Genomic DNA, 47,786 nt, shown 5'->3' on the forward strand with positions numbered 1-47,786 from the left:
AGGAGCAAGCGGTTTTGCCTACTTTTCCCAAGAGAAAAGTAGGCCGCCGTAAAGGCGGAAGGGGCCGGCAGCCTCGCTGCATTGAATGGATCAGCTCACAACCTAACCCCCCAACCCAAGGATCACAGCCCCCCGGGGATTCCGTGAAACCCCATAAATTTAGCCCCAAGCCGTTCGTCCCTCCTGATACCCGCGCTTTGTCCCGCGACCCGCCTGCGCGCCGCGAAAGCCGTTCCGATCAGCCCAGCAACGAGATGGCAATGACCAAGACCCGTTCCCGCAAAGCCCTGTACATCGGCCTGCCCCTTGCCCTGGCGGTGGCCCTGGGCGCCGCCGCTGCCGGTTACCTCTACTACCAGAAAAACACCGGCTACCCGCGCCAGATCGTCGAGCAGGCCAATGCCCTGCACGAGCACATGCTCTCGTTCGACAGCCATATCACCGTGCCGCTGAAGTTCGGTGGCGAAGGCCAGGAAATCGACAAGGACGGCCCCGGCCAGTTCGACCTGGTCAAGGCCGGCAAGGGCCGCCTGTCCGGCGCGGCGCTGACCATCTTCGGCTGGCCGGAGCTGTGGAACGGCCCCAACGCCCCGCACCGCCCGACCCCGGGCTTTATCGACGAGGCCCGGCACCAGCAGGAAGTACGCTACAAGATCATCAGCAACATGGTCCGCGACTTCCCCAACCAGGTCGGCATCGCCTATACCCCGCAAGACTTCCGGCGCCTGAACGGCGAAGGCAAGTTCGCCATCTTCATCAGCATGCTCAACGCCTACCCGCTGGGCCGCGACCTCGACCAGCTGGACCTGTGGGCCAGCCGCGGCATGCGCATGTTCGGCTTCAGCTATGTGGCCAACAACGACTGGGCCGACTCCTCGCGCCCGCTGCCGTTCTTCAACGACACCCCCGATGCCCTCGGCGGCCTGTCGCCCCTGGGCGAGCAGGCGGTCAAGCGCCTCAACGACCTGGGCGTGATCATCGATGTGTCGCAGATGTCGACCCTGGCCCTGGAAGACGTCGCGCGCCTGTCCCGCACGCCGATGGTGGCCTCGCACTCGGCGCCACGGGCGCTGGTGGATATCCCGCGCAACCTCAGCGACAAGGAAATGCAGCTGATCAAGAACAGCGGCGGTGTGCTCCAGGTGGTGGCCTTCGGCACCTACCTCAAGCCGCTGAGCAAGCCCAGCCTGGACAAGCTCGAAGCCCTGCGCGCGCGCTTCGACCTGCAGCCCCTGCAGGGCCTGGCCAACGCGCTGATGCCCGGCGACGCGGTGATCGCCATCTGGCCCGAATCACGCTTCGGCGAATACGCCGGCAGCCTCTACGATATCGTCGACCAGGAGCCCAAGGCATCGCTCAAGGACTATGGCGATGCCATCGATTACGCGGTGAAGAAAATGGGCATCGACCACGTCGGCATCAGCTCGGACTTCAACGACGGTGGCGGCCTGAACGGCTGGAAGGATGTCAGCGAGCTCCGCAACGTCACCGCCGAGCTGCTCAGCCGTGGTTACTCCGAGGCCGACATCGCCAAGCTCTGGGGTGGCAACTTCCTGCGGGTCTGGGAGCAGGTGCAAAAGGCCGCCCGCCCTGTCGCCAGCCTTTCCACCCCTTGATCCAGGCAGCCTCGACCATGACCGACCGTCGCACCTTTCTCAAACAGGCCGGCCTGCTCGCCGCCAGCCTGCCCCTGCTGCCCCGGGCCCTGGCGGCAGCCCCGCCGGATTTCAGCGGCAAGGACAAATGGCAGCAACTGCGCCAGCTGTTCCCGCTGGACCCAAGCTACGCCCACTTCGCCAACTTCCTGGTCACTGCCCACCCGCGCCCGGTGCAGGAAGCCATCGACTACTACCGCGCCGAAATCGACCGCAACCCGGCGCGCTGGGTCGACTGGGAAACCGGGATCGAATGGCAGCGCGAAGGCGAGGTGCGCGAGTGGGCCGCCCGCTACCTGAACGTGCGCCCCCGCCAGATCGCCCTGACCGGCAGCACCACCGAAGGCCTGGGGATGATCTACGGCCGGCTCAAGGTCGCCCCCGGCCAGGAGATCCTCACCACCGAACACGAGCACTACGCCACCCGCAAGACCCTGGAGTTCCGCCAGCGCCAGGAAGGCACCCGGGTGCGCAAGCTGCGCCTGTTCCAGCAGCCGCGCGAGGTCTCCACCGACCAGGTGCTGAGCACCATCGATAAAGCCATCACCGCCGATACCCGGGTGCTGGGCATGACCTGGGTGCACTCGGGCAGCGGGGTCAAGCTGCCCATCGGCCAGATCGGCGAGCTGGTGCGCCAGCACAACCGCAACCGCGACGAAGACCGGCGCATTCTCTACGTGGTCGACGGCGTCCACGGCTTTGGCGTGGAGAACGCCAGTTTCGCCGACTTCAACTGCGACTACTTCATCTCCGGCACGCACAAATGGATGTTCGGCCCGCGCGGCACCGGGATCATCTGCGCCGCCTCCGAGTCGATGCAGAACCTGGTGCCGACCTTCGCCACCTTCTCCGAAGACAAGGACTTCGCCACCATCATGACCCCCGGCGGCTATCACGCCTTCGAGCACCGCTGGGCGGCGGGCAAGGCCTTCGAACTGCACCTGCAGCTGGGCAAGGCCGAGGTCCAGGCGCGCATCCACCAGCTCAACGACTACCTCAAGCAGCACCTGCTCGAACACCCAGCCTTCGAGCTGGTGACGCCGCTCAGTCCCGACTATTCCGCCGGCTTCACCTTCTTCCGGGTCAAGGGCCAGGACCCCGACGCCCTGGCCAACTACCTGGTTCAAAACCGCATCGTCGTCGACGCCGTGGACCGCGATGCGGGGCCGGTGCTGCGCATGGCGCCAGGGCTGCTTAACGACGAAGCGCAGGTCGACCGGGCCATGGCCTTGCTGCGCAAGAAAATCGGCTGAGCAGCGCAGTAAATTCTGCCACGGACGGCTCGTTCTATCGGTGTACTTGCGCAGGACCAGGGGCGCTTTGCCAAGCCCCCTCCCGACCATCCAAGGAACCGTCCCCATGAGCCAGTCCCCCTCCCTCGACACCATCCACGACCTGATCGGCGTCGGTTTCGGCCCTTCCAACCTGGCCCTGGCCATTGCCCTGGAAGAACTGGCCGAAACCAACGGCCACGCCCTCGACGCCCTGTTCATCGACAAGCAGAGCGACTACCGCTGGCACGGCAACACCCTGGCCACCCAGAGCGAACTGCAGATCTCCTTCCTCAAGGACCTGGTGTCCCTGCGCAACCCCACCAGCCCCTACAGCTTCGTCAACTACCTGCACCAGAAGCAGCGCCTGGTCGACTTCATCAACCTGGGCACCTTCTACCCGTGCCGGCTGGAGTACAACGACTACCTCAAGTGGGCCGCCGAGCATTTCGCCACCCAGGCCGTCTATGGCGAGGAAGTGCTGCGCATCGAGCCGGTGCTGGACAAGGGCGAGGTCGAGCACCTGCGCGTGATCAGCCGCGACCCGCACGGCCGCGAACTCAGCCGCCTGGCCCGCTCGGTGGTGGTCGGCAGCGGCGGCACGCCGAAGATCCCCGAGGCCTTCGCCGCCTTGCGTGACGATCCACGGGTGTTCCACCATTCGCGCTACCTCGCGGCCCTGGAGCAACTGCCCTGCGCCCAGGGCAAGCCCATGCGCATCGCCATCATCGGCTCCGGCCAAAGTGCGGCGGAGGCCTTTATCGACCTCAACGACAGCTTCCCGTCGGTCAAGGTCGACATGATCCTGCGCGGTTCGGCCCTCAAGCCTGCCGACGACAGCCCGTTCGTCAACGAGGTGTTCACCCCCGACTACACCGACCTGGTGTTCAACCAGCCTGCCGGCGAACGGGCCAAGCTGATCGAGGAATACCACAACACCAACTACTCGGTGGTCGACATCGACCTGATCGAGCGCATCTACGGCATCCTCTACCGGCAGAAAGTCGCCCACCAGTTCCGCCATGCCGTGCTGTGCCGCCGCCAGGTGGAAACGGTGACCAGCAGCACCCTGGGCATCGAACTGACCCTGCGCGACCTGGCCACCCAACAGACCCAGACCCACCGCTACGATGCGGTGATCCTCGCCACCGGCTACGAACGCCGCTCGCACCAGAACCTGCTGGCGCCGCTGGCCGATCACCTGCAGGCCTTTGCGGTCGGCCGCGACTACCAGTGCCTGGCCAACCAGGGCTTCAAGGCCGCCGTCTACCTGCAGGGCTTCTGCGAAGCCAGCCACGGCCTGAGCGACACCTTGCTGTCGGTGCTGCCGATCCGCGCCCGGGAAATCGGTGAGTCGCTGTACCAGACCCTGGGCAAACCGGCCGCCCGGCCCTTGATCAACGCTCAGACCCTCAAGGCGCTCGCATGAACTCAAGCTCCCGCGGCGCAACCCGAGAACTGCTGCAACTGCTCAGGCCCTTCTGGCCGATCGTGCTGCTGTCGATTGCCCTGGGCATTATCGGCGGTGCCAGCGTCACCCTGTTGCTGGCCCAGATCAACCAGGCCCTGCATACCCCGGACGGTGTCGCCAGCGGCATGCTCTGGGCCTTCGCCGGCTTGTGCCTGCTGTCGCTGCTGGGCACCGGGCTGTCGGACATGGGCAGCAACTTCGTCGGCCAGCGCATCATCCTCAAGCTGCGCAAGGAGCTGGGGGAAAAGGTGCTCTGCGCGCCGATCGACCAGATCGAACGCTACAAGAGCCATCGCCTGATTCCGGTGCTGACCCACGACATCTACACCATCAGGGACTTCTCCTTCGCCTTCGCCCCGCTGACCATCGCCCTGACCGTCAGCCTCGGCTGCCTGGGCTACCTGGCGATGCTGTCGTGGCCGTTGTTCCTGCTGCTGGTCGGCGGCCTGGTGCTGGGCCTGGGTGCGCAACTGGTGGCCCGGCGGCGCGCCATTGAAGGTTTCGACAAGGCCCGTGAAGCCGAAGACGAACTGCAGAAGCAGTACCACGCCATCGCCGAAGGCGCCAAGGAACTGCGCATGCACCGGCCACGGCGCAACCGCCTGTTCAACCAGCGCATTCTCGGTACTGCCGAGGCGATCTGCCAGACGCAGATTCGCGCGATGAACACCTTTATCGTCGCCAAGAGCTTCGGCTCGACGCTGTTCTTCGTGGTCATCGGCCTGGCCCTGGTGATCGAACGCCTGCTGCCGGGCATGGACAAGGCGGCCATGAGCGGCTTCGTGCTGGTGCTGCTGTACATGAAGGGGCCGCTGGATCAACTGGTCAGCGTGCTGCCGATCGTCAGCCGGGCGCAGATCGCCTTCCGCCGCGTCGCCGACCTGTCCCGGCAGTTCTCCTCCCCCGAGCCGCACCTGCTGCTCAACGAATCGAACGTGGCACCGCTGCCGTTCACCAGCCTGGAGCTGCGCAACGCCGGCTACACCTTCGCCCCCAGCCCCGGTGTCGTGCCGTTCAGCCTAGGCCCGGTGAACCTCAAGGTGCAGCGCGGCGAGATCGTCTTCATCGTCGGCGAGAACGGCGGTGGCAAGACCACCCTGATCAAATTGCTGCTTGGCCTGTATGCGCCGCAACGGGGCGAGCTGCGCCTCAACGGCCAGCTGGTGACCCCCGAGACGCGCGACGACTATCGCCAGTCGTTCACCACGATTTTTGCCGACTACTTCCTGTTCGACGACCTGGTACAGAGCGATGCCCAGGTGCCCCAGGCGGCCGAGCAGTACCTGCAGCGCCTGCAGATTGCCCACAAGGTCGGCATCGATAACGGCCGCTTCACCACCACCGACCTGTCCACCGGCCAGCGCAAGCGCCTGGCCCTGGTCAGCGCCTGGCTGGAGCAACGGCCGGTGCTGGTGTTCGACGAATGGGCCGCCGACCAGGACCCGGCGTTCCGCCACATCTTCTACACCGAGCTGCTGCCGGAGCTCAAACGCCTGGGCAAGACCATCATTGTCATCTCCCACGACGACCGCTACTTCCACATCGCCGACCAGTTGCTGCGGATGCAGGCGGGCTGCGTCGCCAGTGCCCTGGAAACCGCCTGAGAAGGAACCTTCACGATGATTCACCCGCTCGTTTTCGCCGTCGGCCTCGGCCTGCTCAGTAGCCATGCGCACGCGGCAGCGCCCAGCACCCCGGGCTCGGTATTCCAAGAGTGCAAGGACTGCCCGCAGATGGTCGTGCTGCCCGCCGGCCAGTTCACCATGGGCGCTCCCGAGGGCGAACTGGGCCGCGAGGCCGATGAAGGCCCGCAGCATCAGGTCAGCTTCGCCCGCCCGTTTGCCGTGGGCCGCTACGCGGTGACCGCCGGTGAGTGGAGCGCCTATGCCAGGGCCACCGGCGCCACCCCGCCCGATGGCGACACCCGTCCCGGCCGCGCCTGCAAGGCCGGACAACCCAGCTACCCGATGGGCCCCAAACAGCCCCAGGTGTGCATCAACTACCAGGACATGCAGGGCTACCTCGCCTGGCTGTCCAAACAGACCGGCGCCACCTACCGCCTGCTCAGCGAAGCGGAGTGGGAATATGCCGCCCGCGCCGGCTCCGCAGGTCCGTTCCCGTTCCCGTTCGACAAGGAAGGCGAATACCAGATCAGCAAGCACGCCAACACCTACGGCCCGGCAGACGGCTTCAGCTACGCCGCGCCGTCGGGCAGCTACCCGGCCAATGCCTTCGGCCTCCATGACATGCATGGCAACGTCTATGAGCGGGTCGAGGACTGCTGGCACAAGAACTACGAAGGCGCCCCCGGCGATGGCAGCGCCTGGACCGATAGCGGCTGTGAAACCCGCCAGATCCGTGGCAACGACTGGACCGAAGCGCCGATCTTCACCCGCTCCGGCAACCGCAACACCCGCGCGCCAGAAGTACTCGGCGACTGGCTCGGCTTTCGGGTAGCCCGCGACCTCTGACCCCGCCCCCGCGCGGCAGGCCCGACGGCCTGCCCGCGCCTAAATCGATGTCTCGATGCTTCGTTCCCTAAGCAGAACTTTTTCGCGAAGCCCGCTCGAGAATCGACCATGCACACCCTCGATCCCTGCCTTGATGACGACCTGTTGGCCCTGCTCCTGGCCGAAGACGACCTTTCCCCCGCATTCGCCGCCGACAGCACCCCAGGGCCGGTCGAGCCACTGACGGGGCCACTACCGCTGTCGTTCGCCCAGCAGCGCTTGTGGTTCCTGCAGCAACTGGAGCCGGACGGCAGCGCCTACAACATGCCCAGGGTCCTGCGCCTGGACGGACAGATGGATGCGCAACGGCTGGAGCGGGCGCTGAACCGGGTGATCGAACGCCACGCCATCCTGCGCACACGCTTCGAACAGGGTGACCTTGAGCCGCAGCAAGTCATCGAACCCCATGCCCGCCTGGTGCTTGAGCAGGTGTCGTTGAGGCACCTGCAGGGGCAGGCACTGGACGACGCACTGCAACAGCAGATCGCCGCGCAGGCAGGCACGCCGTTCGACCTCAGTATCGCCCCGCTGATCCGTGCAGTGCTGCTTGAGACCGGCGAGCAGCAGCACTACCTGTTGTTGACCCTGCACCATATCGTCTGCGATGCCTGGTCCAACCCGCTGCTGATCGCCGACCTGTCCCGGGCCTACGGCCTGGGCGCCGAGCAGGGCCTGCCGGTGCCGGCCCAGCAGTACGCCGACTACGCCCGCTGGCAACGCCACAGCTACCCGCAAAGCCCGCAGTTCAACGCCAGCAGCCGCTACTGGCGCGACTACCTGGGCGACGAGATCCCGCCACTGGCCCTGCCCCAGGATCATCCGCGCCAGTCGGGCCAGCGCCATATCGCCGGCTATCACCTCGACCAGCTCGACCCCGATACCTGTGCGCAGTTGCAGACGCTATGCCGCGCCCACCGGCTGCAGCCGATGGTGGTGCTGCTGGCGGCCTGGCAACTGCTGCTGGGCCGCTACAGCGGGCAAAGCGACTTCACCGTCGGCATTCCCAGCGCCACCCGCACCCGCAGTGAAACCCAGGAACTGGTCGGCCTGTTCGTCAGCAGCCAGGTCTACCGCGCCCGGCTGTCGCCCGAGACCACCGGCCTGGAACTGCTCAACCGCCTCAAGGCCGACAGCCTGGCGGCCCTGGAGCATGCCGACTACCCCGTCGAACAGATCCTCGAATCCCTCCAGCTGCACCGCAGCAGCCACGCCAACCCGCTGTTCCAGACCCTGTTCAACTGGCGCGTGAGCAGCGCGGATGCGGTCGCCCTGAAACTTGGCGCGCTTGAGGTGAGCGTCCTTGAAGGCGGCCCACGCCAGGCCAAGTTCGACCTGTCGCTGGAGGTGGACTATGCCGCCGATGCCATCGGCGTGAGCCTGGAATACAGCACCGACCTGTTCAGCCCCGCCACCGTCGCCACCATGGCCCGGCACTGGCAGCACCTGCTGCGGGCACTGCTGGCCGAGCCCGAGCGGCGCATCGATGAACTGCCGATGCTCAGCCCCGGCGAACAGCAGGCGATCCTGCGCGGCCTGAACCAGACCGAGGTGGCCTACCCTGGCGAGTTCCGCGTCCAGCGCCTGATCGAGCAACAGGCCCGGCGCACGCCCGAGGCCTGCGCCCTGGTGTTCGCCGATCGGCACCTGAGCTACCGCCAGCTCGACCAGCAGGCCAACCGCCTGGCCCATGCCCTGGTCCGGCGCGGGGTCGGTCCCGAGGTGCTGGTGGGCATCGCCGCCGAACGCTCGCTGGAAATGGTCATCGGCCTGCTGGCCATCCTCAAGGCCGGTGGCGCCTATGTGCCGCTCGATCCGGAATACCCGGCCGAGCGTCTGGCCTACATGTTCGAGGACAGCGCCATCGGCCTGCTGCTGACCCAGCAGCACCTGCAAGGCAGCCTGCCGCCCTTCGCCGGCCAGACCCTGCTGCTGGACGCCGACTACAGCCAGCTGCCCGACCACGCCCCGGCGGTGGAGGTCGACGGCGAGCACCTGGCGTATGTCATCTACACCTCCGGCTCCACCGGCAAGCCCAAGGGCGCCGGCAACCGCCACCTGGCCCTGCACAACCGCCTGGCCTGGATGCAGCAGGCCTACCGGCTGAGCGCGGCCGACACCGTGCTGCAAAAGACCCCGTTCAGTTTCGACGTATCGGTCTGGGAGTTCTTCTGGCCGCTGATCCAGGGCGCACGCCTGGTGATCGCCGCCCCCGGCGAGCACCGCGAACCGGACAGACTGATCGCCAGCATCGAGCGCCACCAGGTCACCACCCTGCACTTCGTGCCGTCGATGCTGCAGGTGTTCATCCACGAGCCAGGGGTCGAGCGCTGCACCTCGTTGCGGCGCATCGTCTGCTCCGGCGAAGCGCTGCAGGCCGATGCCCAGTACCAGGTGTTCGCCAAGCTTCCGGAGGCCGGCCTGTACAACCTCTATGGCCCCACGGAAGCGGCCATCGACGTCACCCACTGGACCTGTCGCGACGAAGGCCTGGACAGCGTGCCGATCGGCCATCCGATCGCCAACCTCTATACCCATGTCCTCGATCACAGTTTCGGCCCGGTACCCAACGGCACCCCGGGCGAGCTGCTGCTCGGCGGCTGTGGCCTGGCCCGGGGTTATCACCGCCGCCCGGCGCTCACCGCCGAGCGCTTCATTCCCGACCCGTTCAGCCCGACGCCGGGCGCGCGGCTGTATCGCACCGGCGACCTGGCCCGCTACCGTGCCGATGGCGCCATCGACTACTGCGGACGCATCGACCATCAGGTGAAGATCCGTGGCCTGCGTATCGAGCTGGGTGAGATCGAGGCCCGGCTGCTGGAGCAACCCGGCCTGCGTGAAGCCGCCGTGCTGGCCCAACCCGGCCCGACCGGCCTGCAGCTGGTGGCCTATGTGGTCGGCGCCGTCGATACCCAGATCAGCGAACTGCAAAGTGCGCTGCGCGTGCAACTGCCGGACTACATGGTACCGGCGCATATCCTGCTGCTCGAACAGCTGCCGCTGAGCCCCAACGGCAAGCTCGACCGCCGCGCCCTGCCAATGCCGGAAGTCAGTCAGGGTGAGTACGTCGCCCCACGCAACCAGCGTGAAGAACACCTGGTGCAACTCTGGCAAACGCTGCTGCGCCGCGAACCGATCGGCGTCACCGACAACTTCTTCGAGCTGGGCGGCGACTCGATCATCTCCATCCAGGTGGTCAGCCGTGCGCGCCGCCTGGGCCTGCAACTCAACCCAAGGGACCTGTTCGAACACCAGACCATCGAAAGCCTGGCCAGGGTCGTGGTGGAGGTCGACCAGGGGCCGCTGCAGGGAGCCAGCCTGCTGCAGGACCTGCGAGCATTCGCCCGCGGCCCCCAGGGGCGCGCCGAGCTGGCGTACTGGCAGGCGCTACTGCAAGGCGCGGACAACGAACTGCCGGGCGCCCCTGCGCTGTGCAGCGATCATCAGATGACGCGTGTCCAGACCCGGCTGGATCGGCACCAGACCCTATGCCTGCTGCATGAAGCAGCGGACGCCTACCGCACCCAAACCCATGAACTGCTGCTGAGCGCACTGACCCTCACCCTGTGCCGCTGGACCGAACAGGCGGATGTGCTGATCCAGTTCCAGGGGACGGGTCGCGAGACCCGCTTCGAGGCGATAGACCTGAGTCGCAGCCTGGGCAATTTCACCTGCCAGTTCCCGGTCAGGCTCACCGCGGCGCCGTCGCTGGCGGATTCGATCAAAGGCACCAAGGCGCACCTGCGCGCCGTCCCCAACCACGGCCTGGGCTTCGGCGCCCTGCGCTACCTGGGCGATACCGACAGCCGCGAGGCGCTGGCTGCCCTGCCGGTGCCACGGGTCACATTCGACTATTTCGATCCACTCGACAGCAGCGTCGGCGAGCCGTTGTTCATACCGAGCGATGAAGCACCAGAGGCCGATGCGCCTCTGGGCAATGGGCTACACATCAAGGGCCAGGTGCAGGACGGTGAACTCACCCTCGAGTGGCAGTTCGACCAGGCCCTGTTCACGCCTGAGACGATCCAGGCCCTGGCCGACGCCCTGGGCGAGCAACTGCACCGCCTGATCGAGCACTGCTGCGCCCCCGACCAGGGTGCGGTCACGCCCAAGGACGTGCCGCTGGCGCAGCTGTCCCAGGCCCAGCTTGATCGATTGATCGACAGCCCGCGCCAGCTCGAAGACCTCTACCCGCTGTCGCCGATGCAGCAAGGCATGCTATTCCATGCCCAGCTCGATGGCGGCCAGGGCGATTACCTGCAACAGCTGCAACTGGACGTCGCCGGCCTCGATATCGAGCGCTTTAAGCGCGCCTGGCAGGCCACCCTGGACAGCCATGGGATCCTGCGCAGCAGCTTCCACTGGGGCGAAGGCCTGGCGGTGCCGCTGCAACGGGTGAACCGCCACCTGAGTGCCGAGTTCACCTGCCACGCCCAGGGCAGCCTCGACGCGGGGCAACTGGCCGACCAGGAGCGCGAACGCGGCTTCGACCTCGGCAAGGCGCCCTTGCTGCGCTGGTCCGCCTTGCAGCAAGGCAGCGACCACTGGCACCTGGTGTTCACCAGCCACCATATCCTGCTCGACGGCTGGAGCACCTCGCAGCTGTTCGCCCAGCTGATGCAGCGTTATCACGGCATCACGGTGCCGCCACCCAGGGCGCGCTTCAGGGACTACATCGCCTGGCTGCAAGGGCGTGACCAGCAAGCCGACCTCAACTTCTGGCAACAGTACCTGCACGGCCAGGACGCCCCTACCCTGCTCGCCCCGCAGACCCTCAACGCAACCCCGGGGCCGGTCGAACATGGCTGCTGCGAGACGCTCCTCGACGCCACCCGCACCCGGGCGCTGGAACAGCTCGCGCGCAGCGCCAGGGTCACCGTCAACACCCTGGTCCAGGCCGCCTGGGCCCTGCTGCTGCAGCAGTACAGCGGGCAGACCAGTGTCGCCTTCGGCATCACCGTGGCCGGCCGGCCAGCCACCCTGGCCCATGCCGACGAGCAGATGGGCCTGTTCATCAATACCTTGCCGGTGATCGTCCAGCCACGTCCGGAACAAGCCCTGGGCCAGTGGTTGCAGGCCCTGCAGGCCGACAACCTGCGCCTGCGCGAGCATGAGCACAGCCCGCTGTTCGAGATCCAGCGGCTGTTCGGTGGCGTGCTGTTCGACACCTTGCTGGTGTTCGAAAACTACCCGGTCGACGAAGCCCTGCAACAGCAGACCGACGACCAGTTGCAGATCGGCGCCATCACCGCCCATGGCCAGACCCACTATCCGCTCAGTGTCGCGGTCGGCCTTGGCCAGTGCCTGGACATCAAGCTGCACCATCGCCTCGACCGCGTGAGCGTGGCGCGTGCCGAGCAGATCAGCGCGCACCTGCTCGCCTGGCTGCAGGCCCTGAGCCAGGCCAGTGCCGGGCAGGCGCTTGGCGAGTTGGCGATTGCCCACCCGCAACCAGCCCCGGCGCTGCCCACGGCACCCGCCGCGTGCATCCACGAACTGTTCGAGCAACAGGCCCGACGCACGCCTGAGGCCATCGCCCTGGTCGATGACCAAGGGCAGTTGAGCTACGACCAGCTGCAGTGCCAGGCCGAGCAAATCGCCCGTTACCTCATCGACCTTGGCCTCGCACCCCAGGGCCGCGTCGGCCTGGCCCTGATGCCATCGTTCAAGCGGATCGCCGCGCTGCTGGGCATCCTCAAGGCCGGTGGCTGCTATGTGCCGCTGGACCCGAGCTACCCGACGGAGCGCCTGCAGCACATTATCGACGACAGCGGCCTGACCTTGCTGGTGACCGAATCCGCCGTGCAGGACCGACTGCCACCCTTCGCCGGTGCGGTACTGGATATCGCCGCAGTCGATAGTGCAGTCGCCGAAACCCTGCCGGCCGTCCAACGCTTCAGCTCGCCGCAGCAACTGGCCTATGTGATCTACACCTCCGGCTCCACCGGCCTGCCCAAGGGCGTGGCCGTGGCCCATCAGGCCGTGGCCCGGCATTGCCTCGGCGCGGCCGAGGCCTATGGCCTGGACGCCACTGATCGCTGCCTGCAGTTCGCCTCGATCAGCTTCGATGCGGCCAGCGAACAGATCCTCATGCCGCTGCTGCGCGGGGCCAGCCTGCTGGTCGGCGACACCCACCAGTGGACCAGCCAGGACCTGGCCGATGCCGTCGAACGCCACGCCGTGACCTGCCTCAACCTGCCGCCCTCGTACTTTTTCGAGACTGCCCGGGTGCTGCAGGGCCAGGGCCGCTGCCTGCAGGTCAAGACCTGCATCCTCGGCGGCGAAGGCTGGAGCCGCGAGCACTACGACAAGCAGCACGGCATCCGCTGCCAACGCCTGATCAATGCCTACGGGCCCACCGAGGCGGTGATCACGCCCCTGGCCTGGCATGTGCCCCTGGATGCCCGGGGCGAGCGGCTGGCCATCGGTACACCGCTGGGGGCACGCCAGGCCCACGTGCTGGACGCCATGCTCGGCCAGCTGCCCGCGCACCTGAGCGGCGAGCTGTACCTGGGCGGTGAACTGCAGGCCCAGGGTTACCTCAACCAGCCGGCATTGACCGCACAACGTTTCATCCCCGACCCTTTCGGCGCGCCGGGCGCCCGCCTGTACCGCACTGGCGACCTGGCCGAGCGTGGTGACGACGCGCTGCTGTACTACCACGGTCGCTGCGACCAGCAACTGAAAATCCGCGGCCTGCGCATGGAGGCCGGCGAAATCGAAGGCCGCTTGTGCGCCCTGCCCGGCATCCACCAGACCCTGGTCATGCGCCACCCGCAGGCCGACAGCCTGCTGGCCTATGTCAGCTTCAGCGACAATGCGCAGCTCAAGGCTACCGACCCAGCCGTGCTCAAGCGTCAGCTTGGCGAGCACTTGCCGGCATATATGGTGCCGAGCGATATCGTGCTGCTGGAGCAGTGGCCACTGACCCACAACGGCAAGATCGACCGTCGCCGCCTGCCGTTGCCCGAGCGCGTGCGGGGTGCCGCCGACAGCACGCCGGCCACGGCCCTGGAGCTGCGCATGATCGCCGTCTGGGCCCAGGTGCTGGAGCTGGCGCCGGAGCAGGTCGGGGTGCAGGACAACTTCTTCGAGCTGGGGGGCCATTCGCTGAAAGTGCTGGTGGCGGTGTCGGCGATCAAGGCCGAGCTGGGTGTGGAACTGACCCTGCACGCCTTCATCCAGCAGCCATCGCTGCGAGAGCTGTGCGCCTACCTCGAAGGCCAGGGCAGCCGGCGCAGCGCGATCATCGACCTCAACCGCTCACACCAGCCACGCACCCTGTACTGCCTGCACCCGGGCGGTGGTTCGGCGCTGTGCTACTTCCCGCTGGCGGCGGCTTTGGTCGAGCAGGTCCGGGTCAAGGGCCTGATGTTCCACGACTACGTCAACGACCCGGCCACCCCGCGTCCCGACTGGCAGCAGATGGTCGACGACTACACCCGGCAGATCCTTGCCGACCAGCCCGAGGGTGACGTGCACCTGCTGGGCTGGTCGCTGGGCGCGCCGCTGGCGATGCAGATCGCCCGCAACCTGGAAGACCAGGGGCGGACCGTGGGCTTTCTCGGCCTGCTCGACCCGACCGTCGAGCACAAGGGCTCACCCGCCGGGGGAGCGGTCAGCGAACCGGCCGATAGCGACGGCCAGCCGCTGCGGCTGCAGGCCCTGACCGGATTCTTCTCGCTGTTGTTCGTCAAGCACGCCGAGACCGCCGGACGCTACTGCGAGGCACGGGGCAACCCGCTGCTCGATGATGCGGTGGTCGAGGACTTCATCCGGTGGTCGGTGAGCGTTGCCGACATCAGCGCCGAACAGGCGCGGGCGGTGTTCCTCAACGTCAGTACCGAACGCGAAGTGGCCCTGGGCAAGTCGGTCTATGCCTACCTGGAAAAACTCTCCGAAGACCTGCATTACCCGTCGTTGCAAGTGCCTGCCCATTGCTGGTGGTCGGCACTGGACACCCCGGATTTCGAGGTGCGTACCCAGGCGTTGGCGCGTTTGAATGAACAGCGGCGGGTTGCTTATTGCCGCGGCTTCGACGTGACCCATGCGACGCTGGCGTACTCGCCGCAAGTCATCGACGACATCTGCCAGGCCCTGGCCTGACCTGCTGGCAATGCCAGCTCCCACAGCGCCAGTGTGACTGTGGGAGCGGGCTTGCCCCGCGATGCGATGTAACTGACTACACGCAATCGCGGGGCAAGCCCGCTCCTACAGGGTTCGTGCAGGTCAGTCTCCACAAACAACAAGGCCGGCAACCCTGTGAGGGTGCCGGCCTTGTTGTTGCGCTATGCGCTGACTCAGTAGGTACCGCGCAGGGTCAGCATGAAGTTGCGCGGGTCGCCGTAGAAGTTGGCGTACTCGGCTGTACCGATGGTCGAGTAGTACTTCTTGTCGGCCAGGTTGTTGCCGTTGAGCGCCACGCTCCAGTGCTCGTTCAGGCGGTAATCGGCAAAGGCGTTGTACACCGCGTACCCCGGCTGGGAGAAGTCGAGATCGCCCTCGGACACGTAGCTGGCGCTCTGTACGTTGACGCCGGCACCGACGCGCAGGTTCTCCAGGACACCGGGCATGCGGTAGGTCAGGAAGGCCTTGCCCAGATGCTTGGGCGTCAGGCTCAGGGTGGTGGTGGTGGTCGAGCCGGTGTCGGTGGCTACGTTGTGGTTGTAGGTGTAGCCGAAGGTGCCTTCCAGGCGATCGGTGATCTGCCCGCTGATCTCGAACTCGACGCCCTTGCTGGTGACCGAACCGTCATCCAGCCAGCAGCACGAGGCGCCCTGGCCGGAAGTCGACGGCGGGTAACGGGTGTCGCGCACGGCCTCACCATCACGCTTGGTGTAATACAACGCGGTGGTGGTGTTCAGGCGGCCGTCGAACAGTTCACCCTTGATGCCCACTTCATAGCTGCGCCCTTCGATCGGGTCCAGCGGCGAGCTGCCAGGATTGGGGCCCTTGAGGCTGCTGGCCTGGGATTTGTAGATCTCGGCGACGCTGGTATAGGCGGTCCACTCATTGGTCAGGGCATAGGTCAGCGCGGCAAACGGGGTGAACACGTTGTCGTCGCTGAACACCGTCTTGCTGTTCGAGGTCTGCGCACCGGTCGCATTGAAGCGGGTGGCCTCGAAGCTGTAGTAGTAGTCGTTGTAGCGACCGCCGAGGATCAGGTGCATCGGGTCGGTCAGTTGCAGGCGTACCGAACCGTAGAAACCGTTCTGCTTGATGTAGGTCGGCAGCACCTGGCTCAGGTAGGCGTTACCCTTGCGCGACGGGTAGTTGTCCGGGTCGAAGGCGAAAATGTCGCCCGCCGAGACGCGACTGCCCGAGGCGTAGGCATCGATGTCCTGCTTGGAGTTCTGCCAGGTGTAGCCCAGCACCGCATCGTGGCGACCGCCGAACAGGTCGAAGCCGCCCTTGATCGAGAAGTCCACCGCGCGATCGCGGTAGGTTTCGTCCTGGTAGGCCCAGACCGCGGTGGAGCCGGTGTGGGTCACAGGGTCGATGGAACCATAGAAGTTGTAGTAGTCGCGATCCTGCTCGTTGTTGGCATAGACGGTGTCGAGGGTGGCGGTCCAGTCTTCGCTCAGGCGTTGCTCGATGCGGGCATAGACGTTGTCGCCGCGACGGTTCTTGTAGTCGTGGTTGCCGGCCAGAAAGGTGCTGCGCGGCAGGTCCAGGTCATCACCGTTGCTGTAGCGCGGCAGGCCGTAGGCCTGGTCGGACGAGTTCAGGCGGTCGTGGGTGTAGCCGACGGTCAGCAGGGTGCTGTCGGTGATATCGGCTTCGAGCACGCCGTGAAACAGCTGGCGGTCGGCGTCGAACTTGTCGATATAGGAGTTGCGGTCCTGGTAGACGATGACACTGCGACCGCGCAGCCGGCCATCGAAGCCCAGCGGGCCGCTGACGTCCAGCTCGGTGCGGTAGTTGTCCCAGCTACCCACCGACTGGGTCACCGAGAACTGGTTGAAGGCGGTCGGCCGCTTGCGCACCAGGTTGACGCTGCCGCCCGGCTCGCCGTTGCCCGAGTACAGGCCGTCGGCACCACGCAGGATCTCGACGTGGTCATAGATGGCCATGTCCAGGTCTTTCCAGGCGAAGGCACTGACCCCCACCGGCGCGCCACCGTCGAGGCGGAAGTTGGTGATTTCAAAGCCGCGCGCCAGGTAGCGGGAGTTGGTCATGCTGCCCTGGTAGGCGGTCACCCCGGTGGTCTGGTTGAGCACGTCGTTCATGGTGGTCAGGTGCTGGTCGTCCATGCGCTGACGGGTGATGACGCTGACGCTCTGCGGGGTGTCCTTGATCGACTGCGGCATCTTGCCGATCGACACGGAACCTGTGGTGTAGGAGCCGGTGCCTTCGGTGGTGGCGCCAAAGCCTGCGCCGGTGACGCTGGTGGCGCCCAGTTCCAGCGCGGCGCTGTCGGGGGTACCGAGCAGCAGCACGGTGCCGTTGTCGATCTGGTAACGCAGGCCGCTACCGCGCAGCAGTTGCGTCAGGGCATCGACCGATTCCATCTCGCCGTTGACGGCGGCAGCGCGCTTGCCCTCCACCAGGCTCGGCTCGTACAGCACCTGCAGGCCCGACTGTTCGCCGAACTCGCGCAAGGCGCTGGCCAGGCTCTGGGCAGGGATGTGGACGTTTACCGGTGCAGCTTGGGCCAGCGAAGCAAAGCCCAGTGCGCCCAGCAGTACCCAGGACGCAGACCGGGAACGCTCCATGCTGGAAAGCGGCGACACCAATGAACGCAAACGACGTGCTGCAAGACTCATGACGACCCCATATAAACAAGAATGATTATACTTTAATTAAGCGTTTTCAATTAGACGCAGGGGCGTTTGCAAACCGGAAAACTTTTTCTCGATTTATTTTTTGGGTGTTGGGTGTTGGGGCTGTGAGCTTATCCATTCGATGCAGCGATGCTGCTGGCCCCTTCCGCCCTTACGGCGGCCTACTTTTTTCTTGGAAAAAGTAGGCAAAACCGCTCGCTCCTACATACGGCCCTACGCTGCGCTTCGGGTCCCCTCGCTACGGTGTCTTCCAGGGGCTGCGCGGCCTACGACTTGCTACGCCAAGTCTACGGCTCGCGTTCTTCGGCTACGCCGAAGGGTGCTGCGCACCCGCCCCCTCCAGACACCTACGCTCGGCCTCCTGAAGTCGCGAAGTTACGGGTGGCGCCTGCGCGGGCGCATCTTCGAAGGCAGATGTTGGCGCGGCCTGGCTGACGCCATCGCGGGGCAAGCCCGCTCCTACCCTTGCTCTTGCTCTTGATCTTCATGCGCGTTGTTTCAGGCGCCGCAGAATGCGACTTCAGGAGGCCGAGTGGAGGTGCCTGGAGGGGCCGTGCGCAGCACCTTCGGCGTTAGCCGAAGAACGCGAGCCGTAGACTTGGCGAAGCAAGTCGTAGGCCGCGTGGCCCCGGAGGGCGCCGGAGCGAGGGGACCCGGAGCGCAGCGTAGGGCCGGATGCAGGAGCAAGCGGTTTTGCCTACTTTTCCCAAGAGAAAAGTAGGCCGCCGTAAGGGCGGAAGGGGCCGGCAGCCTCACCACAGGGAATGGATAAGCTCGCAGCCCCAACACCCAAGCAAGGACACTCAGCCCGGATGGTTCTGCCTGAGCATCCGCGCCTTGGCGACAAGCGCCGCCCTCTCCTCTTCACTCATGGCATCCAGACGCAGACGCGCCTGAGCCAGGCGCTCGAACTGCCCACCCTGCGGCTCCACCTTGAGCAAAGCCGCCGCCAGCCCGGCAGCGCTGGCATGATCGAAGACAATGGCCGGCGGAATATCGCACTGCAACAACTTGCGAACGGCCGCCACCAACTTGATCACCAGCAATGAGTGACCACCTGCGGCGAAGAAGTCCTGCTCGACACCCAGTGAAGTTACGCCGAGCAACTGCCCCATGCGCTCGACCAACCAGCGCTCCAACGCCGTGGCAGCCTCCCTCGACTCACCCTGTGCAGTCGCCGCCAAGGTACCGAGCAACGCCTGGCGATCGATCTTGCCGTTGACCAACCGCGGCCACTGCGCCAACACCAGCACCCGCGTCGGCACCAACGCTGCAGGCAGCCGTTCGCGCAACAGCGCCAGCAACCGCACAGCGCTGTCGTCGGCCTGCGTGGTGACGAACGCCAGCAACTCGTCCTGATGCGCCAGCACCAGGGCGTCGCCGACCTGCCCGTGCTCACGCAGGCACTGCTCGATCTCTGCAGGCTCGACCCGAATCCCGCGCACCTTGATCTGCTGGTCGACACGCCCCAGCAGGACAATCCCGCCTTCAGCCCGGTACCGCGCCCGGTCACCGCTGCGGTACAGGCGCTGCCCCGGGTTGAACGGGTCGTCGATGAACACCTGGGCGGTCTGCTCGGCCAGGTTCAGGTAACCTCCGCTCAACTGCGCGCCACCGATGTACAGCTCACCGTCGATGCCACTGGGCAGCAAGCGCCGCTGCTCATCCAGCACATACACCCGGTTGTTGGCCAGCACCCGGGTCAGCGGCACCTGGCCCTCGGCGCTGGTGATGCGGTGAATCATCACCCCCACGGTGGTTTCGGTCGGACCATAGTGGTTGAACAACCGCAGTTGCGGACGCAGTTGCAGGATGCGTTCGAGCAGGGCCGGGCTGGGCGCCTCGCCGCCGAGCACCAGGGTCTGCGGCAACACCGGCGAACGGGCCTCGAGCAAGGCGGCCAGGTGCGACGGAACGATCTTCAGGCAGTCGATACCCTGTTCGCCGATGAAGCGGGCAAAGGCATCGCCATCCTGCATGATGGTGTCGTCGGCGACGTGCAGCGTCGCCCCCTGGTACAGCGCGCCGAACAGGCTGGTATGCCCCAGATCAGCGGCCACGCTGGAGCCGAAGGCAAAGTGACGGCACTGTTCCAGCTCCAGGGCCTCGCCGGCCGCGGCCACATAGTTGGCCAGTTGCCGGTGCTCGATCACCACGCCCTTGGGCGTACCCGACGAGCCAGAGGTGAACAACACATAAGCCGCATCACCACCTTGCACCTCGACCGGCTGCAGCGGACTTTCACAGTGCAGAGCCTGTCCGAGGTCGAGTACCGGCGCCGGCGTCCGGGTCACGCTGGCGATCGCCTGGGCATCGCCGAGCACACAACGCACGCCTGCCTGTTCGATGATCTGCACCTGGCGCTGCACCGGCCACTGCCGGTCCAGGGCGACGTAGGCTGCACCGCATTGCCAGCTGGCGAGCATGGCGATGATCCACTCGGCACTGCGCGGCAATGCCAGGGCCACGCGGTCGCCGCGCACCACCCCGGCCGCCTGCAGGTACGCCGCCACCCGCCCGGCCTGCTCCAGCAACTGGCCATAGGACCACTGCCGATCACCCTCCGCCAGCGCCACGGCCTGCGGTTGCAGGCGGGCCTGTTCGGCGATGGCCCGGGGCAACAGCACGGCGGCGCGCGCAAGGGGCCCGGCGCTGGCGTGCGCCAGCAGGCGCTGCTGCTCATCGGCGCTCAGCAGGCGCAGGGCGTCGAAGCGTGCCTGTGGCTGTTCGATCAACTGTTCAAGCAAGGTCCGGTACTGCTCCAGCAACGCTTGCATGGCGCCAGGCGTTGCGCAGGACTGCGGGTAATCCAGGTTCAGTTCGAGCAACTGGCCTGCGTCGTCGATCACCGCCTGCAGGCTCAGACCCGGTGTATCAACCTGGGCTGCAAGCAAGCGGGCATCCCAGCCCTGCCCGGCTGCGGGCTGCACCTGATAGCGGAACGGTTGCCACAAGGCGCTGGTCGCCGCCGGGCAGTACTCCTGCCAGGTGATCTGTTCATCCAGCTCATTGCCCAGGCGCGCCAGCCAGGCGGCGAAGGACTCCCCGGCATCGATCCGCAGGTTCAAGGGCAGGACCTGGCTGAACACACCGGCGCAGTCGGCGAAGTAGTCATAGTCTTCACGGCCGTCATGCTGCCAGGCGACGGTGAACGCCATCCGCCCGCTGACCCGGGCCAGCAGCCAATACCAGGCAGCCTGCAGCACCCGCTGGGGCGACTGGGCAAGGCTCGCCGCCAGTTCGGCAATGCCACCGATTCCGCCAAGGCTCACCAACGCGTCGGCACCCCGGGCCTCGGCCATGGCCAGTCCGTCGCTCGCCTGCGCCTGCCCCACCTGCTGCTGCCACCAGTGCCGGGCCGTGTCGGCATCTTCGTCCTGGGCAACTTCGGCACGCCATTCCAGATACTGGCTGAAACTGGCCTCATGTTCTTCCAGGGTGCCTCCCTGCACATAAGCAGCCCGCAACTGACGATAGAGCAGCGCCAGGCTCGCCACGTCGCATGCGCAAGCGGCGACCGCCAGTACCAGCACTACACCTTGCGCCCCACGCCAGGCGCCGATGCGCAGCAGCGGCTTGTGGATGTCGAACGGTTGCTGCAACCAGGCCTGCAGGCCCACCTCATCGACCTGGCCCTCCTGCCACTGCAGCGGCGTCACGTCTACCGGCTGGAAGCACTGGCGCAAACCACGGTAACCAGCCACCTCTTTCAGGCGCAGCCCCAGCGCCGGCTGATTGCCCAGCACCTGGGCCAGGGCCTGCTGCAGCCGCGCCGCATCTGGCGTGCCGGCGATATTCAACACCAGGGTATGCGCCGCCGTCGCCCAGGTGGCCGGCCCTTGCGGCAGGCGCGCAGCCTGCTGCGGGCTCAGCACCATACCGGTGTCAACGGCCTGCGGTTGCAATGTGCTCATGCGTCGATTGTCTCCTTGTCCGGCGATGGATCGTTCACCCGCGCCAGGGCCAGGCTTGTGCGCTCCACCATGTCACCCATGGCGACCACGATCTTGCGCGGCCCCTGGTATGGGTCGCGGGCGTGGGCCACGAGCATGTTGTCCAGCAGAATGATGTCGCCCTTCCTCCAGTCGAAACGCACCGCACAGGCTTCGTACAGTTCGCCGATCAACTGCAGGTCGGATTCGGCAATCGGGCTGCCATCTCCGTAGTAAACGTTTCGCGGCAGGCGATCATTACCGAACAGGGCCAACAAATCGTCGCGCACGTCGGCGTCGAGCCAGAACGGGTGATGCAGCTGTACCTGGTTGAAGAACGAATGCTCGCCGGTGTGTGGATGGCGGATGATCGCCGGGCACCAGGTGCGGATCTGCAGGGCGTCGTCTTCCAGCCACGACCACTGGATGCCGCTGTCACGGCAGCGCACCTCGACCTCGGCGCGGTCCTCGGTCTTGAAGAAATGCTGCCACGGCACATCGAGGTTGCCGGTGAAGGTACGCACGTAGAGCAGGCCCTTGTCCTCCAGGGTCTGGCGCAGCGGCTCCGGCAACCTGCGGTACATGTCCCGGCAATCGACCACCGGCGTGGCGCCGCCCACCGGCGACGGCAGCTCGCAGTAGAACATCTGCTTGCGCGGCCAGCGGTCCTGGTGCGAGCTCTCGTTGTGGAACAGGATCATCTTCTGCTCGGGGTACGGCGTGGAGCGGTAGGTGTTCTTGCCACCCTCCTTCTTCGGCAGGTCGCCGTACTGCCCGTACAGCCCCGGCTGCACCGCCTCGGCGAAGGCTTCGAAGCCCTCGATGCCATTGACCTCGAAGCCGCGGAACAGAATGCCGGCATGCTCGACCAGCTGGCGTTCGATGGCCTCGCGATGCGCATGGACCCACTGCACCAGGTCGACCCCGGGATCAAGCGGCTCGATCACCAGCGGAAAGCGCTGCCCTGCCAGGAGCGGATACTCGCGCACACTGGCGGCGACAGGAGCGGCAGCGCTCTTGCCCTTGGAGAGGAACTTGCCGAGTTTATCCTTCTTGCCCGGGTTATCCGGTGGCACTGCACTGGCGGCTAGGGCCATGTCGATATCTCCCACTGTGACTGCCTGATCGGCAGTAATCTGTTCAAGGATGGCGATCCAGGCCTTCACGAAGGCTTCAATGGTTTCTTGTTTGAACAGCGTTGCCGCGTACTGCCAGGTGCCGCTCAGGCCCTCGCCCTGCTCGCTCATGAACAGCGCCATGTCGAACTTGCTGTGCACCTGGGTCAGCGGCAGTTCTTCCACCTCGATACCGCTCAGGCGCGTGGCCCGGGCCGGCAGGTTGTTCATCACGAACAGCACCTGCACCAGCGGATTCATGCCCGCCAGGCGCGGCGTGCCGGCCGCCTCGACGATCTGGTCGAACGGCAGGTCCTGGTGTTCGAGGGCATCGAGAGTGACGCCGCGCATCGCCGCCAGGCGCTCGCGGTAGCTGGCCGAGGCCGGGAACTGCGAGCGCAGCGGCAGGACGTTGACGAAGAAGCCGATCAGCCCCTCCAGCTCCGGTTGATGACGACCGGCGATGTCGGCGCCGATGACCAGGTCGTCGCTGCCGCACAGGCGGTGCAGGAACAGGCTGAATGCCGTGAGCAACGCCACATAAGGCGTCACCCCGGCCTCGCGGGCCATGGCCTGGATGCGCTGGCTCAACGCTGCCGGCAGTTCGAACGACACCAGCCCGCCTTGCTGGCTGGCGCGAGCCGGCCGCGGGAAGTCCAGCGGCAAGGCCAGTTGACCGGAACAACCTGCCAGGCGCTGGCGCCAGTAGTCGGCCTGCTGGCCGAGCACGCCGCTGGCCTGCAACTGCGTCTGCCAGTACGCGTAGTCGGCATACTGGATCGGCAGCGGCGCCAGTTGCGGCGCCTGGCCTTGTTGCAGCTGGGCGTAGAGCGTCACCAGTTCGTTGACCAGCACACCCATGGACCAGCCATCGGAGATGATGTGGTGCATGGAGAACAGCAGCACATGCTCATCGGCCGCCAGGCGCAGGATCCGCGCACGCCACAGCGGCGCCTGCTGCAGGTCGATGGCCAGGCTGGCGTTGGCCAGGGCCGCTGCGGCCACCTGGGCTTCCTGTTGCGCGCGGTCCAGCGCCTGGAGGTCGACCAGCGGCACATTCAGGTCGATATGCGGATGGATCAACGCCAGCGGATCGCCCTCGTCATCCTGCAGGTAGGCGGTGCGCAGCACGTCATGACGCTCGACGATCAGCGCCAGGCTGTGCAGCAGGTGCTCGACCGACAGCTCGCCGTGCAGGCGCAGGGCCAGCGGCATGCCGTAGGCGGCGCTGCCACCGGCCAGTTGCTCGACCACCCACAGCCGGCGCTGGGCCAGTGAGAGCGGCGCCTGGTCGACGAAGGCCCGCGGTTGCAGACGTGGGTAATGTCCGGCCTGCGCTGCCTGTTGCGCCATCACGTGCGCGGCCAGGTCCGCCAGTTGCGGATGGTCGAACAGGTCGCGCAACTGCACCGCCAGCGGCAGGCTGTCGCGGCAGCGGGCAACCACCTGGGTCGCCAGCAGCGAATGGCCGCCGAGTTCGAAGAAGTGATCAGTGCGACCGACCTGCTCGACGCCCAGCACGTCCTGCCAGATGGCTGCCAGTTGCTGCTCGATTTCGCCGACCGGGGCCACGTAAGCTTGCTGTGCCTGCGCCACCTCCGGGCGTGGCAAGGCCTTGCGGTCGAGCTTGCCGTTGGCGGTCAGGGGCAGCGTTTCAAGGAATTGCCAGTGGGCCGGGACCATGTAGTCCGGCAGGTCGGCCTTGAGCTGCGCCTGCAGCACTTCGCGCAAGCCGCCCTGCTCCACCGTCGGCACCACATAGGCCAGCAGGCGGCCGTCCTCGGCCAGTACCACGGCTTCGCGCACCTGTTCCATGGCTTGCAGGCGGGCTTCGATCTCGCCCAGTTCGATGCGGAAGCCACGGATCTTCACCTGCTGGTCCATGCGGCCGATGTACTCCACCGCGCCATCGGCGCAGTAGCGGGCCAGGTCGCCGGTGCGGTACAGGCGGCCGCCGCTGCCGCCGAACGGATCGGGAAGGAAGCGCGCAGCGCTGAGGTCGCCCCGGTTCAGGTAGCCCCGGGCCAGGCCGTCGCGGCCGACATACAGTTCACCGACGCAGCCGGCCGGCACCGGGTTCAGATCGGCATCCAGCACATACCAGGACAGGTCGGGGATCGGCAGGCCGATGGGGCTGGCCGCGCCGTTGTCGAGGTCGGCCCAGGACAGCGGTCGGTAGGTCACGTGCACCGTGGTTTCGGTGATGCCGTACATGTTGATCAGCCGCGTCGGCACATCGCCGAAGCGCTCGAACCACGGGCGCAGGCCCTGCACGTCCAGTGCCTCGCCACCGAACACCACCGCACGCAGCGAGTGCTCACGCGGGTCGGCGCAGGCCATATGCATCAGTTGGCGGAACGCCGATGGCGTCTGGTTGAGCACCGTCACCTGCTCGTCGATCAGCAGCTGATGGAAGTCTTCCGGCGAGCGGCTGACCAGATACGGCACGATCACCAGGCGGCCACCGTGCAACAACGCGCCGAAGATCTCCCAGACCGAGAAGTCGAAGGCATAGGAGTGGAACAGGGTCCAGGTATCGGTAGCACCGAAGTTGAACCACTGCTCGGTAGCGGCAAACAGCCGTTGCACATTGTGATGGCTGAGCAAGGCACCCTTCGGCTGCCCGGTCGAGCCCGAGGTGTAGATGATGTAGGCCAGGTTGGCCGGGCTCATGTTCACCTGCGGATCGGCCTCGCTGTAGCCGTCCAGTGCCTCGTCCAGGTTCAGGGTCGGGCCGCTGAACGCCGGCAATTGCAGGTGCGCCTGGGTCAGCAGCAGGCTGATGCCGCTGTCCTCGATCATGTATTCCAGCCGCTGGGCCGGGTACATCGGGTCCAGCGGCACATAGGCGCCGCCAGCCTTGAGAATTGCCAGCAGGCCGACCACCAGTTCCAGCGAACGCTCGGCGGCCAGGCCCACGCGGCTTTCCGGACCGACGCCAGCGGCGATCAGGCGATGGGCCAGGCGGTTGGCGCGGGCGTTGAGTTCGCCGTAGCTCAGGCGCTGGCCCTCATACACCAGGGCCGTGGCTTGCGGCGTACGCGCCGCCTGCTCGGCGATCTGCTCGTGCAGGCAGGCCCGGGTATCGTAGCTGATCCGTGCCGGATTCATCGCCTCGATCAAAGCCTGACGCTGATCGCCGAGCATTTCGAGCTGGCCGACCAGTGTCCCGGCGTCGGCGCGCACCATGGCCATCAGCAGGTTGCCCAGCTGTCTGGCGAGATTCTCCAGCACGGCATCGGTAAAGCAGGCGCGGTCATAGCGCAGCTCCACCGACAAGCGATCGCTGAGCCCAACCACCAGCGTCAGCGGGTAGTGGCTCTGTTCGCGGTTGGCGACCTCACCGAAGCGCAAGCCACCGGGCGTACCAGCGGCCAGGGCCTGGGACACCGGGTAGTTCTCGAACACCATCAAGGTGTCGAACAGCGCCTCGCCGCCCTGCCCGGCCCAGCGCTGGATATCGAACAGCGGCGAATGCTCGTGCTCGCGCAGGCTCAGGTTACGCGCCTGCAACTCGACCAGGCACTGGCGCAGCGGCGTGGTGGCACTGTGGCCGAAACGCACCGGCAGGCTGTTGATGAACAGCCCGATCTGCTCCTCGACCCCGTGCAGTTCGGTCGGTCGCCCGGCCACCGTGGCGCCGAAGACCACCTGCTCGCGGCCCAGGTAGCGCTGCAGCAGGATCGCCCAGGCGCCTTGCACCAGGGTGTTGACCGTCACCTTGAGGCCACGGGCGTAGTCGGCCAGTTGCCCGGTCTGCTCGGCGCTCAGGCGCAGGTGATGTTCGGCGTAGCCGCTGTCACCGGTGGCCTTGCCGCCCAGCGCCGCCACCAGCAGGGCCGGCTCGCCGAGGTCGGCCAGCTCGCGCTGCCAGAACTGGCGGTCCTGCTCGACATCCTGGACGGCCAGCCAGTCGATGTAGTCGCGATAGCGTCCGCCAGGGCGCGGCGGCTCGTCGCCGGCATAGCGTTGCAGCACCTCGCCGAGCAGCCGCGCATTGCTCCAGCCATCCATGAGGATGTGGTGGTTGGTGTAGATCACATGCCAGCAATCCGCGGCACTGCGCACCAGAACCAGGCGCAGCAGGGGCGCCACGGCCAGGTCGAAACCGGCCTGCAGTTCCTGCCCGGCGATGCTGTCCAGGTACTGCGCAAGATCGGCCTGGTCACGCCCGTCGAGCAGACGTAGCGGCACCTCCACCTGCTTGCGCACCACTTGCAGCGGCAGCTCCAGCCCTTCCCAGACGAAACCGGTGCGCAGGATGTCATGACGGTCGAGCGCCGCCTGCCAGGCTTGCTGGAAGCGCTGCGGGTCGAGGCCGTGGATATCCAGGCGCACCTGGTTGATGTAGTCGCCACCGGCCTGTTCGTACAAGGTATGGAACAGCATGCCCTGCTGCATCGGCGACAGCGGGTAGACATCGTCGATCGCCCGCGCCGGCAGCGGCAGCTTGTCCAGCTGCGGCTGGGTCAGGCGGGCCAGCGGGAAGTCCGACGGCGATACGCCGCCCTGGGCCGTGTCGCAGCAGTGCGCGACCAGTGCCTGCAACTCGCCGACATAGGCGTCGGCCAGATGCTGAATGGTCGCTTCACTGAACATCTCGCGACTGAAGGTCCAGCTCAGGCTCAGCTCACCGCCGAAGACCTGGCCATTGACCGACAGCCAGTTGCCCAGCGGCGCCTCGTCGCCGACCTCCAGGCCATGGGCTTCGCTGGCCGGCATGAACGCGCCGGCCTGACCCTGGAAGCTGCTGTCGAACTGCCCCAGGTAGTTGAAGGTGATCCGTGGCTGTTGCAGAGCGCCCAGGGCGGCCTGCTGTTCGGCGCTGCCCAGGTGACGCAGCACGCCGTAGCCGATGCCTTTGTTCGGTACGGCGCGCAGGCGCTCCTTGACCTGCAGGATCGAGCCGCGCAGGTCGTCGCCCACGCTCAGGCGCACAGGAAACAGGCTGGTGAACCAGCCGACGGTGCGGGTCAGGTCGATAGCGTCGAACAGGTCTTCGCGACCGTGCCCTTCCAGTTGCACCATGACCTCGTCACGCCCGGTCCAGCGCGCGATCACCCGGCCCAGGGCGGTCAGCAGCAGGTCGTTGACCTGGGTGCGGTAGGCCGCCGGGGCGTCCTGCAGCAACTGGCCAGTGAGATGGGCATCCAGGCGACTCTGCACGCTGGCGGCATGGCGGATCTGCAGGCCGGCGTCCGGCTGCTCGCAGGGCAGCGCGGTGTCGACGTCCTGCGCCTGGGCAAGCCAGTAATCGAGCTCCGCTTGCAACGCGCCTTCGCGGGCATACTGCTGCAGGCGTTCGGCCCAGGCTTTGACCGAGCTGGTGCGCGGTGGCAGGGCTGGTGCCTTGCCGGCGCAGGCTTGTTCGTAGGCGCTTTGCAGGTCTTCCAGCAGGATCCGCCACGACACGCCATCCACCGCCAGGTGGTGGACCACCAGCAACAGGCGCTGGCCGCCGTCGGCGAGGTTCATCAGCACCGCCCGCAGCAGCGGACCGCCAGCCAGGTCGAGGCTGCGCTGGGCCAGTTCGCCTTCGGCTTCAATACCCCGGGCATCGGCGACGCTGACCTGCCATAGCAGGTCGGTAGGTGCGGCAGCATCGCTGTAGCGACCACGCCAGCCATCGGCGGCTTCATTGAAGCGCAGGCGCAGGGCGTCGTGGTGGTTCCACAGGGCCGCCAGGGCGGTTTCCAGCGCCGGCACCTGCAGAGCGTCACGCGGCTGCAGGAGTACCGACTGGTTGAAGTGATGTCGGTTGCTGACTACGTTTTCGAAGAACTGCTGCTGGATCGGCAGTAGCGCCAGCTCACCTTCGGCTGCGGCCTGGACGATCTGCGCGACTTCGCCGGTCTGTGCCACGGCAGCCAGGCCCTGCACAGTCTGGTGCTGGAACAGGTCCTTGGGGGTGAAGCGGATACCGGCATGGCGGGCGCGACTGACCACCTGGATGGAGACGATGGAATCGCCGCCCAGCTCGAAGAAGTTGTCGTTGACGCCGACCTGCTCGATGCCCAGCACGTCCCGCCAGATGCTTGCCAGTTGCTGTTCGATTTCGCCAACCGGGGCCACGTAGGCCTGCTGGGCCTGCGCCGCCTCCGGGCGCGGCAGAGCCTTGCGGTCGAGCTTGCCGTTGGCGGTCAGCGGCAGCATGTCGAGGAACTGCCAGTGCGCCGGGACCATGTAGTCCGGCAGGTCGGCCTTGAGTTGCGCTTGCAGCACTTCGCGCAGACCGACCTGCGCCACCGTCGGTACCACATAGGCCAGCAGGCGGCCGTCTTCGGCCAGCACCACGGCTTCGCGAACCTCCTCCATGGCTTGCAGACGGGCCTCGATCTCGCCCAGTTCGATCCGGAAGCCGCGGATCTTCACCTGCTGGTCCATGCGCCCGATGTACTCCACCGCGCCATCGGCGCAGTAGCGGGCCAGGTCGCCGGTGCGGTACAGGCGGCCACCGTTGCCGCCGAACGGGTCGGGGATGAAGCGTGCCCCGCTGAGGTCGCCCCGGTTCAGGTAACCCCGGGCCAGGCCGTCACGGCCGACATACAGCTCACCGACGCAACCGGTCGGCACCGGATTCAGTTCGGCGTCCAGCACATACCAGGACAGGTCGGGAATCGGCAGGCCAATAGGGCTGGCCGCGCCATTGTCCAGATCCGCCCAGGACAGCGGCCGGTAGGTCACGTGCACCGTAGTTTCGGTGATGCCGTACATGTTGATCAGCCGCGTCGGCGCCTCGCCGAAACGTTCGAACCAGGGACGCAGTCCCTGCACATCCAGCGCTTCACCGCCGAACACAACGGCACGCAGGCTGTGTTCACGCGGGTCGGCACAGGCCACATGCATCAGTTGGCGGAATGCCGACGGCGTCTGGTTGAGCACCGTGACCTGCTCGTCGATCAGCAGTTGATGGAAGTCTTCCGGCGAGCGACTGACCAGATACGGCACGATCACCAGACGACCACCGTGCAGCAGCGCGCCGAAGATCTCCCACACCGAGAAGTCGAAGGCATAGGAGTGGAACAGGGTCCAGGTATCGGTAGCGCCAAAGTTGAACCACTGCTCGGTGGCGGCGAACAGGCGCTGCACGTTGTGGTGGCTGAGCAAGGCGCCTTTCGGCTGCCCGGTCGAACCGGAGGTGTAGATGATGTAGGCCAAGTTGGCCGGGCTCATGCTCACCTGCGGATCGGCGTCGCTGTAGCCGTCCAGAGCATCATCCAGACTCAGGGTCGGACCAGAGAACGACGGTAGTTGCAGATGCGGCTGGGCCAGCAGCAGGCTGATGCCGCTGTCCTGGATCATGTATTCCAGCCGCTGCGCCGGGTACATCGGGTCCAGCGGCACATAGGCACCACCGGCCTTGAGGATCGCCAGCAGGCCGACCACCAGTTCCAGCGAACGCTCGGCGGCCAGGCCCACGCGGCTTTCCGGGCCGACGCCGGCGGCGATCAGGCGATGGGCCAGGCGGTTGGCGCGGGCGTTGAGTTCGCCGTAGCTCAGGCGTTGCCCCTCATAAATCAGGGCCGTGGCCTGTGGCGTACGCGCCGCCTGTTCGGCGATCTGCTCGTGCAGGCAACGCGGGCTGGCATGGCTGACAGTGACCGGATTGAGCCTGCGCAGGCTCTGTTCGCGACGCGCACCGAGCATGTCCAGTTCGCCCAGCGGCGTATCGGCGCTGGCGTGAACCAGGCTGTGCAGCAACTGTTCGAGGTCGAGCAACAGCGTGGCGATCTGCGCCTCGCTGAACGCTTCGCGCTGGTAACGCAGGTGCAGGCGTAGCGAATCGTCGCAAGTGACGATCAGGGTCAGCGGGAAGCTGCTCTGCTCATGGCTGCGCAGGCCGGAGAAGCTGACGCTGGAACCCTCGCTGGCGTTCAGCGCCTCGGACACCGGGTAGTTCTCGAACACCAGGTTGGTGTCGAACAGTGGCTGGCCATTGAGGCCGGCCCAGCGCTGCAGGTCCGCCAGCGGTGTGTGCTCGTACTCGCGCAAGGCCAGGTTGAGGTTCTGCAGGCGTTCCAGCCAGGCCTGCACGCCCAGTTCGGCCGCAGGCTGGTCGATGATCGGCAAGGTGTTGATGAACAGCCCGATCTGCTGCTCGATGCCGTTGAGCTCGGTCGGTCGCCCGGCCACCGTGGCGCCGAAGGCCACGCTGGATTTGCCGGTGTAGCGCTGCAACAGCAAAAGCCAGGCGCCTTGCACCACGGTGTTGAGGGTGACGCGGGTGCGCCGGGCGAACTGCTGCAGCTGTTGGAACAATTGCTCGCTGGCCTGATGCACCCGATCACCCTGCCCCTCGCCCGCGCCTTCCGGCGCCAGCGCCTCGGCCAGTTTCACCGGCTCGTCCAGGGGGCCGAGCTGCGCCTGCCAGAAGCGGCGGGCCGCCTCACCGTCGCGGCGTTGCAGCCAGGCCAGGTAATCGCGGTAACGACCGCTGCTGCCCGGTACGGCATGGCCGTGGTAGTGCTGCAGCACCTCACCCAGCAACTGGGCGTTGCTCCAGCCGTCCATGAGGATGTGGTGATGGGTGTAGACCAGGTGATGGGTGTGCTCGCCGGTGCGCACCAGCAACAGGCGCAACAGTGCATCGCCGCCCAGGTCCAGGCCCTGCTTCTGCGCCTGGGCCAGGGAGACCAACCCCGCTTCGTCCAGGCCCGGCGCCTCGATCAGTTCGAAGGCTACGCTGGCCTGCTTGCGCACCACTTGCAGCGGTTGCTCCAGCCCCTCCCAGACAAAGCCGGTGCGCAGGATGTCGTGGCGGTCGACGGCGGCCTGCCAGGCCTGCTGGAAACGCTGCGGATCGAGGCCGTGGATATCCACGCGCACCTGGTTGATGTAGTCGCCAGCGGCCTGTTCGTACAGCGAATGGAACAGCATGCCTTGCTGCATTGGCGACAGCGGATAGAGGTCGTCGATCGCCCGCGCCGGTAGCGGCAGTCTGTCCAGCAGCAGCTGGGTCAAGCGGGCCAGCGGGAAATCCGAAGGCGACACACCGCCCTGGCTCGCGTCACAGCAGTGCGCGACCAGCGCGCGCAACTCGGCCGCATAGGCATCGGCCAACTGTTGCACCGTGTCCTGGCTGAACATCTCGCGGCTGAAGGTCCAGCTCAGGGTCAGCTCGCCGCCGTAGACCTGGCCATTGATCGACAACCAGTTGCCCAGGTGCGCCGCACTGCCGATTTCCGCGCCGCGAGCCTCGCTGGCTGGACGCAGCAGGGCTTTTTCCGCGCCGTCGAAACTGGCGTCGAACTGGCCCAGGTAGTTGAAGGTGATCCGTGGCTGCGGCAGGTCGCGCAAGGCGGCTTGCTGCTCGGCGCTGCCCAGGTGACGCAACACGCCATAGCCGATGCCCTTGTTCGGCAATGCGCGCAGTTGCTCCTTGACCTGCAGGATCGAGCCGCGCAGGTCATCGGCCACGCTCAGGCGCAGCGGGAACAGGCTGGTGAACCAGCCGACGGTGCGGGTCAGGTCGATATCGTCGAACAGGTCTTCGCGGCCGTGGCCTTCCAGTTGCAACAGGGTGTGCGGGTTGCCAGTCCATTGCCCGATGACCCGGGCCAGGGCGGTCAGCAGCAGGTCGTTGACCTGGGTACGGTAGGCCGCCGGGGCCTCCTTGAGCAACTGGCGCGTGGCCTGGGCGTCAAGGTGGGTATCGACGCTGGCGGCATGGCATTTGTCCAGGGCGCCCTGGGGGTTGCAGTGTGGCCAGGCGCCTGGCGCGACCTCAAGCTGGGCGGTCCAGTAGGCCAGTTCGTCGGCCAGTGCGCCTTCGCGGGCATACTGTTGCAAGCGTTCGGCCCAGGCTTTCACCGAGCTGGTGCGCGCCGGCAATACCGGTGATTTTCCAGCACAAGCCTGCTCGTAGGCGCTTTGCAGATCCTCCAGCAGGATCCGCCATGACACGCCATCCACCGCCAGGTGGTGGACTACCAGCAACAGGCGCTGGCCGCCGTCCGCGAGGTTCATCAGCACCGCCCGCAGCAGCGGACCGCCGGCCAGGTCGAGGCTGCGCTGGGCCAGTTCGCCTTCGGCTTCGATGCCACGGGCATCGGTCACACTGACTTGCCACAACAGGTCGCTTGGCGCTGCAGCATCGCTGTACCGCCCCTGCCAGCCATCGGCGGTTTCATTGAAGCGCAGGCGCAGGGCGTCGTGATGGTTCCACAAAGCAGCCAGGGCCGCTTCCAGTGCCGTCACGCTCAAGGCTTCACGTGGCTGCAACAGCACCGACTGGTTGTAGTGATGGCGGGTGCTGACTACGTTTTCGAAGAACTGCTGCTGGATCGGCAGTAGCGCCAGCTCACCTTCGGCTGCGGCCTGGACGATCTGCGCGACTTCGCCGGTCTGTGCCACGGCAGCCAGGCCCTGCACGGTCTGGTGCTGGAACAGGTCCTTGGGGGTGAAGCGGATACCAGCCTGGCGGGCGCGGCTGACCACCTGGATGGAGACGATCGAGTCGCCGCCCAGTTCGAAGAAGTTGTCGTTGACGCCGACCTGCTCGATGCCCAGCACCTCCTGCCAGATCGCCGCCAGTTGCTGCTCGATCTCGCCGACCGGGGCCACGTAGGCCTGTTGGGCCTGCGCCGCCTCCGGACGTGGCAGGGCCTTGCGGTCGAGCTTGCCGTTGGCGGTCAGCGGCAGCGTTTCAAGGAATTGCCAGTGCGCCGGGACCATGTAGTCCGGTAGGTCGGCCTTCAGTTGCGCCTGCAGGGTTTCTCGCAAGCCACCCTGCTCCGCCGTCGGCACCACATAGGCCAGCAGGCGACCGTCCTCGGCCAGCACCACCGCCTCACGCACCTGCTCCATGGCTTGCAGGCGCGCCTCGATCTCGCCCAGCTCGATCCGGAAGCCGCGGATCTTCACCTGCTGGTCCATGCGCCCGATGTATTCCACCGCACCATCGGCGCAGTAGCGGGCCAGGTCGCCGGTACGATACAGGCGACCGCCATTCGCACTGAATGGATCGGGGATGAAGCGTGCCCCGCTGAGGTCGCCGCGGTTCAGGTAGCCGCGGGCCAGGCCGTCACGGCCGACATACAGCTCACCGACGCAACCGGCCGGCACCGGGTTCAGTTCGGCGTCCAGCACATACCAGGACAGGTCGGGAATCGGCGGGCCAATAGGGCTGGCCGCGCCGTTGTCGAGGTCGGCCCAGGACAGTGGGCGATAGGTCACGTGCACCGTGGTTTCGGTGATGCCGTACATGTTGATCAGCCGTGTCGGCGCATCGCCGAAGCGCTCGAACCAGGGACGCAGGCCCTGCACGTCCAGCGCCTCGCCGCCGAATACCACCGCACGCAGGCTGTGTTCACGCGATTCGGCACAGGCCACATGCATCAGCTGGCGGAACGCCGATGGCGTCTGGTTCAGCACCGTTACCTGCTCGTCGATCAGCAGTTGATGGAAGTCTTCCGGCGAGCGGCTGACCAGATACGGCACGATCACCAGGCGACCACCGTGCAGCAGCGCGCCGAAGATCTCCCACACCGAGAAGTCGAAGGCGTAGGAATGGAACAGGGTCCAGGTATCGGTGTGGTCGAAGCTGAACCACTGCTCGGTAGCGGCGAACAGGCGCCGCACGTTGTGGTGGCTGAGCAAGGCGCCCTTCGGCTGCCCGGTCGAGCCCGAGGTGTAGATGATGTAGGCCAGGTTGGCCGGGGTCATGCTCACCTGCGGGTCGGCATCGCTGTAGCTGTCCAGCGCTTCGTCCAGATTCAGGGTCGGACCGGAGAACGCCGGTAGTTGCAGGTGCGCCTGGGTCAGCAGCAGGCTGATGCCGCTGTCCTCGATCATGTACTCCAGCCGCTGCGCCGGGTACATCGGGTCCAGCGGCACATAGGCGCCGCCGGCCTTGAGGATCGCCAACAGGCCGACCACCAGTTCCAGCGAACGCTCGGCGGCCAGGCCCACGCGGCTCTCCGGGCCGACGCCGGCAGCGATCAGGCGATTAGCCAGACGGTTGGCGCGGGCGTTCAGTTCGCCATAACTCAGGCGTTGACCTTCATACACCAAAGCAATCGCTTGCGGCGTACGCGCCGCCTGTTCGGCGATCTGCTCATGCAGGCAACGCGGGCTGGCATGGCTGACGGTGACCGGGTTCAGGCGCTGGACAATCGTCTGACGCTCCTGCTCCGACAGCATTGGCAACTCAGCGATGCGGCACCCCGGCTCGGCGACGATGGCGCGCAGCAAGCCTTGCCAGTGTCCCGACAGGCGTTCGATGGTATCGGCGTCGAACACATCGGTGGCGTAGATGAAGGAGGCCTGCAGCGACGCCTCGGCCTCGACGATATCCAGGCTCAGGTCGAACTGCGCCGAGCGGTTCTGCCACGCCAGCCCCTCGATGCGCAGCCCCGAGAAGCGACGGCCACTGGCGCCGGCGGCCTGGTCATGCTGGTAGTTGAACATGACCTGGAACAGCGGGTTGTGGCTTGTGCTGCGCTCCGGTTGCAAGGCGTCGACCAGCAGGTCGAACGGCAGGTCCTGGTAGCGCTGCGCCTCGGTGGCGGTCTTGCCCATCTGCGCCAGCAGTTCATTGAAGCTCGCCTGGGCATCGAAGCGCCCACGCAGGATCTGGGTGTTGACGAAGAAGCCGACCAGCCCCTGGGTTTCCACCCGGCTACGGTTGGCGAACGGCACGCCGACACGAATCTCGTCCTGGCCGCTGTAGCGATGCAGAAGCGTCTGCAACGCCGCCATCATCAGCACGAACAAGCTCACGCCCTGGCGCTGCGCCAGTTGCCGCAGACCGGCCAGCAGTTCAGGCGCAAGCTCAAGGGTGCGGCTGTCGCCCTGGCCGTTGCGGGTCAGGGGCCGGGCACGGTCGAAGGGCAGTTCCAGCACCGGCTGCTCGCCCCCCAGTTGCTCGCACCAGTACGCCAGCTGGCGCTGCTGTTCGCCGGCTTCCATCCAGCTGCGTTGCCAGAAGGCATAGTCGCCGTACTGGATCGGCAGCGCCGCCAGCCGGGCGACCTGCCCTGCGCAACGCGCTTCGTAGCAGGCGCTCAACTCACGTACCAGCACCGGCATCGAGGCGCCATCGGCGACGATGTGATGCACCGTCAGCACCAGCAGGTGCTCTTCGGCCCCCAGGGTGCGCAGGTGCACCCGCAGCAACGGGCCCGCCTCCAGATCGAACAAACGCCGGGTCTGTGACTCGACGAAGGCCTGGGTTGCTTCGGCATCGGCAAGGTCGCCCTCGCTGCGCTCGATCGACAGCTCCAGGCGCTCCTCGATCACCTGCTGCGCGCGCCCCTGGTCCTCGACGAAGCGGGTGCGCAAGGCATTGTGGCGGGCCAGCAGGTCGTTGAAGGCCGCCTGCAGCGCGTCGATGTCGAGCGTCCCGTGCAGGCGCAGGGCAACCGGAATGTGGTAGGCCGAACTGGAAGGCTCGTACTTCCACAGGAACCACTGGCGCTGTTGCGCATAAGACAGCGGCAGGCACCGCGCCCCTTCACTGACCGCCGGGATCGGCAGCTGCGCCAGGCTCATGCCCTTGGCCGCGAGCTTTTCCAGAAAGGCCGTGCGCTGCGCCAGCGGCAAGCGGACGAAGCGTTGGACCAGGGCCAGTTGTTCTTCATTGCGCATGTTCAGATCGTCTCCAATTCCGAGAGGAAGTCGTGCAGTTCGTTGAGATCGCTCTCGCAACCCAGACTCAGATAAGGGACGGTTGACGCTACGTAGTCTTTAAGCGATTCGGCCTTGAACAGCAGGTCCAGCGGCACACTGACGCCCAGCTCGGTCTCCACCCGCGCAGTCACCTGGGTGGCCAGCAGGGAATGCCCGCCCAGTTCGAAGAAGTGATCGTCCAGCCCCACCTGCTGCAGCTGCAGGACCTCCTGCCAGATCCGCGCAATCTGCTGTTCCAGTTCCGACTGCGGCGCCACATAGGGGCGCCCGGAAGCGACCGGCTCGGGCAGCGGCAGGGCCTTGCGGTCGAGCTTGCCGTTGGGCGACAGCGGCAACTGCCCGAGCCAGGTGAAGCTGGCCGGCACCATGTAGTCCGGCAGCGTCTTGCCCAGCGCCTGGCGTACCTGCTGGCGCGTCTGCTGGGCCGCTTGCTCGTCGGTATGGAGCGCGGCATCCACCGCCACCAGGTAGGCATGCAACTGCTGGCCCTGGGCACCAGAACTGGCGATCACCGCCGCTTCGGCCACCTCGGGCAGCTGTTGCAAGCGCGCTTCGATCTCGCCGGTCTCGACCCGGAAGCCACGGATCTTCACCTGGTTGTCCAGGCGTCCGAGGTATTCCAGGTTGCCGCATGGCAGTTCGCGCACCAGGTCGCCACTGCGGTACAGGCGCCCCCCCTGCGGGTCGAACGGGTCGCAGACGAAGCGGTCGGCGGTCAGGCCCGGACGCTGCAGGTAACCCAGGGCAACGCCCTCGCCGCCCAGGTACAGCTCGCCCGGCATGCCCTTGGCCACCAGGTTCAGGCAGGCGTCGAGCACATAGCCGCTGCGCTGGCCGATGCGCTGGCCGATCGGCGCGTAGGCCGTGGGGCAGTGGTCTTCGCGCCCGGCCTTCCAGATCAGCGGCGTGACCACGGTTTCGGTCGGCCCGTAGCCGTTGATCATGTACTGCGGGTCGAGCGCGCGGCGAACCAGGTCGAAACTGGCCCGCGGCACTGCATCGCCGCCGAAGCACAGCACCCGCAGGCGTTGCGGCCGACCCTGCTGCAGCGCGCACTCGGCCAGCTGATGCAGGTACAGCGGCGGGAAGGCCGCGACGCTGACGCCATGCTGTTTCATGGCCTCCAGGGTCTGGCTTGGGGTCCACAGGCTGTCGTCGCGAATCAGCAGGCTGGCGCCGCTGGTCAAGGCGGTCAGCCAGCGTTCATGGGCACCGTCGAAGGCAAAGGACAAGAAGTGCAGTTCGCAGTCGTCCTCGCGCATTTCGTAGCGCTCGGCGATCGCCTGGCAATGCATGCTCAAGGGCCCGTGGCTGACACACACGCCCTTGGGCTGGCCGGTGGAGCCGGAGGTGTAGATCACGTAGGCCAGGTCCTGCGCGTCGATCGCCACAGCCGGCGTCTGGTCCGGCAGGTCCTTGAGCGTTGTGGCCAGCTCGTCGAGCAGCAACACCTGCACCCGCGCCGGGCAGTCCAGTTGCGCCGCCAGCTCGCGCTGGCTCAGCAGCAGGGTCATGCCGCTGTCCTCGACCATATAGGCCAGGCGCTCGGCGGGGTAGCTGGCGTCCATCGGCACATAGGCCGCACCGGTCTTGATGATCGCCAGCAAGGCGATCGGCACCTCGACGCCACGGGCCAGGGCCACCCCGACCTTGACCCCGCGCCCGACCCCGAGCCCCGAAAGGTAACGGGCCAGGCGGTTGGAGGCCTGCTCAAGCTCGGCGAAGCTCACCTGCCGCTCGCCGGCGATCAGGGCCGTCGCCTGTGGCCGCTGGCGGGCGTGGGCGGCGATCATGGCGGGCAACGAGCGGCTGCCGGGGAACTGCCCCGGGCAGTCACTGCCGGCGTGCAGGCGCTCGGCCTGCTGCACAGCATCGAGCAGTTGCAACTCGCCCACCGGCAACGCCAGCGAGGCCTCGGCGATCTGCTGCAGCAACCCCAGAAGGTACTGGTTCAGGCAGGCCACCTGCCGGTCGTCGAAGGCTTCGCGCAGGTAGCTGTAGTGAATGCTCAGTTGCCCATCCAGGGCCACGGCCAGGGTCAGCGGATAGTGGGTCTGCTCGTGGTTGACCGGCAGGCCGAACTGCAGGTCGCCCGTCGCACTGCCCTGCAGGGCTTCGGCCAGCGGGTAGTTCTCGAATACCAGGATGCTGTCGAACAGCGCATCGCCGCCCAGCCCGGCCCAGGACTGGATCTCGTACAAGGGCGTGTGCTCATGTTCGCGCAGGGCCAGGTTGAGCGCCTGCAGCTCAGCCAGCCAGGCGCCCAGGGCCTGCTGCGGACGCGGCTCGGCGATCAGCGGCAAGGTGTTGATGAACAACCCCACCTGCGTCTCGATGCCCGGCAGGTCGCCCGGACGCCCGGCCACCGTGGCCCCGACCGCCACCGCCGCCTGGTCGGTGCAGCGTTGCAGCAGCACCAGCCAGGCGGCCTGGACCAGAGTATTGACCGTGACCTTGGCCTGGCGCGCCGCCTGCACCAAACGCGCTGTGGCCTGCTCATCCAGGTGGCTGCGCAGGTCGCCATGGCCCTGGGTGGACACGCCGCTATCGTCTGCCAGCCCCTGCAGCGCCTGGGACAGCCGCGTCGGTGCCGGCAAACGGGCCAGCTGCGTTTGCCAGAACTGGCGATCGCCCTGCACATCCCGCGCCTGCAGCCACTGGATATAGTCGCGGTAGCTGCCCGGCGCCGCGGCGATGGCCTGGCCCCGATAACGCGCCAGCACCTCGCCGATCAAGCGGGCGTTGCTCCAGCCGTCGAGCAGGATGTGGTGGTTGGTGTAGATCAGCCGATAGCGGTCCTCGCCCAGACGCACCAGCATCAAGCGCAGCAGCGGTGCCTGGCTCAGCTCGAACGGCCGCTCGCGCTCCTGCTGCTCCAGCGCTGCCAGTGCCCGTGCCACATCCGCGCGCCCACGCCAGTCGTGGCGGGCGATCTGCACGGGCACATCGCGCTGCACCAGTTGCAACGGCTGGCGCATCTCGCCTTGCCAGATGAACCCGCTGCGCAGGATCGGGTGGGCCTGCAAGGCGTCCTGCCAGGCCTGTTCGAAGCGCTCGACGTGCAGCCCCTGGATATCCACGCAGGTCTGGTTGATGTAGTCGCCCTGGGTCTGGCCGTAGCGTGCATGGAATAGCAGGCCCTGCTGCAGGGGCGAGAGTGGGTAGAGGTCTTCGATCTCCCGCGCGGCCACCGGCAGGCGGTCGAGTTCGGCCTGGCTCAGGCCGGCCAGCGGGAAGTCCGAAGGCGTGACCGCACCGGCGCGACTGTCCAGGCAGTCGCCGATCAGCGCTTGCAGCTCGGCGATATAGGCGGCGGACAGCGTCTCGATCAGCGCCGGCTCGAACATGGCGGTGCTGAAGGTCCAGTTCAGGGTCAACTGGCCGCCATAGACCTGGCCGTCGATGCTCAACCAGTTGCCCAGCGGCGCCTGTTCGTTCTGGGTCGGTCCGAAGGCATCGCTGCAGGGCACGAACAAGGCACCCTCGTCGGCCTGGAAACTGCCATCGAACTGGCCCAGGTAGTTGAAGGTGATGCGCGGCACCGGCAAGGCCGCCAGGGCCTGTTGCACAGCCGCCTCGCCCAGGTAGCGCAGCACGCCGAAACTCACGCCGCGGTGGGGAATGGCGCGCAGCTGTTCCTTGATCTGCTTGAGGCTGCCCACGCGGTCCTCGGCAACGCTCAGGCGCACCGGGAACAGGCTGGTGAACCAGCCCAGGGTGCGGCTCGGGTCGAGGTCGTCGAACAGCCCTTCGCGACCGTGGCCTTCCAGTTCGAGCAGCACCTCGGGGCGACCGGTCCAATCGGCAACCACCCGGGCCAGGGCCGTCAGCAGCAGGTCGTTGACCTGGGTGCGGTAGGCCGCCGGGGCCTGTTGCAGCAACTGGCGGGTGCGTTCGCTGTCGAGTTGGACCTTGATGCTCCGGGCATCGCGGTTCAGGCACGGCACCTGGGGATCGGCGACCGGCAGGCGGCCATCGGCCCCGGCCAGCAGCGCCTGCCAGTGCGCGGCGGCATCGCCCCACGCCGGGCTCTGCGCCTGCTCGGCCAGGCGCCGGGCCCAGCGTTGGGTCGAGGTGGTCCGGGCCGGCAGTTGCACCGGCTGGCCCGCGCACAACTGGCTGTAGACGCGTTGCAGGTCTTCGAGCAGCACCCGCCACGACACGCCATCGATCACCAGGTGGTGCACGGTCAGCAGCACCCGCTGGGAGCCGTCCGCGCCGTCGATCAGCAGGCCGCGCAGCAGCGGTCCGGCTTCCAGGTCGAGGCTGCGTTGGGCCTGCTCGCACAGGGCCTGCACCGACTCGCCGGCTGCGACACTGGCACGCCACAACAGTGTGTGCCGGGGCCTTTGCAGGTCGGCAATCTGCGCCTGCCAGCCGGACGCGCCGTGGCTGAAGCGGCTGCGCAGGCTGTCGTGGTGCTCCACCAGGGTGTGCAGGGCCTGCTCCAGCCACTTGGCCTCAAGCGGTGCCGTGGCGCTCAGGAGAATGGTCTGGTTCCAGTGATGACGCTCGGGGATGGCTTCGGCGAAGAAGCGCTGTTGCGCCGGCTGCAGCACCTGCTCGCCACTGACCGGCCCCTGGTCGATATCGACGCTCGCTTCACCGCGCCGGGCGATACGCGCCAGCGCCTGCACGGTCTGGTGCTTGAACAGGTCGGCCGGGGAAAACTGGATGCCCAGCTGACGCGCGCGGCTGACCACCTGGATGGAGATGATCGAGTCGCCGCCCAGTTCGAAGAAGTTTTCCGTCACACCGACTTGAGGCAGGCGCAGCACCTGGGCCCAGAGCTGGGCGATCTCACGCTCCAGGTCGTTGCCCGGGGCCTGGTACGGTTGCGCCACGTCCTGCTCATCCACTGCCGGCAAGGCGTTGCGGTCGAGCTTGCCGTTGAGGGTCAGCGGCAGTTGCGCCAGGCACAGGATGCGCCGGGGCACCATGTGTTCGGGCAGGCGCTCGCGTAGCCGTGCCTGCAACGCAGCGACGTCCAGCCCGGCACCTGCGACATAAGCCACCAGGCGCGCGCCGGACGGCCCCGGCTGGGCGAGCACCGCCGCTTCACGCACGCCGGGCAGCGCCAGCAGGGCTGCCTCGATCTCGCCCGGCTCGATACGGAAACCGCGAATCTTCACTTGCGCGTCGACGCGCCCGGCGAACAGCACCCGGCCATCGTCCAGGTAGCGCCCGGCATCGCCCGTGCGGTACAGCCGCGCCCCCGCCGCCCCGAACGGATCGGGCACGAAGCGCTCGGCCGTCAGGCCAGGTTGCTGCAAGTAGCCGCGCGCCAGCCCCTGGCCACCAATCAGCAGTTCACCCCGTACTCCTTCGGGGACCCGGTTCAATTCGTCATCGACCAGCCAGGCGCAACGCTGCCCCAGCGGCCGGCCAATGGCCGGCTTGCCGCCCTGCCCGGTGCCCGCTCGGTAGTGCTCGACCAGGGGACTGATCACCGCTTCCGTCGGGCCATAAGCATTGAACAGGCGCTCGAAACGAACCTGGCGCAGGCCCTGGATCAGTTGCTCGTCCCAGGCCTCGCCACCGAGCACGCAGGTGCGCACCGCGACCTGCCGGCCACTGGCGCCCAAGGCCTGATCGAACTGGCCGAGGTAGGCCGGTGGCAGGTCGACCAGGTCGATACGATGGCGTTGCAACTGGTCGGCCAGCTCGTCACTGCTCCACTGCGCCACCTCGCCCAGCAGCAGCCGGGCGCCGCTGATCAGGCTCATGAAGATCTGCTCGGCCGCAGCGTCGAAACTGGCCGAGGCGAACTGCAGCACGCCGTCGCCGGCGCCGAGCCCATACAGGCTTGCCGCCGCCTGGCAATGCATGGCCAGGGCGCCCTGGCTGACCGCCACGCCCTTGGGCAGGCCGGTGGAGCCGGAGGTGTAGATGACATAGGCAAGGCTTTGCGGCTGTACCGCCAGCGGCTTGAACACCGTGTTGTCTTGCGCACACAACGGGCTCAGGCGGACCGCCGTGAGGGCCTGCATCCACGGCGCCGGGTTGTCGCAGAGCAACACCGCAAGGCCACTGTCGTTGACCATGTGCTGCAGGCGTTCGGCCGGATAGGCCGGGTCCAGCGGCACATAGGCGGCGCCCGCCTTGTGCACTGCGAGCATGGCGACAATCAGCTCGAAGCCACGGGGCGCGCAGATGCCTACCAGTGTTTCCGGCCCTGCGCCCATGTCCTGCAGGTGCGCGGCCAGGTGCTCGACGCGCTGGCAAAGCTCGCCATAGCTCAGGGTCTGCTCGCCGAGGATCAGCGCGACCTCGGTCGGCTTCGTCGCAGCTTGCGCTTCAAACAGCTCGATGATGCTGGCCGCCATCGCTGGCGGCGTTGCCTCGATGACCGGCAGCTGCTGCTCCCGCACATCGAGCATCGGCAGTGCCGCCACTGGCGTGGCCGGGGCGCTGACCAGGGCCTGGAGCAGGTTCAGCCAGTGACCGAGCATCTGTTCGATGCGCGTGCGCTCGAACAGGTCGGCGGCGTACAGCATCGACACCTGGATAGCATCGCGGGTCTCCAGGGTTTCCAGGGTCAGGTCGAACTGGGCGGTGATGCCGTCGAGCGGCAGCTCCTGGGCGACGATCCCGGGCAGGCTGTTGCCGCCCACCTCGCCTTCGCGGCTGGACAGGTGGTTGTACATGACCTGGAACAACGGGTTGCGGTCGGCCAGGCGCTGGGGATTGAGGGCTTCGACCAGCTTGTCGAACGGCAGGTCCTGGTGGGCCTGGGCGGCCAGCACCCGGTCACGTACCTGCCCCAGGTGCTCAAGCGCCGGCAGGCGCGGATCGATCTGCAGGCGCAGCACCAGGGTGTTGACGAAGAAGCCGATCAGGCCTTCGACCTCTTCACAGTTGCGGTTGCTGATCGGCACGCCAATGCGCAGGTCCGCCTGGCCGCTGTAGCGTTGCAGCAGCAGGCCGAACACCCCCAGGAACAGCTGGAACTGGGTCATGTTGTGCTCGGCCAGGAAGCGCCGCAGTTGCGCGTCGAGGGCAACCGGCAGGCGCAGGTCGATGCGCCCTTCGCGCAGCACCGCCCCGGGCACGCGCGGATGATCCAGGGGCAGCTCCAGCAGCGGTTGCTCGCCGCCCAGTTGCGCCGTCCAGTAGTCCAGCTGACGCTGCATTTCGCCCTCGGCCAGCCACTGCCGCTGCCACTGGGCGTAGTCGGCGTAGTGCACCGCCAACGGCGCCTGCTGCGCCACCCGGCCCTGGCACAGCGCCTGGTAGCTGGCGACGAACTCGCGGGCCATGACATCCATCGACCAGCCATCGCAGACGATGTGGTGCAGGGTCAGCACCAGCACATGCTCATCCTCGGCGCACTGCAGCAGCTTGACCCGCAGCAGCGGCCCGTTGTTGAGGTCGAACAGGCGCTGGGTTTCCTCGATCGCCCGCTGGCGCACCAGGCCCTCGTCGGCCCAGCCGTTGGCATGGCGCAGCGATTCGAGCTCCACGGCGACCGGTGCGGCAGGGTGAATGACCTGCAGCAAGGTGTCGCCCTCCAGGCGGAAGGTGGTGCGCAGCGGTTCGTGACGGGCCACCAGCGCATCGAACGCGCCTTGCAGCGCCGCCAGGTTCAGCTCGCCGCGCAGGCGCACCACAATCGGTGTGTTGTAGGCGGGGTTGTGCGGGTTGAGGCTCCAGAACAGCCATTGCCGATACTGGGCATGGGACGCCGGCAGGTCGGCGGCGCGGTCCAGGGCCTGGATCTGCGCGCGCCCGCTGCCCGGCGCCAGTTGCTCGACCGCTGTGCACCACTGGCCGAAGCTTGTGCTTTCGAACAGGCTGCGCAGCGGCACCTCCAGGCCCAGGCGGCTACGCAGGCGGGCGATCACCCGGGTCGCCAGCAGCGAGTGACCGCCGAGGGCGAAGAAGTTGTCGCCCAGCCCGACCCGCTCGACCTTCAGTACATCGCGCCAGACTTCGGCCAGGCGGACTTGCAACTCGCTGTGCGGCGCCTGGAACTCGCCGCCGGCCAGGGCCGTCGGCTGCGGCAGGGCCTGGACGTCGAGCTTGCCGTTGAGGGTCAGCGGCAATGCCGGCAGGGTCAGCAACTGGGCCGGGATCATGTACTCCGGCAGGCTCTGGGCCAGCTGCTGGCGCAGCGCGGCCAACGCAGTTGCCGCGGGCGGGTCGCCGTCGAGCACCAGCCAGGCCACCAGCTGCGCCGAGGCCCCGCTGCCGACCACCCGCACCACGGCTTCACGCACCTGGGGTTGTGCCTGCAGGCTGGCGGCGATTTCGCCCAGCTCGACGCGAAAGCCGCGAATCTTGACCTGATGGTCGCTACGCCCGACATAGTCGACCACCCCCTCGGCATCCCGGCGCACCAGGTCGGCGCTGCGGTAGACGCGGCTGCCCGGGGCACCGTAGGGGTCGGGCACGAAGCGTTCGGCGGTCAGCCCCGGGCGGTCCAGATAACCACGTGCCACGCCTGCCCCACCCAGGTACAGCTCGCCAGGCACCGAGTCCGGCACCGGCATCAGGGCCTCGTCCAGCACGCTCAAGGCGACATTGGCCAGGGGCCGGCCCAAGGCCAGGCGCTGGCCTTCGGCGGTGAGCTGTGCATCGCGGGTCAGCACCCCCACGGTGGTTTCGGTCGGGCCATAGTGGTTGAGAATCCGACAGTCCCCCGCCACCGAGCGCAGGCGCTGCAGCAGCGCCGCCGAACAGGCTTCGCCGCCCAGCACCAGGGTGTGCCGGGGCATGGCCCGGGGGTCGGCCAGCTCGCCGAGCAAGGCATCCATGTGCGAGGGCACGATCTTCAGCACATCGACACGGTGCTCGCTCATGTAGGCGGCGAAACGCTCGGCATCCAGCGCCGTGTCGCGGTCGATCACATGCAGGGTGCGCCCGGCACACAGGGCCGGGAACAGCGTGGTGTGACCGAGGTCCGCCGACAGGGTCGAGACGATCGCAAGGCTTCGCACCTGCTCCAGCGGCAGCACCCGGGCGATGCCCTGTACATAGTTGGCCAGGGCGCCATGGCTGATCATCACGCCCTTGGGCCGCCCGGTGGAGCCGGAGGTGTAGATCACATAGGCCAGGTGCTCGGGCAGCACCCGCACCTGCGGTTCGCTGTCCGGCCAGTCGGTGTGGTCCTGGTCGAGCAACAGCACCTCCAGTTGCTCGCAGCCGGGCAACCGCTCCAACAGCTGCGACTGGGTCAGCAGGTGGCCGATGCCGCTGTCCTCGATCATGTACTGCAGGCGCTCGCGAGGCAGTTCCGGGTCCAGCGGCACATAGGCGGCGCCGGCCTTGAGCACGGCCAGCAGGCCGACGATCATCTGCGCGCTGCGCTCGACGGCAATGCCCACCCGGGTTTCCGGGCCACAACCGGCTGCCATCAGGCGCTGCGCCAGGCGGTTGGCCTGGCGCTGGAGCTGGTCATCGCTGAGCGCCTCGCCTGCGCAGATTACCGCCGGGTTCGGGGTCGCAGTGCGCTGCTGCAGCAGTTCGATCACCGTTGCAGCCGCGAACGCCTGGGGCGCTGGCCGGGCATCGGCCAGGCAGGCGGCGCGCTCCTGCGTGTCGAGCATCGGCAAGGCGTCGAGCCGGGTGTCGCCCCCGGCGCACAGTGCCTGCAGCAGGTTCTCCCAGTGCCGGCGCAGGCGCTCGATGCTGGCCGGTTCGAACAAGGCCTGGCCGTAGTTGAACGCCGCATGCAGCTGACCGCCGCGCTCGTAGGTGTCCAGGCCCAGATCGAACGGCGAGGTGCGCGAGCGCCAGGACAGCGGGCTGATCTCAAGCCCCGTGGCCATCTTCAGCGCCTGCAGCTGGCCGCCTTCGGCCTGATGGTTGTAAAGCACCTGGAACAGCGGGTTGACCCCGGCACGGCGCTCCACCTGCAACGCCTCCACCAGGCGTTCGAACGGCAGTTCCTGGTGGGCCTGGGCGCCGAGGGCCGCCTCGCGGACCTGGGCCAGCAGTTCGGCCACGCTCATCCCGGGCTCGATCTGGCTGCGCAGCACCAGGGTGTTGACGAAAAAGCCGATCAGGCCTTCGGTCTCGACCCGGTTGCGGTTGGCGATCGGCATGCCCACGCGGATATCGCGCAGCTGGCTGTAGCGTTGCAACAGCAGCTGGAACCCGGCCAGCAGCACCATCGACAGGGTCAGCCCATGTTCAGCGGCCAAGGCGGTAAGGCGTTGTACCAGCTGCGGCTCCAGAGCCCATTCCAGGCGTCCGGCGCGGCGGTCCTGCACGGCGCTGCGCGGGTGATCCAGGGGCAGCTCCAGCAACGGCTGTTCGTCACCCAGTTGCGCTTGCCAGTAGGCCAGTTGCCGCGCCTGCTCGCCGGCTTCCAGCCAGCGCCGTTGCCACAGGCCGTAGTCGGCGTATTCGATGGCCAGCGCCGGCAGCTCGGCCGGGCGCCCCTGGCAATGGGCTTCATAGCAGCGGCTGAAGGCTTCGAGCATGACCCCCATCGACCAACCATCGGCGACGATATGGTGCACCGTCAGCAGCAGCACATGGTGCTCCTTGGCCAGGCGCAGCAGGCGTACGCGCAGCAGCGGTCCCTTTTCCAGATCGAAAGGCCGCGCCGACTCGGCCTCGACCTCCCGGGCCAGGGCGGCGTCATCGAGCAGCCGCTCGCCGCAGTCTTCATGACTGACCTGCGGCAGCTGCGCGGCCGGCTTGCACAGCACGCGGCCGTCTTCGTCCTGCTCGAACACGCAGCGCAAGGTGGCATGGCGCTCGACCAGGCTGGCGATGGCCGCATCCACCGCCGCCGGCTGCAACGGACCACGCAGGCGCGCGGCGCTGGGGATGTTGTAGCTGCTGCCGCGTGGGTCCAGGCGCCAGAGGAACCACATGCGCTGCTGGGCGTAGGACAGTTCCTCACGCCCGGGTGCACCCTCAGCCGAAGCGATCGGGAACTGCGAAAAATCCAGCCCTTCGGCACTCAGGGTGTCGAGGAAGACCTTGCGCTTCTCCAGGGGCAACTCGAGGAAACGACGGGCGAGTTTCAGGGATTTTTCGGCATTCATGGGTGTTCATCCGGGCACGTGGGCGTGGAGCGAAGGCTCAGCTATCCCGGTAAAACGGACGAAACATTGGGAAAATTAGGTTCCTAACGGAATCCTGGGGATTATGATCCTTGGGCTTGGGCTTGGGCTTGGGCTTGGGTGTTGAGGTGGCAAGCTTATCCATTCCATGCGGCGACGCTGGCGGCCCCTTCCGCCCTTACGGCGGGTTCCTTTTGTCTTGGCAAAAGGAACCAAAACCGCTCGCTCCTACATACGGCCCTCCGCTTCGCTACGGGTCCCCTCGCTACGGTGTCTTCCAGGGGCTTCGCGGCCTACGACTTGCTGCGCCAAGTCTACGGCTCGCGCTCTTCGGCTACGCCGAAGGGTGCTACGCACCCGCCCCCTCCAGACACCTACGCTCGGCCTCCTGAAGTCGCGAAGTT

General features: G+C 66.9%; 10 protein-coding genes and 4 pseudogenes. 6 read left to right on the forward strand and 8 right to left on the reverse strand.

Translation table 11 applies throughout. The features are described 5' to 3' along the window. Positions 1 to 260: 260 nt before the first annotated feature. The 6 genes from pvdM to M2D63_RS22025 all read left to right on the forward strand — a co-directional run bounded on the left by pvdM (position 261) and on the right by M2D63_RS22025 (position 15,010). Positions 261 to 1,616 carry a pyoverdine-tailoring dipeptidase-like protein PvdM gene (gene pvdM / locus M2D63_RS22000; protein WP_285865143.1) on the forward strand — a complete coding sequence of 452 codons (1,356 nt, stop codon included), beginning with the start codon at positions 261 to 263 and terminating at the stop codon, positions 1,614 to 1,616. Positions 1,617 to 1,633: 17 nt separating this feature from the next. Next, positions 1,634 to 2,908 (forward strand): aminotransferase class V-fold PLP-dependent enzyme, encoded by a 1,275-nt coding sequence (locus M2D63_RS22005; protein ID WP_285865144.1) that lies wholly within the window; start codon positions 1,634 to 1,636, stop codon positions 2,906 to 2,908. Between the two features lie 106 nt (positions 2,909 to 3,014). Then, positions 3,015 to 4,355, forward strand: a complete 1,341-nt coding sequence (locus tag M2D63_RS22010; RefSeq protein ID WP_285865145.1) for a lysine N(6)-hydroxylase/L-ornithine N(5)-oxygenase family protein — start codon at positions 3,015 to 3,017, stop codon at positions 4,353 to 4,355. Then, complete coding sequence (locus M2D63_RS22015; RefSeq protein WP_285865146.1) at positions 4,352 to 6,001, forward strand: cyclic peptide export ABC transporter; 1,650 nt, start codon at positions 4,352 to 4,354, stop codon at positions 5,999 to 6,001. The genes M2D63_RS22010 and M2D63_RS22015 overlap by 4 nt, the downstream gene beginning before the upstream one ends. 15 nt (positions 6,002 to 6,016) lie before the next feature. Then, complete coding sequence (locus M2D63_RS22020; RefSeq protein WP_285865148.1) at positions 6,017 to 6,868, forward strand: formylglycine-generating enzyme family protein; 852 nt, start codon at positions 6,017 to 6,019, stop codon at positions 6,866 to 6,868. Positions 6,869 to 6,976: 108 nt separating this feature from the next. Beyond that, positions 6,977 to 15,010, forward strand: a complete 8,034-nt coding sequence (locus M2D63_RS22025) for a non-ribosomal peptide synthetase (protein WP_285865149.1) — start codon at positions 6,977 to 6,979, stop codon at positions 15,008 to 15,010. Positions 15,011 to 15,204: 194 nt separating this feature from the next. Here the strand turns inward: M2D63_RS22025 and M2D63_RS22030 are convergent, their stop codons facing one another. From M2D63_RS22030 to M2D63_RS22065, 8 genes and pseudogenes are all read right to left on the reverse strand, one after another. Next, positions 15,205 to 17,670, reverse strand: coding sequence for a TonB-dependent receptor (locus M2D63_RS22030; RefSeq protein WP_285865150.1), 2,466 nt, complete (start codon positions 17,668 to 17,670; stop codon positions 15,205 to 15,207). Between the two features lie 821 nt (positions 17,671 to 18,491). After that, positions 18,492 to 21,602 (reverse strand): amino acid adenylation domain-containing protein, encoded by a 3,111-nt coding sequence (locus M2D63_RS22035; RefSeq protein WP_285865151.1) that lies wholly within the window; start codon positions 21,600 to 21,602, stop codon positions 18,492 to 18,494. Beyond that, entirely contained in the window at positions 21,599 to 36,322 is a 14,724-nt protein-coding gene (locus tag M2D63_RS22040) for a non-ribosomal peptide synthase/polyketide synthase (RefSeq protein ID WP_285865152.1), read from the reverse strand. Before M2D63_RS22040 ends, M2D63_RS22035 begins: the two co-directional genes overlap by 4 nt. 2 nt (positions 36,323 to 36,324) lie before the next feature. After that, complete coding sequence (locus tag M2D63_RS22045; protein ID WP_405310759.1) at positions 36,325 to 36,621, reverse strand: phosphopantetheine-binding protein; 297 nt, start codon at positions 36,619 to 36,621, stop codon at positions 36,325 to 36,327. 66 nt (positions 36,622 to 36,687) lie between these two features. Further along, positions 36,688 to 38,157, reverse strand: a pseudogene (locus tag M2D63_RS22050) (amino acid adenylation domain-containing protein); the annotation flags it as partial. A gap of 75 nt (positions 38,158 to 38,232) precedes the next feature. Then, positions 38,233 to 44,442: pseudogene (locus M2D63_RS22055) on the reverse strand (amino acid adenylation domain-containing protein); the annotation flags it as partial. Continuing rightward, a pseudogene (locus M2D63_RS22060) lies at positions 44,425 to 45,912 on the reverse strand (amino acid adenylation domain-containing protein); the annotation flags it as partial. The pseudogenes M2D63_RS22055 and M2D63_RS22060, both read right to left, overlap by 18 nt. Then, positions 45,901 to 47,364, reverse strand: a pseudogene (locus M2D63_RS22065) (condensation domain-containing protein); the annotation flags it as partial. The pseudogenes M2D63_RS22065 and M2D63_RS22060, both read right to left, overlap by 12 nt. Positions 47,365 to 47,786 lie beyond the last annotated feature (422 nt).

It is taken from the genome of Pseudomonas sp. BJa5 (genome assembly GCF_030272875.2).
Classification (GTDB): domain Bacteria; phylum Pseudomonadota; class Gammaproteobacteria; order Pseudomonadales; family Pseudomonadaceae; genus Aquipseudomonas.

Coding starts and splice junctions, on each gene's coding strand:
- M2D63_RS22015 (WP_285865146.1), top strand. CDS start 4,352: ATGAACTCAAGCTCCCGCGGCGCAACCCGAGAACTGCTGCAACTGCTC.
- M2D63_RS22010 (WP_285865145.1), top strand. CDS start 3,015: ATGAGCCAGTCCCCCTCCCTCGACACCATCCACGACCTGATCGGCGTC.
- M2D63_RS22040 (WP_285865152.1), bottom strand. CDS start 36,322: ATGCGCAATGAAGAACAACTGGCCCTGGTCCAACGCTTCGTCCGCTTG.
- M2D63_RS22035 (WP_285865151.1), bottom strand. CDS start 21,602: ATGAGCACATTGCAACCGCAGGCCGTTGACACCGGTATGGTGCTGAGC.
- M2D63_RS22030 (WP_285865150.1), bottom strand. CDS start 17,670: ATGAGTCTTGCAGCACGTCGTTTGCGTTCATTGGTGTCGCCGCTTTCC.
- M2D63_RS22020 (WP_285865148.1), top strand. CDS start 6,017: ATGATTCACCCGCTCGTTTTCGCCGTCGGCCTCGGCCTGCTCAGTAGC.
- M2D63_RS22005 (WP_285865144.1), top strand. CDS start 1,634: ATGACCGACCGTCGCACCTTTCTCAAACAGGCCGGCCTGCTCGCCGCC.
- pvdM (WP_285865143.1), top strand. CDS start 261: ATGACCAAGACCCGTTCCCGCAAAGCCCTGTACATCGGCCTGCCCCTT.
- M2D63_RS22025 (WP_285865149.1), top strand. CDS start 6,977: ATGCACACCCTCGATCCCTGCCTTGATGACGACCTGTTGGCCCTGCTC.